The sequence below is a fragment of the Paenibacillus lacisediminis genome, assembly GCF_046567315.2.
On the sequence record NZ_JBKIAX020000015.1, the window covers coordinates 1 to 57671 of the forward strand.

Genomic DNA, 57671 nt, shown 5'->3' on the forward strand with positions numbered 1-57671 from the left:
ACTCACCCGTCCGCCGCTAACCATCAGGAGTGCAAGCACTCCATCAGGTCCGCTCGACTTGCATGTATTAGGCACGCCGCCAGCGTTCGTCCTGAGCCAGGATCAAACTCTCCAATAAAGTTGAAACTTTATTCGAAAGAGCGATTAGCTCAATCAGTTACTGACGAGAATTTTAATTCTCATTTAATACTCACTCGTTGTTCAGTTTTCAAAGATCAAACCACTCGCGATGACATTTAATTCGACACAATACCGAACTCAATTTCATCATGTTCCGTCGCCATTTTCGTTTCAGCAGCGACCTTTTTAATATATCACACTGCCCTTCATTAAGTCAAGAAGTTTTTTTGAAAGTTCATTCGGCCATAATGCCGATTTACGCTTCAGAACTTCATTGCCTTTTTAAGGGCGAGATATAATGTATCACAGAATCAATGCAGGAGTCAACCCATAAGTGACAGGAATTATATGGCAACGGCAAACACCCTCTTCAAACCCAATATCGCAATTCGCGATGTTCCCCTTTGCTTTCTTTTTGCGTCTTGGCGGACTCTTTGGCCAATCCCCGATAAACCAACCTTCTGAGCACGAGGGGAAGCTCGTCCTTCATATGAGCAAGTTCGGAAAGCTTCATCAGCTCCTGAATGCTCCAGGCTTCCTTACGGCTGCCTAATATGCGCAAGAGCAACGAACAGCAGCTTTCCATTTTGCTTGTCAAAGAGAATTCGCAAGCCAGCAGAACAAGTTGGATGCGCTGCTCGAGGGTCTCCGAATTATCCGTCAGTTCATCGAATAATTTGTAAACGACAGAATTCAGGGAACGCACCTGTTCCCAAACGCGGCTCTCCGGCAAAATCCCTTGTTCGGTCAATTCGAGCCGGGCAAAATGTTTGAGCGCCTGCAGTACGCTGTAATAGGCATCCAGCAATTCCTGCGCCGCAGTGAGCTTTTTGGCTTCGCTGTACATTTTGAGAAACTTCGCAAACTCTTTCAATTTGCGTTTTTCCCTGATGCGGTCTTCAAACTGATTAATATGTGAACGGAAGGCCGCTAATTCCCCGGCGACGTCCCAAATAATCTCCCCGTGCAAAAAGGATTTGACCAAGTCCCGGTTATCCCCGGCAATGACCCAGTCCTCGATTTCGTTGCAATCGACATGCACAAGCTGATAATGCACATCGCCGCTTAGGCAATGCTCGATCCGGACCGTCCGCTCCTCCAATCCATGATGCACTACCAGGATCAGAAATTCGAAATCATGCAGCAGCGTGTCGTGAGAACTACCGTTATCCTGGCGGTATCCGATCGCTCCGATCGCCTGACGGCCTGCCTTCTCTTCGTCCATTATCGAAAAAATGGTTGGTTCCACGGATAGCCTCCCACCTTGGCGTATTCCTGTCAATTCGTTATAATATAGTTCTACGCCTAGTTAAAGTTTCCTTCTAGCATTTTTTGGCTGGTGAAGGTTTTGGACGGGGAGCGCGCCGGATACAAATTCCGGAGCAATTTATGAGGAATCGAGGTTAGCCCAATGTTTTTTAAATCAAGTAAAATCAATGAATTCCGGCTTTGGGGTTTGCTGCTTACCATGCTTGGTATGGGTTTGATGGTGCTTGGGACTGCGGGAATCGTATTTTGGGGACAATCCGGCAAAATCGTTGCCGGCATCGGCCTGGTCATCGGGTTAATATCCATGCTGGGCAGCCTTGCGGTCTATTTTTGGGCCGGCATGCTATCGACCTCGGCCGTTCAATTGGAATGTCCGGAATGCCATAAACTGACCAAAATGTTGGGGAAAACCGACCGCTGCATGTTCTGCAAAACGATTCTTACCTTTGACCCTACGAAAGCCAACATCACGGCGAATCAACTGGAGCAGCAAGGGCCCGCTACCACGGCCAAGAGTTAAGGCTACACTAAAACATTATAAGAAAAACGCCTGACGGCGTCCTTTAATGGCTCTGACTTCTACTTTGGACGTTACTCTAAAGGACACCAGCGACCTTATTCGCCTATTTCCCGGGTATTTCCCAGCCTAACGGACACAGGCGACCCTATTTCGCTCTAAACCCGTTCATCCAGGACGATTTGAGGTAAATAACGTCATCTGTGTCCGTTACATTTTACAAACTCCCGTTTTTTCAAGAATAACGGCTCTGGTGTCCCTTAGCCCCCGGACTCCTCTTCTCCTCCCTCGGAATTTTATACTTTCAGACTATATTAAGGTCTATAATCTAAAACTAAAAAAAGCGGGTCGCTTTGAGGAGCGATCCGCTTTTTTTGCTATGAACTATTTTATGATTTCACCAAGCACATCCCAGGCGTCATCCGAAGCAAAACTTCGGTTCCAGGCGGCGATGCCCGCCAGATCAAGCGATTTGGCCAGCTCCACGCGCCGGGCCAGAGACGATGCATCCTCCAGCCATATCCGGTGCAGGCCTTCCTTATCGCTGTACTCCACATAATTTTGCCCAGTTTCTTCGGCCAAGCGGGGCTTCAGCTTCTTTTCTGCGATAATTTCCTGGGCCCGCTTCATGCCGATCGCTTTTGAGCTGACCTCCGTTTTGCCGTCCTTTTCGGTTTCCGTCCATATCCGCGTATAGAGCGGAACGCCGAGAATCAGCTTCTCCGGAGGAACTCCGTCCTCCTGCAAAATTCGGGTGGCGGAGGATTCGGCCCACGGGAGCGAAGCGACCGAGCCGGAAACCGGACTGGCTGCCCAATGCTCATCATAAGCCATCAAAATTATATAGTCCACGGCTTCCCCAAGCTTCGCGCGATCCAGAAAAGCCGACCACATCTCGCTGTTCGATTTCGGGGTGACGTCGATCGAGACAATCAGTCCTTGCTCCTCAGCGAGCGGGCGCAGCTCGCGAACGAACTGGTTCAGATTTTCCTTATCCTTCGTATATACGTTTTCATAATCGATATTAATGCCATCCAGATCGTAAATTTTGGCGTATTGCAGCATTTGCAAAATCGTCGTCAGCCGCCGGTCGAAATTCGCCAGCGCTTCCGTCGTCCGATCCGGATCAAAGCTGTTGCTGAACAGCCCCCACACCTGCATCCCTTGGGCATGAGCCCATTTCACATAAGCGATGTCGGCCTTGCTTTGCACATTCCCTTCATTATCCGCCAGCGAAAACCAGGTCGGACTCACCACATTTACGCCCGGCAGCTTACCGATGGCGGCGGGATTAGGCGCGACTTGATAAACGGCTTCCCAGGTCATGCTGATCTTCTTGGACATCCGCTTTTGCTTGTCCGCGGAGAGCTCCAGCTTCAGTTCCGGAACCGTCCTTTTCTCGCCGACAAGCACGTTCTTTTCGGGTACATATCCCGTATAACCGTTGTTCATCTGGACATAATACCAACCATCGGCGGCCGGCTGCAGGATCCGCAGTTCGGTATCCGGCTTCATATCCGCCAGGATCGGCTGGTGAATATTCGGGCCCGTGCGCAGCGACACCTTGGCATCCTTGTCCCGCGATGACGTCTGCACGCTGGCCTGCTGCACGCTCTCCCCGGCTTTGGCCAGCAGGACAACTCCCGATTCCGGGTCTTCCTGCACCTCAGTCCCGTAGATCTCCTCAAGCAGATGGGCCGGCAGGTAAAGAACCCCGTCCTTCTCCTCCGGAGCAAACAGCAGCTCCGTCGGCTTGTTGTTGATTTTGGCGATTTTTTCGTTCGCCTTAAGGAAAACCAACTTCCGCGGCGTGGTCAGTATGACGGATTTCGTCTCCTCCTCATACCGGATATCCGGATCAATAGCCGATTGAATGACGGGAAGCGGCAGTTTCAAACTGTCCCCCTCCCCCAAAGCCGACCCTTTCATCAGTTCCCCGCCGAGAAATACCGGCTTCTCCACCTTCCCGTACCATTCCGGGTTGACATGGTCGCGGTTCGGCAGCAATACGTTTAATGCCCAGTAGATGCCTGCAACCACAATAACGAGTCCTAACCACCATTTCAGCTTGCCGCCGCGTCTTTTTCTGCGATAAGTGTTTCTCCTGCTCCTCAATGCCCTACCTCCGCATACTAGATTTCCCCGCTGCTTGCTAAAAATAAAAACGTGAAGAATTCCCCTGGGAATCCCGCACGTTATCCAACACCCGCAGGTCATTAAACAAATCGCTTATATTAATGCTCCATCCGGCATTCGCTGCAAACGCCATACAGCTCCAGCCGATGTCCCTGGATTTGAAAACCGGTCGCTTCCTCCGCTTTGCGTTCCACATCCTCCAGCGAAGGGTAGCTGAAATCCTTGATTTTGCCGCATCGTTCGCAAATCACATGGTAATGGTCGGATACATCCGCGTCAAAGCGGCTTGAATTGTCGCCATAGGTCAATTCGCGAACCATGCCGGCTTCCATTAACATTTTCAAATTATTATAAACCGTGGCCACACTCATATTCGGAAAACGGGGCTCCAAGGAGCGGTAGATTTCATCCGCAGTAGGATGGCTCAGCGATTCCATAAGATAAGTGAGTATGGCGTGACGCTGCGGCGTAATGCGGACACCGTTATTTTTCAGCTGCTCCAAAGCATGCTGTACGCGCGTTGTCAATAGGTCCACCGCCTTCAAATAAGCTCATTCCAGATCAAGCAACTTTCCAAGAATCTGTAATTTTATTGTACGTTTAGGATAAATCTTTTGTCAACGCAGTATAAACCAGGCCTTCCCGAACAAAAGAACTATTTTGCAAAATCTTCAGTTCCGGTTTACGATCAAATTGCTGTTCCCATCAACTTTCACCCGGTATTTGCCGGTGCCGACGGCCCCTTTAATTTCCTTATCCTCTACGGTAAACGGCATTTCGGTAAAAATATCCCCATATCCGCTGGAACCATCCAAAGTGTAGTCGCCAACCTCCGGAAGATCGAAGCGTATTTCCCCGACCGCGCTGTACACGTCCCAGTCTCCCCCTACCGACGAGGAAGAAATATGCACTTTGCCGTTCAAAGATTCGGCCTGAAGCTCCGCCGGCACGCCGTCCACGCGAATATTCCCGTTTTTCGTGTTCGTTTTGATCGCATCCTGGGCCTCCGTCAGCGTAATATCCCCAACGAGAGTAGACAAGGAAGCTTTTCCGGTAATCCCTCTGCCTTTTACATTGCCTCCCTGGGTATCAACCTGGGCATCGCCGAAAATCCGATACAGCTCAATGTCGCCGTTCAGCGTTTTCGCCGAAACGTCGCCGATGACATCCCACAGCCGCAGATCCCCGTTTCCGGTCTGCAGCTTGACCTGCTTCATGGCCTGAACCCCCGTCAGCGTAATGCCGCCGCTGGAGGTGGAAATATCCAGATCCAAAAAGCGGTTTTCCGGCAGCACGACGGTCAGATCCACACGCGGGTGGCGGCGGCCGCTCTCCCCATACGCCTTGTCTTGCACGGAGAGTCCCAGCGTGCTCCCTTCATTCGCGGCAACGGAGGTCCCGGCGGCGATTTTCCGGGCATCCTCTGTGCCCAACTGGTCCACCCAAACCGTATATTTGATGATGACATTTTCAATGCTCGCTTTTTTCACTTCGATGTCCCCGTTGATTCCGTCGATCGCGATTTTGCCGGTATCCAGATCGATCGGGATTTCGAGCTCCGGCTTTTCGACCCGGTAGCCCTCCTGCGCGCTGAATTCCGTCCCGGCCGCCGTCAAATCGAGGCTTACCCGGTTCCAAAGATGCATATAGTGATCTTGCTGGGTCACGGCAAACACGGAAAAAGCGGCAAATATAGAGAGCAAAAGCCCCTGAGCATCCACCCGCAGCAGGCGCTTCGGACGGAGCTTTTTTCTAACGTTCCAAATCAGCGCCAAAATATGCTCGAGTCCCCAAAACACGAACAGGATCGGCCACCACTTGCGCAGAAGCAGCATATCGTCCATGCCGGTATACTTGTCGATCAGCAAAAGAACGGCAACCGACAAAAGCAGCATCGCAGCCGTCAAGCGCCCCGAACGCCAATAACGGCGCCGTCCTTCGCGGATCACCATGATCAGCGCCGTCATGATCAAAGCGGCTGCCACGATGTACTCCGCGCCGATTTGAATCAACTCCTGCAGCCAAAGCGGCTTTTGCCGGAGCAGAAACATCAGGACGCCACCGCCTGCCAGCAGGATGCTAGCGCGAATCCCCTGGACCAGTCCAGAGTCCGGATTCCGGCCTGCTTCCGCCGATCGCTCCTCCTCGTCCGCTTCCGGCTCTTTTCTTAAACGGGCGTTCAGCACATCGGTGGATTGAAGCACGTCATAAATGCTGTAGAAATAAGCTGCAGGAATCAGCAGCCCCAATAGCACGAGCAGCGGAACGTTAATCGCCATCCGCACGGTTGAAAAATAAATCAGCGCGGACGCGTCGATAAGCACAAAATAAATAAACGCGATGGCCCGGAAAAACAGGCGCAAATACAAATGGCCCAAACCCGGAAACAGGGCGGACAGCAAACAGGCAATCGTTTTGCGTTTACGCCGCCGCGGCTTGTAGCCCTTCGTCCGTTCACGCCCGGCCGGCGGCTGCATCGGCATCATATCCGGCATCATCTCTCCCCTCCCCTTTCTATGAGCCTGTCATATCCGTTCGGGAGTTTCTCTATCTTTTTATAATAACCGATATCGCCTTTTCCTGTAACATGGAATGAACTGGGCCGAAAAGAAAAAGCGCAAGTGCCAGAAGCCCTAAACTCCTGCCACCCGCGCTTTTACGAGGTGCCGGCAATCTCTTGCCAAGGGATATTCATGTTCCGGGAGCGCCTATCTTTCCAAACGGAACAACGTTAGCTCCACACCGGCGGCGGAGCTAACCGTTTCCGCCGGCACAAAGCCGCTGCGGCGGTATAAAGCGACCGCTGCGGCGTTTTGCGTGCTGGCGGCTACCGTAAACCGCCCTGCTTCCGGATGGTTGTCCAGGACGTACTGCACCAAGGAGGAGCCAATGCCCCGCCGCAAGCGTTCGGGATGCACCATCAGGCGGGTAATGTTCAAAACACCGGGAGCTTCACTGCGAACGGCGACGGCCCCCAACAGCTCACCGTCCTCTGACAGCACGCCGTAAAAGACATCCCCGCTGCTCCGGATCGAATCGAACGTATCCGGCAGGGGCGGAGCCTCCGTGAGCCCTACAGCTCTGGCCTCGAGCCTGTAGGCTTGATGCTGCAAACTCCAGATTTGCTCCACGATATCGGCATCCTCCAGCGGCAATCTCGCGATCATCGAATTCCCCCTTGGCCTTGCGGCGTACTGGATTGCAGCTTGCTTTGCTCGCCGCTGGCCGCCCGCAATCCGGCTTGCTTATCCTTTCAGCGCTTCCACCAGCAGCTTGTTGACAAGCCCCGGGTTCGCTTTTCCTTTGCTTTGCTTCATCACCTGGCCGACCAGGAAGCCGATCGCCTTCTCCTTGCCTGCCTTATAGTCTTCGACAGAAGCCGGGTTGCCGGCGATAACTTCGTCCACAATCGCCTTGATCGCGCCTTCGTCGCTGATTTGCACGAGACCTTGCTCCTCGACGATTTGCTGCGGCAGCTTGCCGCTTTGCAGCATTTCCTTGAACACGGTTTTGGCGATTTTCGAGCTGATTGTGCCTTTTTCCAGCAGCCCGATCATTTCGCCAAGCCCCTGCCCCGTCAATTTCACGTCCGTCAGCTCCAGGCCGTTGGTGTTCAAATAGCCGAGCAAATCGCCCATGATCCAGTTGGATACCGCTTTGGCGTCCTTCGTATATTCCAAGCTGTTCTCGAACAGATCGGCCAGCGCTTTGGAAGACGTAATCACGCCGGCGTCATATTCCGGCAGCCCGTATTCCGCAGTGTACCGCGCCTTCCGCGCATCGGGCAGCTCCGGAATCGACGCCCGGATCCGCTCCTTCCAGGCTTGATCGATATGCAAAGTGACGAGATCCGGGTCCGGGAAATAACGGTAGTCATGCGCTTCCTCTTTGCCGCGCATCGAGAACGTCTTGCCTTGGGACTCGTCCCAGCGGCGCGTCTCCTGCACGACTTCCCCACCCTCGTCCAAAATCTCCGCCTGGCGAAGCTGCTCGTATTCCAGCCCGCGGACCACGCCGCGGAACGAGTTCATGTTTTTAAGCTCGGCCCGGGTGCCGAATTCTTTCTGTCCGTGCGGACGCAAGCTGATGTTGGCGTCGCAGCGCATCGAGCCTTCTTCCATCTTCACGTCGGACACTTCGCAATACAGCATGATCGCCCGCAGTTTCTCCAGATAAGCTCTGGCTTCCTCCGGCGAAGAGATGTCCGGCTCGGACACGATTTCAACCAGCGGCGTGCCGACCCGGTTAAAATCGACCAGCGAGGCGAACCCGCCATCGACGTGCGTCAGCTTGCCGGCATCCTCCTCCAAATGCAGACGGGTAATGCCGATCCGTTTCGTCCGCCCGTCCACCTCGATATCGATATATCCGTTCAAGCCGATCGGCTGATCGTATTGCGAAATTTGGTATGCTTTCGGCGAATCGGGATAGAAGTAATTTTTCCTGTCGAATTTGCTCACATCGCCGATTTCGCAGTTCAGCGCCATCGCCGCCTTCATCGCGTAATCGACGGCCTGGCGGTTCAGCACGGGCAAAACGCCGGGATGCCCAAGACATACCGGGCAGGTATGCGTGTTCGGCGGAGCGCCGAACTCGGTGGAACAGCCGCAGAAAATTTTCGTTTTCGTGTGCAGCTCCACGTGCACTTCCAGCCCAACCACCGTTTCATAATTGGATATTGACATGGCCTGTCCTCCTGCAAACTTTAAATTGATTCAATGGGATCTTACAACACCGGACGCTTCAGATGATGATCCGTATTCGCTTCGAACGCGTGCGCCACACGCAGGATCGTGCTCTCGTCAAAAGGCTTGCCGATGATCTGCAAGCCGACCGGCATTCCCTCGGCAAAACCGCACGGCACGCTCAGCGCAGGAACGCCGGCCAAGCTGACCGGAATCGTCAAAATGTCGTTCAAATACATCGTCAGCGGATCGTCGACTTGAGAGCCCAGCGGGAAGGCCGTCGTCGGCGCCGTCGGGCCGATAATGACGTCGTATTTCGCAAAGGTCTGATCGAAGTCCTGCTTGATCAACGTTCTGACCTTCTGGGCCTTCAGGTAATAGGCGTCATAATAGCCTGAGCTGAGCGCGTAAGTGCCCAGCATAATGCGGCGCTTCACTTCCGGACCAAAGCCCTGGCTGCGCGAGTCGTAATAGAGATCAAGCAGGCTGCCGGCATGATCCGCGCGCACACCGTAACGGACGCCGTCAAACCGCGACAGGTTGGACGACGCTTCGGAGGACGCGAGCAGGTAGTAAGCCGCTACGGCGTATTCGGTATGCGGCAGCGAAACTTCTTCCCATTTGGCGCCAAGGCTTTCCAGCACGCGCAAAGCTTCCAGCACCGCGGCTTTGACCTGCGGGTCGATACCTTCCAGGTATTCCTTCGGCACGGCGATTTTCAGCCCGGAAATTTCCCCGGTCAACGCCGACAGGTAATCCGGAACCTCAACATCCGCCGAAGTGGAGTCCTTGGGGTCGTGTCCGGCGATCGCTTGCAGCACGTAAGCGGAATCCTCGATATTTTTCGTAATGGGGCCGATTTGATCCAGCGAAGAAGCGAACGCCACCAGCCCGTATCGTGATACGCGGCCGTAAGTCGGCTTCAGGCCAACGACACCGCAGTACGAAGCCGGCTGACGGATCGAACCGCCGGTATCGGAACCGAGCGCAAAAAACGCTTCCCCGGCCGCTACCGCCGCCGCCGATCCGCCGCTCGAACCGCCGGGAACGCGGCTTAAATCCCACGGATTGCGGACAGGATGAAAGCTGGAGTTCTCGTTCGATCCGCCCATGGCGAATTCGTCCATGTTCAGTTTGCCGATCGTCACCGCTTCCGCTTGCTTCAGCTTCGTCACGGCCGTTGCATCGTAAATCGGGTTATAGTTTTTCAAAAACTGACTGCCGCAGGTTGTAAGCAGCCCTTCCGTCACCATATTGTCCTTGATGCCGATCGGCAAACCGAACAGCAACCCCCATTGCTCTCCCGAAGCCAGCTTATCGTCAAGCCGCGAAGCCTCGGCCCGGGCTCCTTCTTCATTCAGCGTCAAAAACGCCCCGATCTTCTCATCGCGCTCACGAATTTTGGCGAAAGCTTCGCCGACCAGATCGGATACAGACAGCTCCTTGTTATGCAGTTGATTATGTATCTCCTGCAAACGCAAATCAAACAGCGCCAAACTTGTTTCCTCCTTCAATTTTCACGTTTTACCTAAATGTCAGCCCGAACGAATGCTAGTCCGAGTGCGGTGTCTATTCCTATTCCTATTCCAGCACGGCCGGAACCTTGAACTGCCCGTCCTCTTCGTCCGGCGCGTTAAGGAATACTTTTTCCGGAGGCAGGCTATCTTTGACCACATCCTCCCGCATGACATTGCTGAGATGCAGCACATGTGTCGTCGGCTCGATTTGATCGGTGTCCAGCTCATTTAACTTTTCGGCATATTGTAAAATAGCGTTCAATTGTTCCGTGAACATTTCCCGCTCCTCGTCGGTCAAATGCAAGCGGGCCAGCTTGGCCACATGTTCAACGTCTTTCATCTGGATACTCACTTTGTTGCCCTCCTTTATTCAAGCCAGGAAAACCTGATTGCTCCATTCTACCATGTCCATACAATTGATTTAAATTATATTGTAGAATCACAGTCAATTCAATCCGTTAGCCGCATACGCTACTACCAGCGTCACTGCAGGCGTAAAACAGAAAAAGAGCCGGCAACGCCGACTCTTTATATCCATGCCCGCAAATTCACCTGTTTGATGAATTCCGCCTGGGACATTACTTCCTTTGTTGATTCGTTTTGCTCGCCTGTATCGCTGCTTTCGCCGTTCATAATTTGCCGGAAAAGCTTCTCGTTATGTGTAGCCAAAGCGTAATCGATCAATGCTTCCTGAGTTCTTCGCTCTACTTCCTGCTCAATCAGCCGTTCTTCGGATTCCACATCGCTCTGCGGAACGAAATAATTCCGTCCTGTCTTAGGAGACCTGATGACATAGTCAAAAGCGTTATCCGGATTGCGGTCATAAGCAATTACGAAGCCATATTCCCCAACAGGAAGATTCTGCTCAAAGGCATCGCCGACGATCACAATTTTCTCTCCCAAATGAAGCATCGTCTACCTCCCTGATTCATTCAATAATAAGTTATTTTATTATCCTACTAAAAAAATGAAAGATAGGCAACCTCACAGCCTGCTACTCTACTTTCATCCGCTTGATATCTTCATCCATGGACGACAGCAAGGTTTCCAGATTCGCCCCCGACTTAAATTGCACCGTCAGCTCCAGCTCGATTTCCTCATCCCGGCGCTCCGCCTCAAAGCTGAGCACGGAAATATGCAGCTCCTCCAGCCGGTCCAGAAAACGGTCGATGATCCCTTCCTCCCGCTTCAGCACAAGGGTAACCGTATCGGTCTTGGGTGAGGTCAGCCAGCTATACCGGCCGTGCAGGATGATTTGCCCAAGCAGCAGGAGGAGCGTTACAGCGATCCCGATAAAATACATCCCCGCTCCGACCGCCATGCCGATTCCCGCCGTCGCCCAAATGCCCGCCGCCGTGGTTAAACCTTTGACCGTATGCTTCTGCATAAATATCATGCCGGCGCCAAGAAAACCGACCCCGCTGACGACGCCGGCCGCGACCCGCGACGGGTCCAGCGACAGATTCTCCCAGCCGATCTGATCCTGAAAGCCGTATTTCGAAATAATGATCATCAGGGCCGCTCCGGCTGCAACGACATAGTGCGTCCGCACGCCCGCCTCCTTCATGCGGTTCTTGCGTTCGAACCCGATCAGGACACCGCATATCCCTGCGATCAGGACGCGCAATAACAGCTCGATATCCACATTAGAGGTCCTCCGGTTTGCAGTCTTTTATCCTTATTTTAGCAAATTCGAACCGGCAAAAGAAAGCGGTGAACATAAGGATTGGCAAAAAAACACAAAAAAGAACGCAAACCGGGACAATTCCACAGCTTGCGTGCTTCGCAAAAGTTACAATGTTTTAATTAAATACATCCTACCAAAGCTATGTACTTTTGTCCACTATTTTTGCACTTTTTCGGGGAACTTGTTGCAATTTCGTTTTAGGTGCACGGGAAAGCTAAGAATTCCGCACAACCGGCGTTGATCCGACATCGTTTTTTTGAAGTTTAGAGAATTTATACTCAACTTTCGCAGCCACATTCTACCGGTGAAGCTGACAATGAAAGCCGCATTTATCGTATTTCTGGGGAAGAGGGACGGCCCGATGGGATCAACTGCAAAAGTGCATTCTATTATCCGTAAATTGTCATTTTAGAGCAGTTGAAATGCAAAAGTGCATCTCTTTTGAGACTATCCGATAAAAAAGCAGTTTTTGGCCGGAAACGAACTGCACTTTTACCTTTGAACCACCGTTTTAGAGGAGTTTCGACAAAAACCGCCTGCACTTTTGCCTTTCGTGGGATTCCCCTCCTCTACCTAGCGGTACAAGTCCGCATTTCAGCGCTGTTAAATCCATGCGCAACCAGCTTTTAAATTCGTTTTCGTTCTGCGACAGTTGAGTTATAAGTCTTCAGCGGAGCTGACAATTACTATATCATGGTGAAAAACTACCGCTAAACGCGGTCTGTCTTCCTGAGAATACGTCGATAGACGTTTTTCTGACACGGTTTCAGGAAACGTAAGGGTTGTTGGCCCGTTCAAAACCGATGGTCGTTTTGAGGCCATGCCCCGGGTAAACCTTAACCTCATCCGGCATCCGGAACAGCTTGCCGCGGATCGAATTGTACAAATCCGCTTCCCGGCCGCCCGGCAAATCGGTTCGCCCGACGCTTAAACGGAACAGCACGTCGCCGGAAAACAACTCGTCCCCGCACAAAAAACTAACGCTGCCGGGAGAATGTCCCGGCGTATGATAGACGGTAAATTCGTGCCCGATCAACCGGAGTTTCTGCGCCTCGGCCAGATCGTATTCGGCCGGATCGGTCGAGAGCGGCGGCGACACCTCCGGCCACATAAGCGAACCGTTCAGCTTCGGCGTGGTCAGCCATTCGCTCTCGAGCGGGTGGACGTACACCGGGCATTTTTTCAGCTTGCGGATTTCGTCGACCCCACCGATATGGTCAAAATGCGCGTGCGTCAGCAGAATCGCTTCGATCTCCAGCCCTTCGATGCGGCGCAGCAGCGGGCCCGGGTTCATGCCCGGGTCGATCACGATCGCCCGCTTCTCATCGTCGCCCCGGACCAGGTAAGCGTTCGTTTGCAACGGCCCCAACATAAATGTTTCTATTTTCAGCATACCTTCAGCCTTCTTCCTTTGTTCTCGGTTATTTCGCTGCTTTTTTCTTGTTGCTGAACATTTTAACGACCACATACACGATCAGCAAGGCCAAAGCGCCTAGCAGAATCGGCATGATGTAAGGACCCGCCTTCTCATCGACATGCTGCCATTGTTCGCCGAGCAGCATCCCCAAATACACGAACAGGATCGACCAGGGAATCACCGCCAGCGTGGTCAGCAGCAAAAACTTGCCGACGGGCATTTTGGCCATCCCGGCCGGTATCGAAATCGCATGCCGCGCCACCGGGATAAACCGGGCGGTAAAAATGACGCCTGACCCGTATTTCAAAAACCAGGCTTCCGACACGTCGATATGTTTTTTCTTAATCAAAATGTACTTCCCGTACTTTTCCAAAATCGGTCTGCCGCCATAACGGCCGATCCAGTAAATGAACAACTGGGCGATAACGCCGCCGACAACGCCGAAAAACACTGCCCCCACGAAATTAATGCTGCCCAAATACACCAAATAACCGCCGTAAGCCAGCACGATTTCGCTGGGAATAATCTCGATCATCAGACCGAGCATAATGCCGAAATACCCCAATTGCTGAACCCAATCCAATAATGTGCTAATTAGATTTGATATCCATTCCACCGTTTCGTCCTCTTTCCTCGTTGCTTCTTGTTTTCTTGCCCGCCCTGCAAAAATATCCCTATGATCAAAGTCTATTCTATCACAGCGGGGGACATGCATTCTACTTCGGCTTAGGCCTAAACGAACTCTAGCGGGAGCGGACGCATATGTTGGTGAAAAAGGAGGCCTCGCAATATGGCAGGCAACTTCTCCGCAAAACATCAGGAGTCACTCCCAAGCCCGCGCAAAATCCGCCGGAGCTGCAGCAATGAGCTGTACCGCGCCATTAAAAGGCTTGGCGTATATATTCCCGAAAACCTGGTTCGGGAGGGCGAAACGCTGTATTACAAAAAAGTGATCGGCAACCTGCTTTGGATCCACGAAAACCACAGCAACCGGAAAGTGCTCGCCGACTGGTGGGATCAGGAAGTCAGCGGCGAGCTGGCGGAGCTATGGCAGATCGACCGTGAAAAGCTGGCGGCGGCGTTCCGGGCGGCTTTTGGGGGTTGAGAGAAGCGAGGGTGGAGTATTCCGGGCGCCTGGACATGATCGGGACATAGTCGGGACATTCGATGGTGGGAGCATCCGGTGGTTTGGGCTAATTCAGCCGCGCCTGGGATGAAGCGGCGGAATCGGCCATTTGCCGCATCGCTTCGCCCAGGATGACGGCTTCGGCGGTCAAGCGGAATCGCCGGTCGTTTCGCCGCACAGACGTTTTGACCGAGTCAGCCAGTTCGGCGTATCGGGCGTAGATCCGCGCCCCCGCCGCAGCGGCCGCCTTGGCCTGCCGTGGCCGCCCCTGCTCCGACAGGCGCCGGGCCAGCTGCTCCAAACCGCGCAGGGCGGCGGTTTGGGTATGAGGATCGAACCGGTCCAGTTCAAGCGCCCGGTTCATGGCAGGGGCGGCGCCAAGGTCCGTCTGGCAGGCCAAAGCGTCGCCGAGCGCCAACCATAAAGCGGGGTTGGCCGCATCGTAAGCGAGCCCGGAGCGCAGGATGGCCGCCGCTTCGGGAGGAGCGGACAAGCCGGCCAGCGCCAGCCGCGCCGATGTCCGGTACGGCCAATAGGCCAGCGACCGTTCAAGCAGGGCGGCTTGGTGGTTTTGCGCTGCATTCGCATAACCCGCAGAGGAAACGGAGACAGAGGTCCCGAAAAAGCCGGCGTTATTTTGCACGTTTGCCGCAGTTTGTGAATGCATTGGCGCAGCGGGGGAGATCAGGCTCGCCGTTTCCTGCAAGGACAAGGCTGACCGGTACAAGCGAAGACTTTCGGCCTGTAGAAAGCCGGCTGCACTTACCGCTAGCAGCAGTACACTGAGCAAAACACCAAAAACGGGACGAATGAACCGCAGCAAATTGTTCGCAGTTCGCGCGTTCCATATCATATCCGCCCTGCGCTTGTTCCTGGGCACGTTGGCGTGTACTTCTAAAGTCCGGTTCCTTCCCGAAGCATCAGTCTGCTTAACGGTCATGTGCTCCTCCCGGGACTTCGTTTGGGCTGCATCTTCTGCACCCGTCATGCCGATCATCCCGATGATGAGCAGCCAAATGATGCCGTAGCTCATATCAAAGTCGATGGCGCTATGCAGGAGCAGCGCCGCAAAGGGCGGGAGCAGGGGGCTTCTCGCCCGGAACAGGCGGACGGCGGCGGCGCCAAGCCAAAGCAGCATGACGGCGAGGCCCAGCAAGCCAAGATCAAGGGCGATGTCCAGGTAGCCGCTGTGCACTTCATTGCCGACGTAAGGATGGCTTTGCACGCTGCGGAACGCCTGGCGCCAGGCATCGCCGCCCTGGCCGAGCCACGGCGACTGCCGCAGCAGCTGCACGGCGTCGCCGTACATCGCGGCACGGGCGAACCACGTTTCCGGGCGGAACAGCCGCCCCGGGAAACCGGCGGACGCCAGCGCCGCAAGCGGTGCCGCGAGCAGCAGCGCGGCTCCGCCGCAGGCGGCGCGGCGCAGGGCCGCGGCCCGGGGCGGGGGCGGCGCCTGCGGGGCGTGAGCGCCGGGGCGGCCGCGCAGGGCGCGAAGCAGCGCGCGCCAGGGCGGCGTGCGCCGACGCTGGCCGCGCATAGCAGCGCCCAGGCCGCCGGCCCCGCTGCGGCGCGGCTCTGCGCCGGGGCTGTGCCCTGCGGCGCCCACGCTGGCGAGGCTGCGCGCCTCTCGCCAGCGGGCGGCCCGCCCCGCCAGCAGCAGCGCCGCCGCCAGCACCGCGGCCAGCGCCAGCAGCCCCGGCAGCGGCGCTGGAGCCAGCTGCGCGGCGGCGAGTTGGCGGGCGAGCACGGCTCCGGCGGCGGCGATAACGCCGCTGTGGAGCACGTAGCGGCGCCGTGCGGGCCCGCGCAGCAGGGCGCAACCCGCCGCCCAGCCGGCCAGCCCGGCCGCATAGGCCCCGCGCGACTCGCTGAGCAGCAGGCAGAGCGCGTAAAGCAGCGCCCAAGCGGCCGCCCCATATCCGCGCCAGCGGCGCTCCCGGCGGAAATCCGCCGCGCTCCAGCCGGCCAGCCTGACCAGGCGCTCCAACAGAAAAGCGGCCATGACCGCGCCGTAAGTGTTCGGATATTGCAGCAAACCGCCGAGTCTCGCTCCCGCTGCGGCAATCTCCCGGTCGGCGGTCCGCAAAACAGCTCCCGGCAGCGGCAGCAAGCCGTATACGGCTGCCAATCCCGTTACGGCCAACAGCCCCCCAATCGCCAGCCAGCCTGTTTCCAGCAAGCGCCTGCTGCCCTTCTCTCCCGCCGCCAAGTAGACAGCAACGCCTACGACGCCGTAAAAAGCCCAGCTTAACACGGCCTCGAACGTTGCCTGAACCGATAAGGCATTGGCGGCAAGCAAGGTTAATCCGTACAGGGCGGTCAGGACAAACGGGCCAGCCAGCAGCCAGCCATCCCATCGTCTTTCGGAGAACAAATGATGCCATTCCGTTTTTTTCCATCTTAAAGCCCAAGCCCCCGCCGCCGCGGCCGATACGGCCAGCCATCCCGAAACGAGCAGCAGAGCGGCTGCCGTATCCATAAAAAACAACCCGTTTAACCCGCACAGCACCAGCCCCGTCCCGCAAACCGCGACCGCCGGTCCATATAACCCGAATCTGCTCATTCTAATTCTCCCCCCTTTTAACGCACTTTCAATACGTGTTTCCGTACGGCATTCATCATCCATGTCCATACCAACAGTCATTGTCCGATCCGTTGAAACGTATTCTTAATTTATTTCTCTAATGTGATGCGACGATACGGCATACGGGGAACACGCTGTGAACGGCATAATCAAAATGCACTTGTGAATGAGAAATCGAAATGAACGCTGAGAGGGAAGCATAACGAGGTTGTTTAATGTGGGTTACATATTGTTGGCTAGACGTAGGTTAGAGTAATGTGCTTTGCTCACAAGGTGGGATGGAGTAACGCGGTTTGCAATAAGTGAGAATGAATAAAGTGGATTGCCCGACAAGTAAGATGAAACTACAATGTCGCGGTGCGGTTACCTCAACGAAATGCAAAAGTGCAGGCCATTTTGTGAAAAAAGCTCCGGCAATAGGGGTTCAGATGAAAAAGTGCAGTTCATTTTCGCTATACAACCACATTTTACCATATCCATCTATAACAACTGCATTTTTGCATTCCAAGGGCCTGAAAAGGGGCCAGATACGGAAAATAAGATGCGCTTTTGCAGTTGGCAGCTAACGATAGGGGCTGAGGCCGCTAAAATCCCCGCAACCCGCAAGATGATAATCTATAAAGAAAAAAGGGAGCCATGAAGCAGCCCCCTATTAGCCTATCTAAATATTTATCTGTACTATCAACAACTTACCCGGCCAGAATCAGCGCTCCCCTGGAACCGCCATCTCCGGCAGCAAGTCCCGGCATGCCCGCTCCAGATATGGGGCGGCGCTCAAAAAATCGCGGAAAGCGGCATACTCTTGCCACAGCTTGTCCGTATCCCCGCCCGGCGATTTGACGGCTCGGATCAGGATGTTTTTCGGCGTGTGTTCCATATCGATGAACTCGAGCAGTTGCGTCTTGTAGCCCATCACGTCGAGCAGCTTGGCGCGGATGGCATCCGTGGCAAGCGCCGAGAAACGCTCTTTCAGGATGCCGTGGCCAAGCAGCGGCTCCAATACGGGGCTGTCCACCTGGTTGTACAGCTCGTGCTGACAGCAGGGGACCGACAAAATAACCACAGCGTTCCAGCGGACTGCTTTTTCCAGCGCCGCGTCGGTAGCGGTGTCGCACGCATGCAGGGTGACGACCATGTCCACTTCGCTTAATTCATCGTAATCGGCAATGTCGCCGACAAGGAACCGCAGATCGTCATAGTTCAGCTTACGGGCCAATGCGCCGCAGTGCTCGATAACGTCCGCCTTCAGGTCGAGCCCGACGATTTTCAGCTTTCGCTGCTGCTGCACCGCCAAATAATGATACAGCGCAAACGTCAAATACGATTTACCGCAGCCGAAATCGACGATCGTCAGCGGACGGCCTTGCGGCAGATTGGGGAGCACGTCCTGCACCATTTCGAGGAAACGGTTGATCTGCCTGAACTTATCATATTTTTTCGCCAGCACTTTGCCTTCCGCGTTCATGATCCCCAGCTCAACCAGAAACGGCACGGGCGTTCCCTCTTCAAGCACGTATTGTTTGCGGCGGTTATGCGTCAACGTGCCCAAAGGTTTGCGGGAAGGAGCTTTTTTCAGAATGGTCACTTTGAACTTCTTGCTGATAAGCACCTGATAGTCGGCCTCCGCCGTGCACAACAGACCTTGCCGGAACGTTTCCGCAAACAATTTCATCAACTCGTCCGCAAACGATTCGGCCGGAATATTCCGGTGGATGACCTTATTCGGATAGTGATAAGCAAACTGATAATGCAGGCGCTGCTTCAATTCCACAGGCTTGATTTGCACTTTGCTGTATTCCGTTTCGCTCAGTTTGCGGCGCCCGCTGATCGTCGCCGTAATCAGGCTAGCCTGCTCAGCCAGTTGGCCTGCGAGACTTTGCAGTGATTCCATTTTCGATGCCAGCTGCCTTTCTTACTTAGTTATTTTGCGTTTATTTCTCATATGGGAGACGAGTTCCAAACGCCGGATCCCGCTAAAATCGGCTTTTCAGCTCAGCTAGTCCTTCCCGGACTTCTTCTTCCGGCAGCCCACCCGCTTCCAAGCGTTCCGGCGGAAGCTGCAACAGCCGTTGATAGAAGGCGAGTCCTTCATCTTTGGAGATTTCGCCATCCTCCAGGAGCCGGAACAAGACGTTTTCGGCCTGTGCAAAACGGCCCTCCTGTTCTTCATACCGGAAAACCAGCCCTCCGGTTTCGGCGGGAAGGCGGTAATCCTTCAGCAGCGACCTTAGCTCGGCGATTTTGCCTTCCCAGTCCCATAATGAACGATCCGCGCCGCTCAGTGCCGACGTCAAATACAGATGGAGCGATTTCATCCAGCGCGATATTCCTTCATCCGGCTCGCCGGAAGAAGCGAGCAAATCGCCTTCTTCCTTCAGCAGCCGGGCAAGGCTTTGCAGTTTATCGGCCTCAATCTCTCCGCCGGTGCGGAACATTTGCACGATATCCTTGGCCGATAAGGTCCCGAGCAGCTGCGCATTCAGCCGGAACTGCCTTTTGTACAGTTCGTCCAGCTCGGTCCGCGCCTCCACCGTTTTTTTCTCCTGCTTAAGCGCAAATACTTTTGCCAAGATTTCCGTCATATCCTCGATCATGCGAACCAGGTAATCTCTCCGCAGCATGTCTCCCCAATCCTTTCCGGCGGTCTTTAAAGCAGCCCGGTCTTCCGCTTATTTGCCATCGGCGTACACGTGCCGCAGGAAATCAGCGACGACCGAGTAAAGCTGCTCCGGCGCCTCATACATACTCATATGGCCGGCCCCCTGGATGACCGCTTTGGTCACGTTCGGGCCTTCCGCGGTAAATAACCGCGCCGGCGGAACGACCGTATCGTTTTCGCCGGCCACCAGCAGCAGCGGCAGCGATGTATCGGCCATCACGTCCCGGCGGTCGGAGCGTTCCCGCATTGCCAGGGCGGCTCCGGCCGCGCCTTGCGGCGGCGTGCGGTAGCCGATCTCCTTGGCCCGGACCACGTCGGCCGGAGACTTCGCCGCCGTCTCCGCAGCGAACAGGCCCGGGACGAGCCCGTCCGCAAATGTGGTCATCCCTTCGGCGCGGATAAGCGATACCGCCTGCAGCCGCTTCTCCTTGGCTTCCTCGCTGTCCGGGAATCCCGTGGAATGAATAAGCCCGAATCCATCCAGCCGCGAAGCGTACCGCTCCGCCAGGGACAGCGTTACGTACCCTCCCATGGAGTGCCCCAGCAGCGTATACCGCGGAATGCCGAGCGCCTCCATGAGGCCGGCGACGTCATCGGCCATCTTATCGATAGAATAAGCACCTATCGGCGCATCCGTGGAGCCGTGTCCCCTAAGGTCCGGGGCAATCACTTGATATTGTCCGGCAAGCAGCGGCTGAACCTTCTCCCAGTACGCGGAACTGCCGATAAATCCGTGCAGCAGCACTACCGTTTCGCCTTCACCCTGCCGCTCATAGGCGATCGTTAATCCGTTAACCGTTATCTTGTCCATGACACTACCTTCTTTCTCCTTGGTTTTATTCTCCACCAGACGCAGCCGCAGCGGCCGCGATTTCATCAGCCATTTGCATTACTTTGAACAATGAGGTCATCTGCAGTGTCCAGTAAGGCTTGGGTCCTTTCACATTCACGACGGCGGCCACACTGTAATGCCCAACCGCAGGCAGGCTGCGGCCCACCGATTGCGCCGGCTGCAGCGGCTGCTCCGAAACGAGGTAATAACCTACCGAACCCGGCGCACCCAGACAGGCGTCGATGGCCACAACGATATTTTCCGGCGGTATGGCGGCCATGCGCTCCTCCAGATTCCCCGCGTCGCAAGGCTCCCGGAGCGTGCCAACGACCGCCGTCATTCCCCGCTCCTCCAGCTTCGTACCGACGAGCGGGCCCAGCGCGTCACCCGTAGACCGGTCCGTACCGATACACAGAAACGTGATCGTTTTCCCTTGATGCCTGGTATAAATTTTTCGAAAAAAAGAGTCCAGCTCGCCGCCGCTCAGCTTGGTTTGCTCCAATCCGGCTTGCGGCCATACCTTCCATACCTCCACGTTCCTTTGCTCGCCCCCTCCCGGTATATAGTACCCTGATTGTAACGCATTGCGGCGGATCACCGCAAAGGTTCATGAATTTTGCCCCGGCATGATACAATAGCACATAGAGGTCACGCGTTATATGACTATGAGAGTTATGAAAGGATGAAGAAGATGGATTTGTCCATAAAAAGCCAGGCTAATATCGAATTTATGATCGAGGCAATCAAAACGAAGCTGAAAATGGCGTCCGGAGCAGCTATGTCGGCTTCGGCGTTCAATGTGGAGCAATACGACGACATCCGGGACGTGTACGATATCGTGATGAGCAAGGAGCGTCTCAGCATTTCTGAGGTCGAAGCGCTCGCCCAGGAGTTGGGCCGGTTGCGCAGCAGGGCCTAGCAGACAGTTCCTATAAAAGCGTAAGTCCTTCTCTAAAACATAAGGGGAAAAATGGCGATATTTTCCCGGATCCTCTACCCGTCAACCCGGATTCCGCAAGGAAAAGGCCGTCTCCGCATGGCCGACCTCCCAGCCTTCATCATTTTTAATCGAGGACGGAAAGGCGCTCCGCAGCTTGCGGAGCGTTTCTTCGTTGCCGTAACCGAGCTGCTCCAGAATGGCCGTGGCGCTCAGGCCCCATTCCTCCTCCGAACCGTCCAACACTTTAAACGCTACGCCAAGCCGCTCTTTGCGCAAAGCAAAGGCATACACGCCTTTAAAGCCGCCTTTGGCGACGATATTCGGATCCTCCAGCAAAATCGAATCGATCCGCCCCGAACCGGCCACCAGCCGGGGATGGCGGTTCATGGCGGAGGCGATAAATGCGGCGGCCTCCGCCGTTTTGGGATCATCAATCAGCGCCGGGCTGGCCAGCTTGACATAGGCGGTCGCCAATGCAGACAGCGGCAGGGCAAAAACGGGGAAACCGCAGCCGTCCGTGCCCAGCGAAATGTCATCCTGCGCGCAATCGGCGAGCCCCGCCAACGTTGCCAAAATCTCTTTCTGCACCGGATGCTCCGGCCGATTGTAGCCGTCCTGGGGATAGCCTTTCAGCTTGCAGTAGGCCAAGACACCCAGGTGCTTCCCCGCGCAGTTATGGTATAACCGTCTCCGGCTTCCGCCTTGGCGCAGCACCCGTTCCTTGGCTTGTTCATCCAACGGCAGGCTTGGTGCGCAAACTAGGGCTTCTTCCCTAAGCCCGGTTTTGTCCAGCAGCCGCTCCAGCGTTTCGACATGCGCCTCTTCGGCCCGGTGGGACGCGGCCATGATCGCGACCTCCGCATCGCTAAGGCCAAACGCCTCTACGATGCCCGCCCGAATTCCCGGAATCGCCTGAATCGGCTTGGCCGCCGACCGCGTGAACACGATCTGGTGCGGATTCCCCGCCTGCTTCACCACCTCGCCTTGCCCATTCACGATACATATATGCCCAAAGTGGGTACATTCCAACAGGCCCCCGCGGTATTCGTTAACCAGCACTGTTTCCATATGGTTCGTTATCTCCTTATCTTCCGGATTCCATCCCTACAGTATAGTATAGTGTTTCCGCAATGGCTATAGATCTTTCTATTACAAGTTGAACTACGCAGAAGGGCGTTGAAAGCTTAGGATAGGGAAGCGGGGTGGGGTGGGGTGGGGTGAGCGGCAGATCATCACATTCGCTGTCCGAAAGCTTTGCACGATTATCCCGTTTGATCAGGTAGCAGAGAAACAGACAAGCTCGGGAGAAGAAAATATTTGGTGGAGAAGCAGATCGGTTCGAGATAATTTAGACGGGCTTAGGAGAAGGAGTCAGGTTTAGGGGAGGTGAAACAGATTGGACAAAAGATCAAGACAAAGACATCAAGACAAGGGATCAAGGACAAGACGCGAGGGAAACGAAAAGACCGTGATTTTGCTGTAGCCTAAACCCTTCCCTCTGCAGTAACGCCCGCACCGTTCATGCTAACCCACACCAAGCAAGTTGATCCGCATTAAGCTAACCCCTACCCATTAAGTTGATCTTCGTCAAACTCCCCCCACCGTTCCATCGTGTCGATCAGGCCGCAGCCGCAAGGGGCTGGTTCGGTTGGCGTGCGATCAGCCGGCGGTAAGGGATAGCCGGAATTGCCACACACATGCGCAGCAACTTCTGCCGCATCGTTTCTTCCGCTCCGGCCAGGTGCAGCCGGCGGCGTCCGGTATATTCGTTTAGGTAAGCCTGCAGATGCTTTAGTCCCAAGGCTCCATACGTACTCTTCAGCGATTCCCACGCCTCTCTTACCACTTTCCGCAAGGGCGCATACAGCCGATAGGCTAGAGGGAACGACTGTACCATCGATGTACGGACATCCACATGCCGGTTGATGAACGCGGCGAGTTCGTGACGGTTTGCCCTTTTCCCGTCTCCTCTCTTATGCGGCACCAGGCAGATTTTGACCTGCTCCGGCTCACCCGACTCCGTGACCGTGCATCCCGCTACGACCGCCGAGGCATATGGATGCAGAAACTGACACCGGGACGGATTACGCCCATACTGATCGCTGTTCACCTTCACGTCTCCAGAGAGCAGTTCCCGGGCATCGAACTCTCCGACGGCATGGCGTATTTTGTGCAGCATCAACCAGGCGGTTTTGTAGGTGACCCGGATCACCTGGCGCAGCCGCAACGCTGAGATGCCGTCAGGGAGCAGGAACAACTCCAGCGCCTGGAACCACTTCACCAGGGGGAGATGCGTTCCTTCAAAAATCGTGCCGACCAAAGGCGATGTTTGATGCTTGCACTTTCCGCACTCGAACAAGGGGATATGCCGGGAAGTCAGAAGGCTGCATCGGGTGTGAGCGCAGCGCGGGCAGACAAAGCCGTTCGGCCACTTCATCGCGATCAGCGCCTCTATGCAGGCCTGCTCGCTGTTATAACGGCTGCTGAATGGTTGAAGTTCCGTTCCCGAATTGACCTCCATGTTCGCTCGCCCCCGAATTTAAGAATTCACGAATGTATGTTCGATTTATTTCATTATACCAAACGTACGTTCTCTTATCAAGCCAAAAATCTCACCTAGACCGCCTCATTTTTTCCTCCTCTCTTTTTTTCTCTTTTTTGGGAACCCTTGCTCTAGCCCCCCCCCTACTCCCTGCTCACTGAACGAAAGGGATAATCGTGCAAAGGCAAGCAGCAGGCAGGGACACCAAGGCACCAAGACTCCAAGACACCAACCCTTTGGGCAGCCCCCTCACTTGGCGTCGATTTGGGACACTGCTCGAAACAGCTACGGTCCAAAAGGTAGATGCGCTGACCTCGGCGGATCGTGACGCCCCCTTCATCGTTGACACTTCCATGCTTCCATGTTTGAACGGAATTGCAGCAAAGCGGTCGAGTTGCTTGCCCGGTTTAGAGATCATGCCACCGGCACGTTTTACAAGAGATCTTCTATGCTATTGATCAACGAAGTAGCCCAAACAGCCGGGAAGACACTGTCCGCCCCTGATTCAGCGTCAACTCCGGCAATGGATTGCTGCTTTACCCAGCTAAATCAAGGCTTGTCTGCCGATTTTTTGCTGCGAAAGTTGAGTTATAAATTCAAGCACGGTAGAAATCCGCTCACAGAGGCAACCAAGCATATGCTTCCGATGCAGCTTTCTTGCAGAAAGCTTTGAGTTTCTTCAAAATCATTCACCTAGGTTCAATATTCTAAATCAACTTATACATGTGATCCATGAAATCGGCGCAAACTACTTATCAACACTCACATACAAGTAGGAGGCAAACCGGCTATGAAACCCGAAGATAAGCAGGAGCAATACGTCAACGAACAAATCAAGGACGCCGCGTCCGGCGAGTTTCCCGATTATAAGGAGATTTCCGAGGCCGAAAACGGCTCGATGGTCAACGATATGGAGGATTTGATTCAGCTTGGCGAGGACATGGAGCAGATGGCAACAGGCAGCGAAGATCTGAAGGGCGGGCTTAAACCCGACCCCCAGCAGTAGAGGAATAAGGCAAAAACGCCGCCCTTCCTTCCGGTAGGGCGGCGCGGGTTGTCGTAAGTTAGTATGTCAGGGTGTTAATTCGCGTTCATTTGATCCATGATTTGTTTAAGTTTCTCCGTCGCCCGTTTCTGAATGCGGGAAACGCTCATCTGTGACATGCCCAGCTTGCGGGCGATCGTTCTCTGCGACTGCCCCTCCTGAAAAGCAAGCAGCAGCACCTGCTGTTCCTGCGTTTTCAAATACGAGAGCGCCTGCTGCAAATCCATCCGTTTCTCCAACGTTTCATAATCATTCGTTTCCGAGCTAAGCAGTTCCCCCAGCGTCGCCGCGCTTTCGTCCTGAGAAAGCGGCGAATCCAGAGATACATAATGATAACATTCGCGTCCGGCGAGCACTTCGACCGTTTCCTCGACCGACAGCTCCAAATATTCGGCGATATCTTTTACGTTGGGCGATCGTTCAAGCTGTACGGTCAACTCGTCGATGGCCTGCTGCACATGCGCGCCCTTTTCCTTGATTCTGCGCGGCACCTGTATATACCAGGACTTGTCCCGCAAATAGTTTTTCATATGGCCGATCATGCTTTTCATCGCATAGGGCTCAAACGGGATGCCAAGGCTGGTGTCATACTGCTGAAGCAGCCGGATCAGGGCCATTTCTCCAACCTGATACAGGTCTTCATACAAGTCGGGCCGGTTCCGGGCAATTTTGCTGGCGGCCGTTTTGACCATGGGATCGTATTTCCGGATCAATTCCGTTGCGACCTCATTGTCTTTCGTTGCTTGATAAATTCTGATCAGACAAACCGATGCTTGCCACGACTCATGGGGAGTCTGCTTGTCGGTCATACTTTCTCCTCGCTCTTCTGGATCCGGCGCAGCATCGTCACCTTCGTTCCATGTCCGATTTCGCTCTCCACAATGACATCATCCATCAGCGCCTGCATCAAATAGAAGCCCAATCCGCCAACCGTCACCTCGCTTAGCTCTTTATCATGCAAACTGACGCGATTTCCCGGCCTGCCCCACGGTTCAAAGCTCTCCCCTTCATCTCTGACCGTAATCGACAAAGCATCGGTCAAAACTTCGAACGTGACTTCCATCATTCCCGCTTCCTGCTTATAAGCGTAAAGCACGGAATTGTTGCAGGCCTCGGACACGGCTACTTTCATATCTTCGATTTGTTCGTACGAAAAACCCATTTTCGAGGCTACACCATACAAATTTAACCTGACGATATCCACGTATTCTGGGGTTGCCGGCAAATTGATGATGATTCTCTCTGCTTCCTCTATCATGATACTCGATCCTTTCCTTAGTGGGAATCTACTGTTCCGCAAAAAATTTCGCGATCCCGGTCAATTCAAACAGCTTGCGAATGTGATCGGGGATTTCACTGACGAAAAATCGGCCGGACATCCCTTGTCTTGCCTTCAAAATGGACAGCAGAATCCCGATGCCGGTACTGTCGATGTATTTTAGCTCCTTCAAATTAATGATCAGATCCTCATCATCGTTCCCTACCAGAGGTTCCAGCACTTTTCGCAAATCGGGAGCAACGGACAAATCGAGCTCTCCACGCAAAAATACAGTGCGTACCCCGTTTTCAAATTGCGGCGTTGCGGAAAACTTTTCACTTTTTCTCGTATTCATCGCTACTCTCTCCTGAAATAAGTTTTCTTACTACAAGATAACCCAGCATGTCCGGAACTGAAACAAAAAAGGCCGCCCTCCGGCGCCTCATTTCAAGTAGATCCAAACGAGGCATTTGTCGTCTTCCCGCTCGCGCGGCAAACCTTCGTCAAAAAACAGCCGGTTCATTTCCTCCCGGTTGAAGCGATGGCCGCTGCCCTTCAGCGAATCTTCCAGCCAGGCCTGGCGCTCCTCCAAGGTGCCTCTTTGCGCGTCGGCCAGACCGTCCGTATAAAGCACGATATGCCCGCCCTCTTCGTAATAGAGCGTTTGAGGATGCACCTCCATTTCGTCAAACAAACCGACCGGCGGGCCGATGCGGTCCATCTTGACGAGCGACCCGTCATGCTTGTAGAACAACGCCGGCGGATGCCCCGCATTCACGTAGTCGATTTTTTTCCGCCGTGTATCCACCACAAGATAAATCGCCGTAAAATAATATTGAATAAGCTTGCTTACGATATGTAATTGGTTAAATTGCCGGTTTAATTCCTGAATGACTTTTTCCGGCTCGACATAGTTATGAACGGTGTCCTTCATGACCGAGGAGATAAACATGCAGAACAACGACGAGGAAATGCCATGCCCCATCATGTCCAGCAAAATAATCCCGTACCTTCCTTCGCCAAGCGAATACCAGGCATACAAATCCCCGGCCAATTCATTGGAAGGCTTATAGATGGCATCGATTTCAAAATGTTGATCATGAATCGGGGTGCTGAGCACGGCATTCTGCACAAGCGCCGCCAGCTTCAACTCCTCCTGAATCCGCTGGTCCCGGTTCCTGTGCCAGTCTTTTTCCAGCTTCAGCCGCAACGCCGTACGGATTCGGGCCATCAGTTCCACCTTGTTAATAGGTTTGATGACATAGTCATTCGCACCCGCGTCCAACGCTTCCGCCAGCTTGTTCGAATCGCCGATCGCCGTAACCATGATGATCGGAATTTCCTTCAAATGCTCGGACCGTTGCAGCAGCCGGCATGCCTCAAGCCCATCCATTTCGGGCATCATCATATCCAGCAAAATCAAATCGATGTCGGACGGGCCGCTCTCCTCGATCCGCTCCAGACTTCGCACCCCCAAACGTTCAAACATCTCCTTCGTGGAGGAGACGGACACGGTGTTGCGGTATTTTTCTTTTTTCAGAATTTCCCGAATGATGATTATGTTGGTCGGATTGTCGTCGACGATTAGAATTCTCATATATTTCTCCCTTAAAAATATAGCGAATCACTCGTTTACATTACCCGCTCGGCTGCGGATTGAAACCGAAAAAAACGCCGGATGGCTTCAGGGTGTCATGTTCCACCTGGTCAACTCCGGTATTTCTGCCACATCTCGGCGGCAATATCCGCCCATTTGACCCAGCCGGCCTCGCGTCCGGCGTCCGCTCCCTTTTCGCCCATGGCCGGATCGGCCTGGGCGGTTGTCAAGCCATTGGTCTGGCCATTGGTCTGGCCGTTTGTTTGGCCATTTGACTGGCCGTTTGCCGGACTGCTTGCTGGACCATTCGTCCCCTTCCGCGGCTCCGGCTCCGGCGCTTTGGCGTTGGAGGCTGCTGCCGAAGCTTTGGCTGTTTTGGAGCGGCTGCGAAGAATGCCGGAAAGCGCCGCAGACACCTGTTTGGCCGTCAGGGCCGTCTCGCCCAACGCTTCACCGGTCAGGTGTACCGCTTCCAGCACCGGTTCCAGCAGCTTCAATTGACGCTGCGCATCGGCGGCAAGATCATTCGCCTGATGCACAAGCCGCTTGACGTCCGAGCTTAAATCGGCAACCGTGTTGTGCATTACATTTAGCGTTTCTGCCGCTTGCCGCATCGAACGTTCCGCCATCCTCAAGGCTCTCGCCAAAAAAACGGCAATCACCGCAAAGGCCGCCGCTATACACGCCACGCTGATTTCCCAAATCATATCCGTCCCCTCGCTTTCGCTCCCATGATCCAAATTCCCCGGCGGTCCGGGCAACCATGCCATAATTCAATCTATGAGCTGAGGATGGTTATCATGTGGGGGGCAGACCTGTTAGTGCCGTAATACGAATCGGCCCCTTCTTCGTGTAAGAAAGGGCCGAAAAATTTATGGATTCGGAAAGGTAGCCTGCAGTGCGCCGCTTATTTCAAGACGCTTCCGCCAAACATAAAGCGGTGCACCCACGCCCCGTCAAGCTGGTCTACCTTTACGCCGCCCGACTTGGTCGAATAAGTATGAAGCAGTTGTCCGTTGCCGAGATATATCGCCACATGCGTAATCCGCTGGCTTTGCTTATTGATGCCCGCGTAATCGGAAGCCTTAGAACCTTTGTAGCTCATGAAGAAAACAAGATCGCCCCGCTTCAGGCTGCCGATGTTGTAAACGGCCGTGCCGTTGTCCTTGATCCAGGCGCCCTGTTTGCGCGAATCGGACGGCAAGGTTAGGCCGAGCGCCTCCTTATAGGCTTGTCTGACGAAATCGGAGCAATCAAACGTCGCCGTCGTATTCCGGTTCGAACCGAACTCGTACGGCGTCCCGAGATACTTCATGCCGGTTTGAATCACCTGCTCGATTTGCTGGCTCACGGTCCCCGAAGTCTCAGGCTTTGGCTTTGGCGCCGGAGCGGATGAGCCGGAGGAAACCGTAATGTATTTCGGGTTTGCGCTGACATAACCGACCGTTCCGCCTTGCGTCTTCACCTTATAGAAGTACTTGGTGCTTCGCCCCAAAACGGTGACTTCGGCGCCTTTATTCACCAGGCCGACCACCTTCCCGGAAAGGGACGGCTTGGTGCGCAAATTCACCCCATTATTGATATGTCCTTTGGTAACCGACGCGGCGGTAGCCGACGCGGATGCGGATGCTTGATTTGGTAATGCTGTATAGGAAGATAGTAAAATGGCGCTCAATAAAGCAATCGTGACGCTTCGTTTCATGGATTGTGCCTCCTTGTGTAATTCTTGCTGTCTCTAGTTCTAGTTCATTTCTCCTTTCTTTTGGACTTGCCCCCATTATATCCCTTGTCGAAAGATGTCTGAATCGGTCGATTCTCACATTATGAGAAAGCGCATTCAAAGACATATTTCCTAAGTTGTCCACTAATAAAAGAGGCACATGTCCTATTTATTTCGCGTTCTACCCAACCGGTGAGAAGCCGCCAACAATCTCGCCACTCGTTGGGGGCGTTGACTTGCGGACAATTTTATTACGATACGGAAAATAGCACATGGTTAGATTTGGATTTTTTCCCAAAAGAACTATGTTTTAGGACGTTTGTTGGGAGCCCTCGGAAGCGGGTTCATCCCTATTTGCCGTCGCGTGCTATCTCTAAGAAAAACGCCGGACGGCATCCTTTAATAGCTCTGACTTCTACTTTGGACGCTGCTCTAAGGGACACCAGCGACCTTATCCTCCCATTTCCCGGGTATTTCCCAGCCTAACGGACACAAACGACCCTATTTCACTCAAAACCAGTTCATTCAGGCCGATTTGAGGTAAATAAGAGCATCTGGGTCCGTTACATTTTGCAAACCTCCGTTTTTCCGAAAATAACAGCGCTGGTGTCCCTTAGCCCTCAGATTCCTCTTCTCCTCCCCTCTCTACCTGCGCATCGCCCTCTACCATGCCCGAAACTTTATAAATTCTGGCAAAAAAACAACCGAAACAGATTCCCGTATGGTGATTTCCATACAAAAACCCGTCCCGGCTGTTCTTCTAAAATGCCGACCAATTCCCTGATCAGACGGCGACCGCATGAACAAAATATGTATTTACCTCAATTCACGCCGATCAGGCCGTTCCCTTCGGCTCCACATGCACATGGACATGCATCACGTTTTGGATTCGCCGCATCCGCTCCTCCACGCGGTCGCTGATTTCATGGCTTTCAATAACCGTCAGATGAGGTTCCACTTCAATGACGACGTCTACGAGCACATGATTTCCGTGCACACGGGCTTTTAAGTCCCTAATCCCCTCTACTCCGGGAATTCGTGAGATGGTACTGCGCAGATCGCCCAGTTCTTTTTCATCAAATCCGTCCGTCAAATTGTGCGTGGAATCGCGAAAAATATCCCAGGCCGTCTTGCAAATCAATATGCCGACGGCGATGGCGGCAACGGTATCCAGCCAAGGCAGTCCGAATTGGGCCCCAAAAATGCCGACGGCCGCCCCTACGCTAACCAGAGCGTCGGACAAATTGTCCTTGGCCGCGGCCATCAGCGCCTGATTGTTGATCTGCCTGGCCAACCGGCGGTTGAACCAATAGACGCCGCCCATTGCGGCGGCGCAGACCAAGGCGATCAGAGCCGAGCGTATATCCGGTTCGGTTTGTTTGCCGGCCGCCAGGGCGCGGACCGCGTCGATGATCACTTGAATGCCGGCCATGGCCATAATAAAGGAAGCGACCAGCGCGGCGATCGTTTCGGCCCGGAAATGACCATAAGCGTGATCGGAATCCGGCGGTTTTTGCGAAATTTTCAGCCCGATCAGCACGGCCGCCGACGCCACAATGTCCGTCAAGTTATTAACCCCGTCGGCAAGCAGCGCGCTTGAAGCAAAATAAAAACCGCTGATCAGCTTGAAGGTGGACAACACCAAATAAGCGGTAATGCTGACCCAAGCGCCGCGTTCCCCTTTGCGAATATCTTCATATACATCCACCAAGTACCGCACCTCCAGAACCTCTCCCGAACCAGTCAGGAATAAAAACGTTTTATCATACTATCAAATAAACCCCGTGTGAATCCAGAGAAACAGTGTTGACTGAGGCAAAAGCGCTCCAGGCTCATTATTCCCGTTGTACACACTTTTAAAAACGTATAGAATAGGAACAGCCCCTTTCCTAATTTCGAGGAGATGATCACCGTGAGCGAAAATAATGAACCGCGTAAAATCGACCTGGCCGAAGCGATGCGGCAAAAGCTGGCCCAGAAAAAACAGCAGCAGCATGCCGCGGGTAAGCCGGGAATGAAGGATGGCTTTCAGACCAAAACGCTGAAAAGCCAAAACAACAAAAAGCCCAACAACCAGCGCCGCCGTACGGGCGGCTCGTAGGGTGGTTCGTAAGGCGGCGCTTAGGGCAATTCGCCCGGCAAAAAGTTGCCGCAGCGCATGAAGGCACGGGAGCCCCGTGCCTTTTTTTCGTGCCGCTTCCTGGGGCGGGCTAGAATACCGATGCCGCGATACGGGCTATCCGGGTGCCAGTCTCCCGGCCCAGCGGGCGCGGGCTGCCATGCCATGCCAGGATGCGGCACCTGCGGATAGGCACCCGCGGATGCCGCATTGCGAGCCTTCCGGCTATGGGCTGCCGGCCTTAGTTAGGCCACGCAAACAGCTACCCGGCGCAAAACTTTTGCCGCCCGCCTCGGCCCCGTCCGGATAGCGGACATTTTTGTCGCTATTTTTCAAATCTTCGGCCAATTCCCGGCAATAGAGGACATTTTGGTCCTTATTTTCCTGCTCTCCCCGAGAAAACCTGCCTTTTAACGGGTACGCCCATAAATAACGCCATAAAATACCTTTATTTTGCCCATTCCCATCATCCGTCCGAAATAAGAACCTTTTTTACCGTTATCTCTGCACACACATCTCTGCACACACTCCGCTCCACCAGTAGCCTTCCCCCACTTTCCCCGCAAAACAAAAAAGCCGCACAGGCGTCCGGCAGACTCCCATACGGCTTGATTTCACAACTAATTCTACTACCTTACGCGTTAACCTCTTCCGGATACATCGATTTGCGCAGGTTCTGGATTTCTTCGCTTTCCAGATATTCATCGTACGTCATGACGCGATCAATGATGCCGTTTGGCGTAATCTCGATGATGCGGTTGGCGATCGTCTGGATAAACTGATGGTCATGCGATGTGAACAAAATCGTCCCATCAAAATCGATCAGCCCATTGTTGAGCGCGGTGATCGATTCCAGGTCAAGGTGGTTGGTCGGCTCATCGAACAGCAGCACGTTGGCGCCGTTCAGCATCATTTTTGCCAGCATACAGCGCACCTTTTCGCCCCCGGACAACACGCTCGCCTTCTTCAGCGCTTCTTCGCCGGAGAACAGCATCCGGCCCAGGAAGCCGCGCAGGAACGTTTCGTCCTGATCGTTGGAATATTGACGCAGCCAGTCGACCAGATTGAGCTCCACCCCGTCAAAATACTCGGAGTTGTCCTTCGGGAAATAAGCCTGTGAGGTTGTTACGCCCCAGCTGTATTCCCCGCCGTCCGCTTCCAGCTCGCCCATGAGGACCTGGAACAGCGTCGTTTTCGGCAGACCGTTCGGGCCTACAAAAGCGATCTTGTCGCCTTTGTTCACGACGAAGCTGACGCCCTCCAGCACCTTTTCGCCTTCCACCGTTTTCGTCAGCCCGTCGACCGTCAGCAACTGCTTGCCCGCTTCCCGCTCCGCTTTAAAGTGCAGGAACGGATATTTCCGGTTGGACGGACGGATGTCCTCCAGCGTGATTTTGTCGAGCTGCTTCTTCCGCGAGGTCGCCTGCTTCGATTTCGAAGCGTTGGCGGAAAACCGCTGAATAAACGCCTGCAGCTCCTTGATTTTCTCTTCCTTTTTCTTGTTGGCGTCCCGCTGCAATTGTTGCGCCAACTGGCTCGATTCGTACCAGAAATCGTAGTTGCCGACGTACATCTGGATTTTGCCGAAGTCGATATCCGCGATTTGCGTACACACTTTGTTCAGGAAGTGGCGATCGTGAGATACGACGATGACAGTGCCTTCATAATCCATCAGGAAGTTTTCCAGCCACTGAATCGATTCAAGGTCCAAGTGGTTCGTCGGTTCGTCGAGCAGCAGATTTTGCGGGTTGCCGAACAAAGCCTGGGCAAGCAGCACGCGAACCTTCTCGTTGCCGCTCAGCTCGGCCATCTTCTTGTCGTGCAGCTCGCGCGGGATACCGAGGCCGATCAACATCGCAGCGGCGTCCGGCTCGGCGTCCCAACCGTTCAGCTCGGCGAACTCGCCTTCCAATTCTCCGGCCCGCATGCCGTCCTCTTCGGAGAAATCCGCTTTGGCGTACAAAGCGTCCTTCTCTTTCATAATCGAATAAAGTCTACCGTGGCCCATAATGACCGTCTCCAGCACCGGATACTCGTCATATTCGAAATGGTTCTGCTTGAGCACGGCGAGTCTTTCCCCCGGCGTCATAAACACTTCGCCCTGGTTTGGTTCGATTTCACCGGACAAAATTTTCAGGAACGTCGATTTTCCCGCACCGTTCGCGCCGATCAGGCCATAGCAGTTGCCTGGCGTAAACTTTATATTTACATCTTCGAAAAGTGCCCGTTTTCCGTAGCGGAGCGTTACACCGTTTGTACTGATCATGTTAGGCATTACCATCCTTTATTATTAATCGCACTACTGGCTTTAGATTATATCATAGATTCATGCATAAATTGAACCTTGGCGGCGATTTCCGCCGACCCATCTCCCAAATCTGATGCAGGAAGCTACGCTCGGCTTGTCCTGAACTGCCTGGGAGTCATTCCCGTAAATTTTTTGAATAGCTGCGTATAATAACTTTGGCTGCAAAACTTGAACGTAAAAGCGATTTCCGAGATCGGGCGGTTCGTGTACAGCAGCATATGCTTCGATTCTTCGATCTTTCGGCTGTTGACGTAATGGGTTAAGGACATGCCGGTCTCGCGGCCGAACCGGTCCGATAAATAGCTGGGATTGACGTTTAAATGGGCCGCGATTTGCGGCAGGCTTAGGTCTGCAAAAATATTTTGCCGGATATAATATACCGCCAGGTTGACAAGATGGGAATAGGGCAATTCCTCCCTTTCCCGCCGAACCATCGAAATGAATTGTACCAGCATCTCATATTCGAACTGGACCAGGCGCTCCACATCCCCGATTTTTTCGATGTCCAAAATGATCTTGTCGCTGAGGTGGAAGGCGATTTCCGGATCGACGCCGCCTTTGATGATCGCCCGGGTGAACAACGTGCACGAGGCGATGAGCGCATTTTTTTTCGAGCGAAGCGGATATACGGCCAGCACGGCGGCCTCCAGCTCGTTGATTTTGCGCAGCGCATCCTTGGCGCCCTGTTCGTTGCCTGTCCGGATCGCTTCCAGCAGCTCTTCCTCATAATCGACGGGGGGATGCACGAAATTTTCCCGGAGATACTGCATTCGGTCCATATTTTCCTCTCCACCTAAAAATATTGATAAAAATCCAAAATATTTAGTATAACATTACCTTTTTAGATTCTAAAATTCAACCATAACACTTGCCTGAGAGGAGCATAACCTATGACCTGGAAACTCGCCAATTCCGCCTTAACCCAGTCCGAACTGCTCAATTTGGAAAGCGTTTTTGCGCTGGGCAACGGATATTTGGGTGTACGGGGCAATTTTGAGGAAACTTACGGCCCGGAAAAGACCAGCATACGCGGCACTTATTTGAACGCTTTTCACGACGTGATCGAAATTCCCTACGGCGAAAAACTGTTTGCCTTTCCGGACACACAGCAAAAGCTGGTGAACAACATCGACGCGCAGACGGTGCTGCTCTATTTCGACGACGACAAGACCCCGTTCCGGCTCGATCATGGGACGATTACCGGATTCGAGCGGACCTTGCATATGGACAAAGGGTATGCCGAGCGGGTCGTTCAGTGGAGATCCCCACAAGGAAAAGAAGTCCGTTTGACGTTCCGGCGTCTCGTGTCTTTTACGCGCCGTGAATTGTTTGCGATTCATATCGCCATTGAGCCCGTCAATTTCACCGGCAACCTGAAAATTGTCTCCACCGTAAACGGCAAGGTCGAAAATTACACCAATCCGAACGATCCCCGGGTCGGTGCAGGACATGCCAAGCGGATGACGATCGCGGATGCCGGAGTTCAAGGCGAATACGGTTACGTCGTTGACGAAACGATGGTGTCCAAAATGAAAGCCGCCTGCGTTACGCGCCATCGGCTGAATGGCGAAGCCTCCGTAATGCTTGAAGCCGGCAGCGGCGAGAACGGCGGTGAAGTGACGTATACGGCCGTTTTACCCCTGACCGGGCCGGTGTATTTTACGAAATACAACGTATATACCGACAGTTTACGCCATGGCGACGGTTTCCTGAATCGGGCGCTGCAGCTGCACGAGACGCTGTCGGGGCTGTCCTTTGATGATTTGCTGGCCGAGCAGGCCGAATATATGGAAAACTACTGGAAATCGGCGGATTGCGTGATTCAGAACGACGATAAGCTGCAGGAAGGCATCCGCTTCAACCTGTACCAGCTATTGCAATCGGCCGGCCGCGACGAGCACAGCAACATATCCGCCAAAGGCCTTAGCGGCGAAGGTTACGAAGGCCATTACTTCTGGGATACGGAAATCTACATGTTCCCAGTGTTTTTGCTGACCCGGCCGGACATCGCCCGCCAACTGCTGCTGTACCGTTACTCTAAGCTGGACGACGCCAGAGCGAGAGCGCGGCAAATGGGGCACAAGCAGGGGGCTCTGTTCCCATGGCGGACCATTGCCGGGACGGAATGCTCCTCCTTTTTCCCGTCGGGCACGGCACAGTATCATATCAGCGCGGATATCGCCTACAGCTACATTCAATATTATCTCGCCGCGCAGGATAAAGATTTTCTTGCGAAATACGGGGCCGAGATGCTGATCGAAACCGCCCGCTTGTGGGCCGGCATCGGCCATTATTACGATGGCGCTTTCCATATCGATGAAGTGACCGGCCCGGACGAGTACACCTGCTGCGTCAACAACAACTATTACACAAACGTCATGGCCAAGCATAATTTGAAGTGGGCCGCCAAGAGCTGCGCCATTTTGCGAGACTACGATCCGGCTGCCTACCGCGCGCTTTGCGAACGCCTCGGAGTGACGGAGGCGGAAATCGCCGCTTGGGACAAAGCCGCCGCAGCGATGCTGCTGCCATATGACGCTAGCTTGGGCATTAACCCGCAGGACGACACCTTCCTGCGCAAAGCGGTGTGGGATTTCGAAAACACACCGAAGGAAAACTATCCGCTGCTGCTGCACTACCACCCGCTGACGATTTACCGTTATCAGGTGTGCAAGCAGGCCGATACCGTGCTTGCGCATTTTTTGCTGGAGGACGAGCAGGATTTTGCAACGATCCGCCGTTCTTACGATTACTATGAAAAAATTACGACCCATGATTCGTCCTTGTCTTCCTGCATTTTCAGCATCATGGCGTGCAAAACCGGCAATATGGAAAAAGCGTACGAGTACTTTATCGAAACCGCGCGGCTCGATCTCGACAATACGCACGGCAATACGAAGGACGGCCTGCACCTGGCCAACATGGGCGGAACATGGATGTCCATCGTGTACGGCTTTGCCGGCATGCGCCTGAAGGAATTCGGCCTTTCGCTGACCCCGGCGATTCCGAAGGACTGGGAGCAATATGCTTTCCGCCTGACGTTCCGCGGCCGTCTGATTGACGTGCGCATCGGCCAAAAGAGCGTCGTCCTCGAGCTCGCCGAAGGCGACGCGATCGGCCTCAAGCTGTACGAAGAAGAAGTGTCGCTGCAGCCGGGCGGTGCGGTTACCCGGGAGTTGCGGGGGTAGGGTAGCTTGCAAGGATCAACCTGAAGGAGAAAGGGCGGCCCGTTCGCATACGAAGCGAGCAGGGCCGCTTCTTGCGCAGATGAACCAGACTTAGAAGGCGGTTATTTGGGGCCTGGACGGCGTCATTACGATTTACGACGGAGATAGCGGTAATTTTGGGCGCTATTTAGCATATTTTGCCCCTCTCCGGCGGAATAGAGGCATTTTTGGTTCCTATTTTCCACCAATCATGGAAAAATGCACTTTCAGGCTTTCGCCTGCCATAAATAACGGTAAAAAATTCCGTTATTTGTGCCGAGCCCTCTTCCCTGGCAAAATAACGACCTTTTGTACCGCTATCTTCGCGCCCCATGCCCCCCCAAGACAAGCAGCAAACCCACCGCAGGCATTTCGCCTGTCCGGTGGGTTTCATTTTGCGCTGCAGCCGGCAGCGCGATTTCCCTCATGACTCCGGCAGCCGCAGCGTTTCGCCATGGTGCAGAACCCGCACCGTCTCCGTGGGAATGCCGCGGCGTTTGCGGTCCGCCTCCAGGCGGTCGAGCGCTTCCCGCGCCGTATCGTCGGCGAGGCGAAACGTGCCGTAATGCATCGGGACCATCAGCTTGCCCTTACAGTCGACGAATGCCTGCAGCGCCTCCTCCGGCGTGGTGTGCTGGCTCGTCATGAACCATTCCGGCTCGTACGCCCCGATCGGCAGCAGCGCCACATCGATATCGAACCGCTCGCCGATCTCCCGGAAACCGCGGAAATACCCGCTGTCCCCGGCAAAATAAATGACCTGCGGCTTTGAGCCGCCTTGTTCCTGGCCGCCTTGTTCGGGCGCCGCCGGCTCCAGAATAAAGCCGCCCCAATGCGACGTGTTCGTATCAAACGGGGTGCGCCGGGTCCAATGCTGGGTCGGCACAAACGTGATTTTCGCGTCCCCCACTTGCAGGTCTTCCCACCAGCTCATCTCCCGCGTCCGCGCAAAGCCTTTGCGGATCATTTTGGCCCCGAGGCCAACCGGCACGAGCAGCTGCGTACCGCTCCCGTACAAACGCCGAATCGAGGCGATATGCATATGATCATAATGGGAGTGCGAAACGAGAATGACGTCGACGTCCGGGACATCTTCGATCGGGATTCCCGGCTTGGTCAGCCGCCGCGTCAATCCCATGCGCCAAGCCCATACCGGATCGGTTACGATATTAAGTCCGCGGTACTGAATGAGAAAAGTGGAATGTCCGATCCAGGTTACCGTACTGTCCCGCCGGTTTTGCCGCAAATAATCGAGGTCCGGCGGCGAATGGGGTATAACGTAGGAATAGTCCTTTTTTTTGCTGCGGCGCTCTTCCCGCCATTGCTTGAACTGCTTCAACGTTTTGTCTGTGGTTACGTTATCGAGATTGTTGTAGCGCGTTCTCGGCATGGATCCAGGTGCTCCTCTCCGATTTCTTTCTTTCCATTCTAAAACAATCCCGGCGGCAAGCCAAATTCGCCAAGTCCGGTTGCTGGAATAATATATGTCATGTACTAAGATTATTGTGTCGCTAGGGTACCTTTTTATTCCTTTGCCTAGATGGACAGCCAAGGCGATGGTCTATAGCGGCGGACGAAAAGCTTGGGCAAACGGAAACGTTGATGTACAATAGACGGGAAAGGAGATGTGAAACTTTTATGAAAATTGTATTTATCGAACCGACGCCCAGCCCCAATACGATGAAGCTGCATTTGGACGAAAGCCTGGAGCCGGGGATTCGAAAAACATATACGCCCGACAATGAACGCTCCGCTCCTGCCTGGATCCGCAATCTGCTTGGCATTCCCGGAGTGAAAAGCGTGTTCCATACCCTCGATTTCGTCGCCTTGGACCGGAAAGGCAGCGCCGACTGGGCCGCCATCTTGTCCGAGGTGCAACAGCAATTCGGCCAGGAAGGCGTTGAATCCGCCTGGAGCCCGGATAGCGACGAGGCGGCCGCCTATGGGGAAGCGCAGGTATTCGTGCAGTTTTTCCGCGGCATTCCGATGCAAATCCGGGTCAAGGCGGGAAGCAAGGAAGAGCGCATCTCCCTGTCCGCGCGGTTCGTCAACGCGGTTACGGAGGTGGCCAGCGCCACGCTGATCAAGGAGCGCAAGCTGACCGATTACGGCGTGCGCTACGGGGAGCTCGCGGAGATCGCCCGTGAGGTTGAGCAGGAGCTGGAAGCGGCGTATCCGCCCGAGCGGCTTGCGGGGATTGTCGCCCAGGCGATCGCCCACGGCCGCAGCGAGACGGAGTTCGTCGAGCAGCGGCGCGAGCTGAGCCTGGACGAGATCCGCGAGCGGCTCACGGACAGCGACTGGCGCATCCGCTACGCCGCGCTGGAGGCGCTGCAGCAGCCGGGCCCCGAGGCGCTGCCGCTGTTGGCCCAGGCGCTGGGCGACTCGCAGATGCAGCTCCGCCGGCTCGCCGTCGTCTACCTCGGCGACGTGCGGACGCCGGAGGCGATGGAGCTGCTGTACGAAGCGCTGCGCGACTCCTCCGCCGCCGTGCGGCGCACCGCCGGCGACACGCTGTCCGACATCGGCGATCCCGCAGCCACGGGGCCGATGATCGCGGCGCTGCGGGACAGCAGTAAGCTGGTCCGCTGGCGGGCCGCCCGCTTCCTGTACGAGGTCGGAACCGACGATGCGCTGGAGGCGCTGCGGGCAGCGGCAGACGATCCCGAGTTCGAGGTCGGCCTGCAGGCGAGAATGGCCGTGGAGCGGATCGAATCGGGCGAACAGGCCGCCGGCACGGTCTGGCAGCAAATGGCGAACCGGGATCGCGGCGAAGCCCGAAATTAAAAAATTCACCGAATGTTCGCTGCGGCGGGGCAGATTGTCTATATTTTGGCATTGCCCGTCTGTCCGCCCTTGTTCTATACTAATAAAATGTGTTCAAGTGCAAAGTGAATAAATAACCTCATCATTACGGTGAGGTAGAGGTCGCGATTGTGAAGAGTACACCGGAGGAGGCGCTTAGAAGCCGCCAGGGAATCCGGTTGGAAAGGCACCGTCGCCGAAGCTTATACGCCGGCTTCTAAGGCTGTAGGCTGGGGCTGTTGCCGAAAGGGACAGAACTGTCACGAGGGTTCCCGTCACCCGGGGAATTTCGTGTTGAGCTATCTTCATGGTATGGTGGGATACACGGTATATACAGGCCGCGGAATCCTTTCCGCGGCCCTTTTTTGCTCGCTCCAAGCCTCGGCCTTTACCTGAATGCAGCTTCGGCCCCGTGCCGAAGGAAAATAAGGATACCGAAGGAGTGTTTTTCTCATGAGTCATAAAAAAACAGAGACGGGCGGCCGGCTGAAACCGGGGTTAAAAGCCCGCCACATGACGATGATCGCCCTGGGCGGTTCGATCGGGACAGGGTTGTTCCTGGCCTCGGGCGGCGCCATCGCATCCGCTGGTCCGGGCGGGGCGCTGCTCGCCTACGCGGCGGTCGGGATCATGGTCTATTTTCTGATGACCAGCTTGGGTGAGCTGGCGACGTATATGCCGGACTCCGGCTCTTTTGAAACCTACGCCTCCCGTTTCGTCGATCCTTCACTGGGCTTCGCGATGGGCTGGAATTTCTGGTACAACTGGGCGATTACGATCGCGGCCGAACTGTCGGCCGCCACGCTCATTATCAAATACTGGTTCCCGAACAGCCCTTCCTTCCTGTGGAGCGTGCTGTTCTTAGCCTTGATCCTCGGGCTCAACATTTTGTCGGTCAAAGGCTACGGGGAATCGGAATATTGGTTTGCCACGATCAAAATCACCGTCGTCATCATCTTCCTGGTCGTCGGCGTGCTGATGATCTTCGGAATCATGGGCGGTCAAGCGGTCGGCTTCACCAACTTCACTATCGGCGATGCGCCGTTTAGCGGCGGATTTTTCGCCTTCCTCGGCGTATTTATGGCGGCCGGCTTCTCGTTCCAAGGCACGGAAATGGTCGGTGTCGCCGCCGGGGAAAGCGACAACCCGCGCGAGCATGTGCCGCGGGCGATCCGGCAGGTCTTTTGGCGGATTCTGATTTTTTACATTCTGGCCATTCTCGTCATCGGTTTGCTGATCCCCTATACGAATCCGAATTTGCTCAAAAGCGGTCTGGAAAGCATCGGCGTCAGCCCCTTCACCCTGGTGTTCGAAAAAGCCGGTCTCGCCTTTGCGGCTTCGGTCATGAACGCGGTCATTTTGTCTTCCGTGCTGTCGGCCGGCAACTCCGGGATGTACGCCTCTTCGCGGGTGCTTTATTCCCTGGCCCTGCGCGGCAAGGCGCCGAAATTCCTCGGCAGATTGAACCGGCGCGGCATCCCGATGAACGCCCTGTTCGTCACGACGCTCGTCGGTATGCTGGCTTTCTTGGCTTCGCTGTTCGGCGACGGGGTCGTCTACAACTGGCTGCTGAACGCTTCAGGCATGTGCGGATTCATCACCTGGCTTGGTATCGCCATCAGCCATTACCGGTTCCGCCGGGCCTACGTGGCCCAAGGCCGCGACTTGAACGATCTGCCGTATAAAGCGCGCTGGTTCCCGTTTGGCCCGATATTCGCCTTCATCCTTTGCTTTATCGTTATTCTCGGGCAAAACCTGTCCGCCTTCACGGGCGAAACGATCGATTGGTACGGCGTCGTTGTTTCCTATATCAGCGTGCCGTTGTTCCTCCTCGTGTGGCTCGGGTACAAATGGACGCAAAAGTCCAAGCTGATCCCGCTGGACAAATGCGATCTCGAAATACCGGATCAACGTTAACGCCTCACCAAAAAAACCGGCTTCATGGAAGAATTCTTTCTCCCGTGAAGCCGGTTTTGCATATTAGACGCTATTTCTCCCAAGAGATTTCAACCTTCAAATCATTTGTGCCTTCAAGCGGTTCCTCGTTATACTTGATGTTTTGAAGATTTAGGGTATAAAGCTCTCTGAGATGGCGGAGCAAGCTCTGCTGCGAACCGCCGTATCTGATGGTGACCGAAGACCGATTGTCGTTCAGGGCTTCGACGACCTTGCTGCGGATCCCTTCTCTGCTCGTCACAAGCGCGCCATCATCAAACAAATCGTATCCCAGCGTTTTATATAATTCCTTATAGTATCCGGTGTTCCCTCCACCTGCGGTAATCAGCGAGCCTAACACGTCCCGGTAAGCGGTCGCGGCAGCCGGATAACTAAGCGTCCAGCTGTGGTCTTTCCGAATCTGCTCGTCCGTCAGCAAAAAATAAGTATAACGCACGCGGTCGCCCCCGTCCGGCACCGGATCATCCCAAGTCGTGTCAAGATGATACCATTTGCCGTCGAGCAGCACCAGATTCCAGGCATGCGCGGTATTGTTCACTTTTCCTTCGATAATTAAATTATCAATCCCCGCGTCCTGCAGCATCTGATAAGTCATCAGCGCATAACCCTGGCAGACGGCTTCGCGGGTTATCAAACCTTCGTAGGCCGTAAACTTCTGCAAATCCTGGTCGTATTTCAAATACCGCACCACATAGTCATGAATCGCCTTGATTTTTTGGTGATCGTTCATTTCCGGTTGAATGATTTCCGCCACGATATTCTTTATTTTCGCGAAAACATAGTTCGATTGCTCCAACGTCTCCCGGTATTGAAATTTAACCGAAACCGTGGCGAACTCCGACGTTCCTTCCCATTCGTAGGAATAGCGGTTCACCACGTATTTCGTATAGGGATCCTGGTCCAAAGCTTGGTTCATGGCCGTGCTCATCAGGCTTTCCAGCTTTGCCGTACTCCCTTTATATAACAGTTTGATTTGCGGCTGGCGGGCTTTGAGCCCTGCCGCCAATTTGTCTTGTATGTCCTCGGCCGATGTTACGCTGGATGCCGCAGGCGTAGCGTAAGCTATTGTGGTTTTCCATTCGCCCGATGCCGTGCCGAACAATAATGAACCGGCAATTCCCGCTGCAGCAAATTTTCTCATGGATGTCCATTCCACAACCAACAGCTCCTTCTCCAAACCTGGCTTGTTGTCGGTGCATCAAACCCTGATAGCTTTTTCCAGCATCACGCAATTATTGTACCATAGCTTCCGATAAAAAAGTTTACTAGTTTTGTCGAACCCTCGTCCCTGGGGGTGTTCTCCGGGAAGTCGCAATATCGCCTCAATTTTGCCGCTTTCACACATTACAATTTTTGAAAAATATAAGTATAATAAAAAACATAGCATTTTGTGATATACATCATAGCGAAAAAATGATAAATCGTTTATATGGAGATGCGTTTACTCATGACCATCGTGGATACTTCCGATATTTCCGTTGAAATGTTTGTTGCCGTCATGTTTTTCTTGCTGCTGATCGCCCCTTTGGTGAGCCTGGGGGTGATGCGGTTGTTCCAGGGCCGGAAAAAGGCCGGATTCACCCTCATCGGCTGCGGAGTGGCCGGTTATCTGATCTTTCAGTTGATCTCCGGGTGGTTGAATTGATTTTGGATGGGACAAAAAAAGAGCATCGTCCTTATTGGCCGTTCAGGCTCCAAGGGCGGTGCTCTTTTTGATTTCGGCTGAACTTACGCCAATTCCGCCAGCGCTTTATCGAACTGCGTTTTGTTCATGCCCAGAATGCGGTGCTCGCCGATCACCGTGACCGGCACGGCGCGCATGCCCATGTCCCAAACTTGCTGCGCGTAATCGTCGTTTTGCTCGATGTTGCGCTCTTCATAAGCGACGCCTTTGTCGCTCAGAAAGCTTTTCACTTGTTTGCAGTGAGGGCAATTGGTGCTGGTGTATACAATCACATTTGCCATGATGATTTCTCCCTTCCGATCCGGAACTGATTTCTTCCGCTTATTTTATTTTGCGGCCGCGGCGACCGTTTCATGCTCAAGGTTTTCGATGTATTTCTCACAGTCGATCGCGGCCATGCAGCCGCTGCCTGCGGCGGTGATCGCCTGGCGGTAGCGGTTATCCTGCACGTCGCCGCAAGCGAATACGCCCGGTACGTTCGTTTCCGACGTACCCGGTTTAACCACGATATAACCGTTCGCGTCCGTGTCGATTTGTCCGCCCAGGAATGCCGTGTTCGGCTGATGGCCGATCGCGACGAACACCCCGCTCGCGCCAATGATTTCTTCTTCGCCGGTCGCGTTGTTGCGCACCTTCAGGCCGGTTACGCCGTTTTCGCCGGCGATGACTTCCAGCGGCGTACGGTTCAGCGCCATTTCGATCTTTTCGTTCGCGCGGGCGCGATCCTGCATGATCTTCGAACCGCGCAGCTCATCGCGGCGATGAACGAGCGTCACCTTCGACGCGAAACGGGTCAGGAAGCCTGCTTCCTCCAGTGCGGAGTCACCGCCGCCAATGACGATGATTTCCTTGCCGCGGAAGAAAAATCCGTCGCAAGTCGCGCAGGTGCTTACGCCGCGTCCGACATTGTCCTGCTCGCCGGGGATTCCCAAATATTTGGCCGTTGCGCCGGTCGACAAAACGAGCGTTTCGGTAACGAGTTCGCCGATCCCTTCCACTTGCAGCTTGAACGGACGTTTGCTCATATCAACGCTGTTAACCCAACCTGTGCGGAACTCCGCGCCGAAACGCTCGGCCTGCTTGCGCATGTTGTCCATCAATTCCGGGCCCATGATTCCTTCCGGAAAACCCGGGAAATTTTCCACTTCCGTTGTCGTCGTCAGCTGTCCGCCCGGCTGCGGTCCCTCGATGATCAGCGGGTTCAAGTTGGCGCGGGCCAGATAAATGGCCGCCGTAAGTCCGGCCGGACCGGTACCGATAATAATCGATTTATACATAATGGCATCCTCCTAAAAGTGACCGTTTTTTCTATCAAGATGGTAAATCTATGATCTACTTCAATTATGTTAAAACGACAGCATGGTGTCAACAAGCGTACCGGAACGGTTCGGTGAAATTTAAATGAAGGAATGATGAAGAACTATCGGAGCAGCCGCAGCCCGTTCAGAATAACGAGCAGCGTGCTGCCCTCATGCCCCACGACGCCAAGCGGCAGGGGGATGCCGTGCAGAAAATTGCTCGCGATCAGCAGCAGGATCACCGCCCCGGCAAAAACAAGATTTTGCTTGACGATTCTCCGGGCCCGGCGGGCGAGCGATATCGCCTCGGCGACCCGATCCAGACTGTCGTTCATCAGCACGACGTCGGCAACCTCCAGCGCCGCGGCGCTTCCGCCGCCGCCCATGGCCACCCCGACCGTCGCCGCGGCCAGCGCTGGCGCGTCATTGACGCCGTCGCCGACCATGACGACGCTGCCGTAACGGCTGCGCAGCGCCTTCACATGCTCCACCTTGTCCTGGGGCAGCAGGTCCCCGTACACAAGATCGATCCCCGCTTCCCTGGCGACCGCGCGGGCCGTACCGCCGCGATCGCCGGTCAGCATTGCGGTGGCGATCCCCTGCCGGTGCAGGCGGTCGATCGCCGCCTTGGCTTGAGGGCGGATCCGGTCCCGCAATGCGATCAGCCCGGCATAGTCTTCGCAGGCTTGAATCGCAGAAACCGTATGCCCTTCCGCGATCCAGGCCCGCATCCGTTCGGCGAACTCGGGCGGCAGCTTCGGATCGTCTTCATCCGCCTTGCCGACCCTCCATACCTCGCCGCCGATCTTGGCCTCAATGCCCCAGCCGGGCAGCGCCTGCAGTTCATCCGCGCTCTGGATCATCAGTCCCTCTTCCTCGGCTTTGCGCACGATCGCCTCGGCCAGCGGATGCTCGGACAAGCTTTCCGCCGCCGCGCAAGCGGCCAGCACCTGCATCCGGTCATACCCTTCGGCTACGAACAGTTCGGTAACCGCCGGAGTTCCCTCCGTCAACGTGCCGGTCTTGTCGAAGGCGACGACACGCGCGCCGCTGAGCAGGTCCATATAGGCGGCGCCTTTAAACAGCACACCTTTTCTCGCGCTTTTGGACATCGCCGACAGCATCGCCGGCATAACGGAGGAAACGAGCGCGCAAGGCGAGGCCACGACGAGAAACACCATCGCTTTATAGAAAGCCGCCGGCCAGCTCCATCCCAAAATCAGCGGAGCCAGAGCAATCAGCGCTGCGGTCACTGCGAGCACCGTCTTGGCATAAACACCCTCAAGCCGCTTGATGAAGCGCTCCGTTTTCGGCACCTCCCGCTCGGCTTGCTCCACGAGGGCGATGATTTTGGCAAACAGCGTTCCTTCCGCCGGACTGGTCACCTCTACGTACAGCGCCCCTTCACCGTTAATCGTTCCGGCAAATACGTTGTCTCCGCCGCGTTTATCCACCGGCAGCGACTCCCCCGTAATCGCGGATTGGTTGACGGAAGAACCCCCGCTGCTCACAACTCCATCGGCCGGGATCACCTCTCCGGGTTTTACCAGGACCAAATCCCCGACCAGCAGCGTCTCGGCCGCGACCTCCTTCATCCCGTCCGCATCGATCCGCAGGGCCGTTTCTGGTTTCATCGCGACCAGCGCCGAGATGTCCCTGCGGCTTTGCTCGCCGGCAAACGACTCCAGCGCGCCGCTTAACGCGAAAATGAAGATAAGCATCGCGCCTTCGTTCCAATACCCGATGGATGCCGCTCCAAGCGCGGCGGCGATCATCAGCAAGTTTACGTCCAGATCCCTGTCCTTAAATAAGGTGGCCAGCCCCTCCCGCGCTTTTACGTACCCGCCGACAATATAAGCGGTTATATAAAGAACAATCGACAACAAAGGCAGCCAGCCGTGAAGCCCCCAAGCGGCGCACATCAGCGCTCCGCTTGCGAGAGCCAGCAGCATTTCCCGATGCCGCAGCAGACGAAGCAGTGAAGAACGGCGCCGTCTCCCCGGATCAGGCAAATTGGCCGATGGCTTCGCGGCGGCAGGCAAGGTTTGGTGAACAGCACGCATAAATATTTCCCCCTTCATGTTGGATGTCATCGCTAATTGAGAATGAATACTATTGTTAACCCCCTAAAAATGGCACATGCTGCCCCGGGATCTCCCGGAGCAGCATGCAATTGAGAACGATAATCATTTTTGTATTGGTACAATAATTTTGGGTTAACGAAACTTTACTTTCATTTTAAACTAAATGCTTCAGTATGTAAATGGTATGTTGCATTATTCAGTACAGAATACTATACTAAGATCGTCTAGTGGATAATATCCAGTACTGAATAAAATCTATTTGTTGCATTTTCCAATCCGTATCCTGCCGTGTTAACCGAGGTGTTGCCAATGAATGTACAGTTCAAAAAAGGAGCGCTGGAGCTCTGCGTGCTCGTTCTGATTTCCCAAAAGGACTATTACGGCTATGAGCTTGCGCAGAAAATCAGCGAAAAAATCGAACTGGCGGAAGGAACGCTCTACCCCATCCTGCGCAGGTTGACCAAAGACAACTACCTGACCTGTTATTTGTCCGATTCTTCGGAAGGGCCGCCGCGCAAATACTATTCGATCACCGGGCCGGGGCAGGAGCAGCTTGCCGAGCTTATCGCGCAATGGATGCCATTTGCCAAGGCGGTTGATGACTTTATCGCAGAAGGGACGAGTAGCCATGGGGAGAACTGAATTTATGCGCACCCTGGAAGGGTTGCTGATCGGCATACCTCCGGAGGAGCGCAAAGAAATTTTGTACGATTATGAGGAGCATTTCGAGGCAGGCGCAGCCGCCGGGAAAAGCGAGGAAGAAATCATTAAAAAGCTGGGGACGCCTTCACTGCTGGCCAAAGAACTGCTGCTCGATTACAGTATTTCGGTTGCCGAGAACAAGAAAAGCTTCGCCAATGTGATGCGCGCGGTGCTGCGGGCCGCTGGAATGAGCTTTATCAGTATGCTCGCCGTTGCCTTGCCCGTAGCGATCCTGCTGCTCCTGGCCGCCTCTCTCAGCATCATCGCTGTCGCTATGCTGCTTAGTCCGCTGTTGATTATCATCTCCTTGATCCAGCGCGGATTCGAGTTATTTCTTTTCAACTTGTTCGCAACCATGACGTTGTTTAGCCTGGGGATCCTGCTTGCCGTGGGCCTCAGACAGCTTGCTGGGCGGCTATACGGCGTGATCTTACGGTTGGTCAAAAATAAATCCGGATTTCAGGGGAGCGTTTCGCTATGAAAAAAATCGTCTATTTTGCCATAGGCTTGCTGCTCATCGGGCTGATCGGAACCATCGTCACCTTTCCCAAAGCGGATACACTTAAGGCATATAGCCTTTTTCAGGAAGACAAGGAAACGGCTCGAGAGCAGGGCGGAAGCCAGAACGCTCCGGACCGTGACCGGCAGGAAACGCCGAATGACTTGAACGGCACTGTTACGAGAAAGCTCAAAAGTACTTACTAGGAGTATTGCTCTTTAGGAAACACGATTTCTTTCCGTTCTACAACGACCCCGGTTTGCGGTTCTGAAGTGTGCGGTTCCATCCGTGACCATGACGTGCGCGCCTTCGCCGGGAGCATTTCCGGCAGATCCGCCTCGCTCGCGGGCCGTTTTTCTTTCTTGTGAACATCGTAGTAGAAATAGGCCGGTTCCTTCTCTACCATCCCATAAGTAATGCTGCCGTCCGGCTCGAACCGGTAGGACTTGACGAGCGCGGTGGAGTCATCAAGCCAGCCGGCGATATCGAGCGCGCGGTCGTCCCCCGCATCCGCCTTAATCGATCCCAAAGCGCCCCCGTCTCTGTCGTAGAAATCAATGCGTTGCGGGGCAATGCTTAAATAGTCGATATCGATGTCTTTAATCCGGCTATGCTCCCCCGGAGAAGACTCCATCCAAGCGATCGAACCGGACGGATTCCACTTGATTTTTTCGGACGGAACATACTTGTCCTCAGATAGCTTGATTTTCCCGAGCGCAGCGCCTTTTATATCATAGAAAGTCACCTTTCCGCTCTCATCGTCGTGAGCAAACCGTTTAAAATCAGGCGACAGAAACAAGGACGGAGCCCCGGTCGTCGAGTGCGGAATCACCCGGAACAACCGGTCCGGAGCATCATCTTTCCCGCCCTGCAAATCAAACACTCTCACCAAACCCAAGTAGCTCTGCAAAAACACTTTCTTCCGCTCGCCGTCCCAATGGTATTGATAAATATAGTCATAATCCTCCGGCAGCGGCCAAAAATCTTCCCTGATCCGCGTAATTTTCCCCGTCCGCACATTATACTCGGAAAGATGATACTTTCCGCCTTGACCTATGATTTCCGGCTCCAAAAACAGCACCCGCTCCTCATCCTCTTTGACGAGCAGTTGCCCGATAAACGCGTTATACCAGCGGTTGTTCGTGTCCGTGATCCCCTCGCTCCAGACGGTCTTCACCTGGTCTTCGCCCGTTTTATGGGACAGCAGAACTTTGATCACATCATCGTCCCCATAAAATACATTGGCCATCACCAACGTTTGTCCCTCCAGCTCAACCACCGCCCCGTAGTCGATGCTATAATCCGTCAGGCCGGCCGGAACTGCGACAAGTTCTCCCTTCGCATTACGGCTTGCGCTAAATTCTCCTTTTGCCAGCTTAACGCTCTGTGCCGACATCGTTTCCTGTGCTCCACCTTGCTCAGCTCCTTTTACGGGTATTGCCTCTCCCTGATTAGCCGGCAACGACGCATTCCCTGGCACCTGCTGGGACGCGTCCCGCGTTGCGTTTTCTCCCCCGTTAACCGGACGGTTTGCCGGCGAGCAGCTCACCAGCAGCAGTCCGGCGGCAGCCGCAGCCGGGAGCAGCCATTTTATCTTTTTCAAAAAAATAACCTCCTCAAAACGTGTGCAAACAACCTCAAGGATTCATTAAACCCTACGCTGTCTACAATTTAAACGCGGCTGCGCTGCCATTTGTTTCATAATAAGGATGTGGCTCAAACTTCTACTTTTCCCAGCCTAACGGACACACATGACCCTATTTCGCTCTAAACCCCTTCATCCAGGCCGATTTGAGGTAAATAAGTGCATCTGTGTCCTACATTTTGCGGGTATTCGGATTTTATGGTGGAGACAAAATCAAAACATTTCACTTAAAAATCGGAGAATATGGTGGTATTTTTCTAAAGACTTGATTTGTAGCGATATCTTAGTACAATGGTTTTATGACTACTCAAAAAATGATAAACGATGAACTCAGAGTCAAAATATTCAAGGCATTAGCCGATGAAACAAGATTGGACATCATACGAGCTCTATACACCAGCAGGAAGGAGATGAATTGTGGAGAAGTAGGAGACATTCGCGATACTACGAAATCGAATACTTCGTATCACTTGCGTGCTTTAAAGGAGGCGAAATTGATCAAGGTACGAAAAGAAGCCCAAGCGAAGTATATGAGCATCGATTTGGAGACATTTCAAACTTACTTACCTGGATTTCTGGATACATTGTAGAAAGAAATTCTTTTTTTTTTTTCATTAGTTCAATAATCTTTGAACTATAGAACTAACTACAAAGGGTGAATAGAATGATCAAATTAACTGCTTTATTTTTCCTCATCATGTTTGTTATTGGTACGGATACGTTTTTGATTTCTCCGCTCATCCCCACTCTTCAGGACTTGTTTCATATCCCGACCGAATATTCCGGTTGGATGGTGGGGTCTTATGCTTTAGGTTATGCCATTTTTGCACTGATTGCTGGTCCGCTTTCCGATGGATGGGATCGCAAAAAAGTAATGCTTTCCGGCATGATCTGCTTCTCGGTTTCAACCATGTTATGCGGTTTTGCCACAGGTTTTTGGTCGATGTTCTTCTTCCGTTTTTTAGCCGGAGTCAGCGCAGCATTTACGGCGCCTCAAGTCTGGGCCTTGATCCCTACTCTGTTTCCAACGTCAAAAATCGCCAAAGTATCAGGAATCGTCATGGCAGGCTTGGCTGCTTCCCAAGCGTTCGGCATCCCTATTGGAAGTCTGCTTGCCTCAACCCATTGGTATTATCCTTTTTTTACAATCGGTGCATGTGCATTATTGGTAGCAGTATTCATCTTCTATGCTTTGCGCGAAATGAAACCGAATCAAGGCAAAAAAACCAAGACTCCGATTTTCAGTAGATACATCCCACTATTGAATAGCCGAATGGCGAGAAAGGCTTTCCTCGCTCATTTCTTATTTCAATGTGGATTCTTTGCTGCCTTTTCTTTCATTGGAAAATGGGTGACGGATCGCTTTTACCTTTCAATTGATCAAGCGGGGTACGTGATGTTTTTTCTTGGTCTCGGGAATATAGTCGGGAGCTTCGGCGGTGCCTATGTGATCAAAACGTTAAACCGTTTCAATACGCTGGTTGTGGGCTTTCTTGTCTCTATCGCATGTTTTATTGTTTTGCCTCACTTGCCATCAGTTGCGGCTTTCGAAAGTGTTTACTTTTTCATATTCGTTAATATGGGGATCGCTTTTCCCCTAATATTGGGAATGCTGAATTCATTAAATCCAACCATCCGCGGCACGATCTCCAGCTTGGCCAATTCAATCATGTACGCTGCGACAACGCTCGGTTCTTGGGTCGCAGGCCTGATTTACGCGACTTTTAACGGTTTTTCCGCCGTAGGCATGTTTGCGGCTATATGCTTTGCCGGTTCGTTGTTATCTTTCATATTCAGCGGTATTTTGACCAGTCACGCGAAAACAAAGAAGGAGTTTGCATCATAAATGCATAGAAGAAATTCATATGGATATTCTAAATCTTTCAAAATTCAACATCCTAAGTATTAGTGAGAATGAATTTGGTTTTCTAATACAAGTGGTGACGAACTCTCCACCTTTGGCTTGCCCTCATTGTGGATGTATAGCCAAGCTCTACAAACACGATATCAGGGAACAGATCTGTATGGACTTGCCTATTCACGGCAAGCGTGTAGGCCTTCTTATAAAGCGTCAGAGGTATCGCTGTAGAGACTGCAATCGAACCTTTTGGGAACACTTAGACCACACCATAGACGAAAAGCGAAACTGTACCAAACGATTATTGTCTTATATAGAGAAGCAAAGCCTTAAACGCACGTTTGTCAGCATATCCGAGGATGTTGGATTGCATGAAAAAACGATACGTAACATCTTTCGTGATTACATCAATCGTCTTAAAGAAACGCATCGATTTGAAACTCCTAATTGGCTTGGGATTGACGAAATACACATTATTAAGCCAAGATGCGTTTTAACCAACATTGAGGAACGTACTTTGTTAGATGTTTTGCCCAATCGTAACAAGGAAACCGTTGTAGGCTACCTCTCACGCCTTCCAAATAGAGGACAAATACGATATGTCACAATGGATATGTGGCAACCGTATAAGGACGCCGTGAGGGCTATATTGCCAAAAGCTCTTATCATCGTCGATAAGTCTCACGTTGTCCGTATGGCAAACCAAGCGTTAGAAACCATTCGTAAGCAACTCCGAGAAGGATTATCGCCAAAAGAACGCCGCGGGCTGATGCACGACCGTTTTATCCTCCTAAAACGCCATATAGCGCTTACAGAGATGGATAAAATTACGCTTGACCTTTGGACAAAGAATCATCCTTCTCTCGGCACTGCTTATGACTTAAAGGAATCATATTTCGATATTTGGGAATGTGATAGCAGACAGACGGCATTCCTTAAATACAACGAATGGAAAGCTAAAATACCAACTGAACTGCAATCCGCTTTTGAACCACTTACAAAGGCTATGAAGAACTGGGAAGAGGAAATATTTGCCTACTTCGACCATCGCAGTACAAACGCTTATACGGAGTCTCTAAACAGCCTTATTCGAGTCATTAATCGTTTAGGCAGGGGATACTCTTTTGAAGCCCTACGAGCCAAAATACTCTTTACGGAGGGACTTAAAAAGCAACGTAAGCCTAAGTACCAGAGGCGGTTTGATAGCTACGATCTACGGGAGGAAAACTTCCCGATGCTTAATATGCCACCTATTGGAGTTGTTCGTGAGCCAGAAGAAATAATCTTGCTGGGAATCGATTTTTCCACCTTGATCGAGAAATTGGAGAAGGGCCAGCTATAAGCCCTTCTCCACCATAAAATCCGATTTGATATGTCCGATCATCTCTGGCTGGCGGCAATCGCCTGCTCCAGGTCGTACAGGATATCATCGATCGACTCCGTGCCGACGGACAGGCGGACCAGTTCCGGATTGACGCCGGCGGCCAACTGCTCCTCTTCCGAAAGCTGCTGGTGCGTCGTGCTGGCTGGATGAATGATGAGCGATTTCGAATCCCCGACATTGGCCAGGTGTGAGAACAGCTTCACATTTTCGATCAGCTTGCGCCCGGCTTCTACGCCGCCCTTGATGCCGAAGGTGAGGATCGCGCCCTGTCCTTTCGGCAAATATTTTTGCGCCAGCTGGTAAGATTCATGGCTCGGCAGCCCGGCATAGCTGACCCACTCCACCTTGTCGTGGGCTTCCAGATACTGCGCCACCTTCAACGCGTTTTGGCTGTGGCGTTCGACGCGCAAATGCAGCGTTTCCAGCCCCTGCAGCAGCAGCCAGGCGTTAAACGGCGACAGCGGAGCGCCAAGGTCGCGCTGCAATTGGACGCGCGCTTTGATGATGTACGCCAGCGGGCCGACGGCATCCGTGTAGACGATACCGTGATAGCTCGGGTCCGGCTCCGTCAGTCCCGGGAATTTGCCGCTCGCCGACCAGTCGAATTTGCCGCTGTCGACGATGATCCCGCCGATGGATGTGCCGTGCCCGCCGATGAACTTCGTGGCCGAATGCACGACGACGTCCGCGCCAAAATCGATCGGGCGCAGCAGATAAGGGCTCGGGAACGTATTGTCGACGATCAGCGGAATCCCGTGCTCATGGGCGATCGCCGCCACCGCTTCGATATCGAGCACGTCGCCCTTCGGGTTGCCGAGCGTTTCGGCGTAAAGTGCTTTCGTTTTGTCCGTGATGGCCGCGCGGAAATTGTCCGGGTTCGAGGAATCGACGAAGTTGACCTTGATGCCAAGCTTCGGCAGCGTCGTCGAGAACAAATTGAAGGTGCCGCCGTACAGCGTAGTCGATGACACGATCTCATCCCCGGCGCCGGCGATATTCAAAATGGAGAACGTGATCGCCGCCTGACCGGAAGCCGTCGCCAGCGCGCCGGCTCCTCCCTCGAGCGCCGCCACCCGTTTCTCCAACACATCGGTTGTCGGATTCATAATGCGGGAGTAGATGTTTCCGAATTCTTTCAGGCCGAACAAATTGGCGGCATGCTCGGTGTCGCGAAAACCGTAGGAAGTCGTTTGGTACAACGGCACCGCCCGGGAATACGTGGTCGGATCGATTTCCTGCCCGGCATGGATCGCCAGGGTTTCGGGGGCGTATTGACGCTCTTCAGACATGGACAAATTCCTCCTTCAAATCGCTCGATAATGATGAGATGACGATGTTTTTTTCATATTCTCTCACATCTCATGACGTTTGAAAATAGGAAATCCGATAATTTTTATCTGAATTATATATTTTATTTACATCCCCTTGAATTTCCGCACAAAATAGGCATTCTCCAGCAGCGGTTCCCCTTCGGCGAGACCGGGAAACGGGTTCTCAAAAAAGTTCAACCCGGGATAACAAAGTTGAAAATTTCCTAAACGCCTGTGCAAAAAAGGGCGCTGATTCCCGCGGTCGCTTGGGAATAGCCCCCTGTATTATCGTTTGTTGTCCTGCGCCCTCTCGTCAGCAGCCGCCTTGCTTAATAGTCGCTCGCGCCGCTTTGGCCTTGGGCGATTGCCACGCCTGCGCTCGTGCCGAGGCGCGTAGCTCCGGCTTGAATCATCGCTTCCGCGTCGGCCAGCGTGCGGACACCGCCGGAAGCTTTTACGCCCACGTCCGGTCCAACCGTTTTGCGCATAAGCGCCACCGCTTCCACCGTGGCTCCGCCCGTCGAAAACCCGGTCGACGTCTTGACGAAGTCGGCCCCGGCCGAAACGGAAAGCAGGCAGGCGCGGACGATCTCCTCCTCCGTCAGCAGGGAGGTCTCAATGATGACCTTCACCAGCGCCTTGCCTTTTGCGGCCTCTACGACGCCGACGATATCGCGGGCGACCAGTTCGTCGTTCCCGTCTTTTAAAGCGCCGATATTGATGACCATGTCGACCTCGCCGGCCCCCTGACGGATCGCATGGGCCGCTTCGAACGCTTTCACTTCCGGCGCCGATGCGCCGAGCGGAAAGCCGATGACCGTGCATACTTTAACCGGTGAACCTTTTAGCGCCTCCGCGGCCGTTTCCACCCAAACCGGATTGACGCAAACCGAAGCGAATCCGTATTGCTTCGCTTCTTCAGCCAGCTTGAGAATGGCTGCTCGTCCCGCTTCCGCCTTCAGCAGGGTATGGTCGACCATGGCGGCAATCGATGTCGTTGACAAATGAACTCCTCCGTTCTTGATTCCTTTAATACAGACTGGAAATCTGCACGCCGCTCGGCAGCTTAAACGGGTGCTCTTGATTGATATGATCGTAAAACATCATCCCGTTCAAGTGATCGATTTCGTGCTGCATGACGATCGCGTCAAAGCCTTTGAACCGCATTTTCACCTCGTTGCCCTGTTCGTCATACGCTTTGACCTGGACCTTCTCGTAACGTGGCACAAAGCCCTGCACCGGGCGGTCCACCGACAGACAGCCTTCGCTTTCCGGCAGGTAAATCATCGCGGTCGAATGGCTGACAATTTTCGGGTTGAACATGGCGATTTCCCGGTCCTGCCCCTGATCATCGGTCAGCAGGGCGGCAAACATCCGCTTGTTCAGGCCGATTTGATTGGCCGACAAACCTACGCCCGCGCGCAGCTTGTATTTTTTCGCCGTTTCCGGGTCCTGGCTGTTTTTGAGAAAGCGCAGCATCGCCGCCATTTCCCCGCGGTCCTCCTCGGTGGGGGGAATGCTGACCGGCTCGGTCACAACGCGCAAAATCGGCGCTCCTTCGCGAACGATGTCATCCATCGTAATGAAATAGTCGCTATTGAATTTACTCATAAATAAACAATTCATCCACCTTCGTCTGCAAAATAAACGCAAGCTTGAACGCAAGCTCCAGCGTTGGATCGTACCGGTCGTTTTCGACGCTGTTGATCGTCTGTCTGGCAACGCCGCAGGCGGCGGCCAGCTGTTGCTGGGTTAACCCCAGCCGCTTGCGGAACTGCTTGATTTTATTGTTCATGGGCATCACCCAAATGTCAAAAGTTTTGGACTAATTAAGGGTAACACGGGCCTGGCTTGGTTGTCAAAGCCCAGTCAGGATTTGAATTTGATGCCCCAGACCGAGTCCTTTTGAAATCCGGCCGCTTCCCGCAGCTGCGGCAGCCGCTCATCCTCCGGATAATGCTGCTCCAGATAGCGGACATAAGCTTCCCGAAGGCGGATCTCCCGGTCCAGCTTGTTGTATTCGCTCGGATGTTTCTCGAGACGCTTCAGCGCAGCATCCCAACGCCTCAAGTCCGCCTTGGTCGTGCGGCCTTTCCGGGTGCGCTCGGCCAAAGCGCTCAGCTCTTCATAGTTTTCCCGCAGCCTGGCCGAATATTTGAATTGTTGGTTGAACATACCGAGCCCTACGATGACCAGAAAAAACACGATCCACAGCCACAAATGATCCACCCGCTCCGTCACACCCCGCTTATAAATGCGCTTATAAATGCGATTATTAATGCGATTATAAATAAATCCCTTATCGCCTAAACTTCATCATTTAAACTTGTGCCAGTCCATTTCGCTTGTGTTCAGCAAATGCTCGAAGTCGTTGTCCAGCCGCTTTTGCTCGGCCCGGCGCGCTGCTTCGGCCTGAATGCGAGCCTGCGTCTTGCGATCTTCCTCTTCTTTCTTCAGCTCTTCGGCCTGAGCTTTCAGCTTGGCGATCGTGCCTGCGCCGAGCAAGTCTTTCAGCGTTGCCGGTTTATCCGCAGAGGACGCCGCTGCCGCTGCTGCGGGGCGTTGTCCTTTCTTCTTTCCCATCATGTTTCACCTCACTTCCTCTCCAACCTCGCCGTCAAACAGCTCCAAAAACGCGTTAGCTTCCAATCCGGTTTAGCACTGACGCGGTATTTGGGAGGTACCGGCCTGTACCGGGGCGGTGTCCTTTATTTTATGACCTTCGCTAACGGACCTGAGTGAGCTTAGTTGCATTAACTTTAGCTCAGGATTTCCCGTAAAAGCTTCCCGGGAATCTAACGGTTGTAGCAGCGGCTATTTTACGAAATAAGAGCTTTTTTAAATTCTAACGGTTGTGGGTGCCGTTATTTGCCTGAATCTAAGCAAAATAGCCGGATTTCCGTGAAATAAGCGCCATGGCAACCGTTACAATTTGAAATCAACGTTTTTGGAGCAAATAGCGCTTGTGGCAACCGTTAGAATATTTGTGACTAGAAAATGTACTGGTTTCACCGAAATAAATGCTGCGATCCGTTAAAATGTTAGAATGTTACACAAACCACAAGCAAGCCGCAAGCAGGCCTCTAAACAAGCCGCAATCTCCAGTCACCAATTAGGCTGAAACCTGTTACGGCCGATTACTTCCGGAGCAATCCACTG

The 57671-nt window shown here is 53.8% G+C and carries 56 protein-coding genes, 1 rRNA gene, 1 pseudogene and 1 riboswitch; of the genes and pseudogenes, 16 read left to right on the forward strand and 42 right to left on the reverse strand.

From position 1 onward, the window contains the following. Together ACLD72_RS23675 and ACLD72_RS23680 are read right to left on the reverse strand one after the other, a co-directional pair. Positions 1-118, reverse strand: a 16S ribosomal RNA gene (locus tag ACLD72_RS23675); the annotation flags it as partial. A gap of 372 nt (positions 119-490) precedes the next feature. Next, positions 491-1369, reverse strand: a complete 879-nt coding sequence (locus ACLD72_RS23680; RefSeq protein WP_411003902.1) for a nucleotidyltransferase-like protein — start codon at positions 1367-1369, stop codon at positions 491-493. A gap of 162 nt (positions 1370-1531) precedes the next feature. Between ACLD72_RS23680 and ACLD72_RS23685 the strand changes: the two genes are divergently transcribed. Beyond that, positions 1532-1909 carry a DUF2614 family zinc ribbon-containing protein gene (locus tag ACLD72_RS23685; RefSeq protein ID WP_411003901.1) on the forward strand — a complete coding sequence of 126 codons (378 nt, stop codon included), beginning with the start codon at positions 1532-1534 and terminating at the stop codon, positions 1907-1909. A 381-nt stretch (positions 1910-2290) separates the two neighbouring features. Here ACLD72_RS23685 and ACLD72_RS23690 read toward each other — a convergent pair whose 3' ends face one another. From ACLD72_RS23690 to ACLD72_RS23740, 11 genes are all read right to left on the reverse strand, one after another. Further along, positions 2291-4021: a glycosyl hydrolase family 18 protein gene (locus ACLD72_RS23690; protein WP_411003900.1), complete on the reverse strand. Its 1731-nt coding sequence runs from the start codon at positions 4019-4021 to the stop codon at positions 2291-2293. A gap of 119 nt (positions 4022-4140) precedes the next feature. After that, positions 4141-4569 carry a peroxide-responsive transcriptional repressor PerR gene (gene perR / locus ACLD72_RS23695; protein ID WP_411003899.1) on the reverse strand — a complete coding sequence of 143 codons (429 nt, stop codon included), beginning with the start codon at positions 4567-4569 and terminating at the stop codon, positions 4141-4143. Positions 4570-4713: 144 nt separating this feature from the next. Further along, a complete protein-coding gene (locus ACLD72_RS23700; protein WP_458476181.1) occupies positions 4714-6537 on the reverse strand; it encodes a DUF4097 family beta strand repeat-containing protein in 1824 nt (607 codons plus the stop codon). A 213-nt stretch (positions 6538-6750) separates the two neighbouring features. Beyond that, entirely contained in the window at positions 6751-7209 is a 459-nt protein-coding gene (locus tag ACLD72_RS23705; protein ID WP_411003897.1) for a GNAT family N-acetyltransferase, read from the reverse strand. A 78-nt stretch (positions 7210-7287) separates the two neighbouring features. Next, positions 7288-8727, reverse strand: a complete 1440-nt coding sequence (gene gatB, locus ACLD72_RS23710; protein ID WP_411003896.1) for an Asp-tRNA(Asn)/Glu-tRNA(Gln) amidotransferase subunit GatB — start codon at positions 8725-8727, stop codon at positions 7288-7290. Positions 8728-8768: 41 nt separating this feature from the next. Beyond that, positions 8769-10223, reverse strand: coding sequence for an Asp-tRNA(Asn)/Glu-tRNA(Gln) amidotransferase subunit GatA (gene gatA, locus ACLD72_RS23715; RefSeq protein ID WP_411003895.1), 1455 nt, complete (start codon positions 10221-10223; stop codon positions 8769-8771). An 85-nt stretch (positions 10224-10308) separates the two neighbouring features. Next, positions 10309-10596, reverse strand: a complete 288-nt coding sequence (gatC, locus tag ACLD72_RS23720) for an Asp-tRNA(Asn)/Glu-tRNA(Gln) amidotransferase subunit GatC (RefSeq protein WP_411003894.1) — start codon at positions 10594-10596, stop codon at positions 10309-10311. A 176-nt stretch (positions 10597-10772) separates the two neighbouring features. Continuing rightward, positions 10773-11156 carry an ATPase gene (locus ACLD72_RS23725; RefSeq protein WP_411003893.1) on the reverse strand — a complete coding sequence of 128 codons (384 nt, stop codon included), beginning with the start codon at positions 11154-11156 and terminating at the stop codon, positions 10773-10775. Between the two features lie 82 nt (positions 11157-11238). Beyond that, positions 11239-11889: an MgtC/SapB family protein gene (locus ACLD72_RS23730; RefSeq protein WP_411003892.1), complete on the reverse strand. Its 651-nt coding sequence runs from the start codon at positions 11887-11889 to the stop codon at positions 11239-11241. An 808-nt stretch (positions 11890-12697) separates the two neighbouring features. Beyond that, positions 12698-13324, reverse strand: a complete 627-nt coding sequence (locus ACLD72_RS23735) for an MBL fold metallo-hydrolase (RefSeq protein ID WP_411003903.1) — start codon at positions 13322-13324, stop codon at positions 12698-12700. A gap of 28 nt (positions 13325-13352) precedes the next feature. Then, positions 13353-13964, reverse strand: a complete 612-nt coding sequence (locus tag ACLD72_RS23740) for an undecaprenyl phosphate transporter UptA (protein WP_411003891.1) — start codon at positions 13962-13964, stop codon at positions 13353-13355. 174 nt (positions 13965-14138) lie between these two features. Here ACLD72_RS23740 and ACLD72_RS23745 point away from each other — a divergent pair, with 174 nt between their 5' ends. Continuing rightward, a complete protein-coding gene (locus ACLD72_RS23745) occupies positions 14139-14453 on the forward strand; it encodes a dehydrogenase (RefSeq protein ID WP_128629921.1) in 315 nt (104 codons plus the stop codon). Positions 14454-14541: 88 nt separating this feature from the next. Here ACLD72_RS23745 and ACLD72_RS23750 read toward each other — a convergent pair whose 3' ends face one another. The 5 genes from ACLD72_RS23750 to yyaC all read right to left on the reverse strand — a co-directional run bounded on the left by ACLD72_RS23750 (position 14542) and on the right by yyaC (position 21087). Further along, entirely contained in the window at positions 14542-17040 is a 2499-nt protein-coding gene (locus tag ACLD72_RS23750; protein WP_458476182.1) for an O-antigen ligase family protein, read from the reverse strand. Between the two features lie 724 nt (positions 17041-17764). Then, entirely contained in the window at positions 17765-18952 is a 1188-nt protein-coding gene (locus ACLD72_RS23755) for a class I SAM-dependent methyltransferase (RefSeq protein ID WP_411001848.1), read from the reverse strand. Between the two features lie 82 nt (positions 18953-19034). Continuing rightward, positions 19035-19682: a DUF6483 family protein gene (locus tag ACLD72_RS23760; RefSeq protein WP_411001849.1), complete on the reverse strand. Its 648-nt coding sequence runs from the start codon at positions 19680-19682 to the stop codon at positions 19035-19037. A gap of 48 nt (positions 19683-19730) precedes the next feature. Next, positions 19731-20531 carry an alpha/beta fold hydrolase gene (locus ACLD72_RS23765; RefSeq protein ID WP_411001943.1) on the reverse strand — a complete coding sequence of 267 codons (801 nt, stop codon included), beginning with the start codon at positions 20529-20531 and terminating at the stop codon, positions 19731-19733. A 25-nt stretch (positions 20532-20556) separates the two neighbouring features. Next, positions 20557-21087: a spore protease YyaC gene (yyaC, locus tag ACLD72_RS23770; RefSeq protein WP_411001850.1), complete on the reverse strand. Its 531-nt coding sequence runs from the start codon at positions 21085-21087 to the stop codon at positions 20557-20559. A 156-nt stretch (positions 21088-21243) separates the two neighbouring features. Between yyaC and ACLD72_RS23775 the strand changes: the two genes are divergently transcribed. Then, positions 21244-21471 (forward strand): DUF1128 domain-containing protein, encoded by a 228-nt coding sequence (locus ACLD72_RS23775; protein WP_251595433.1) that lies wholly within the window; start codon positions 21244-21246, stop codon positions 21469-21471. Positions 21472-21552: 81 nt separating this feature from the next. Here ACLD72_RS23775 and ACLD72_RS23780 read toward each other — a convergent pair whose 3' ends face one another. Then, a complete protein-coding gene (locus ACLD72_RS23780) occupies positions 21553-22560 on the reverse strand; it encodes an asparaginase (protein WP_411001851.1) in 1008 nt (335 codons plus the stop codon). Between the two features lie 550 nt (positions 22561-23110). After that, the gene (locus tag ACLD72_RS23785) at positions 23111-24013 is read right to left on the reverse strand and encodes a transposase (RefSeq protein WP_458476183.1); all 903 of its coding nucleotides are present in this window, start codon (positions 24011-24013) and stop codon (positions 23111-23113) included. A 275-nt stretch (positions 24014-24288) separates the two neighbouring features. Here ACLD72_RS23785 and ACLD72_RS23790 point away from each other — a divergent pair. Further along, a pseudogene (locus tag ACLD72_RS23790) lies at positions 24289-24488 on the forward strand (IS4 family transposase); the annotation flags it as partial. Between the two features lie 336 nt (positions 24489-24824). Next, positions 24825-25040 carry a hypothetical protein gene (locus ACLD72_RS23795; RefSeq protein ID WP_411001852.1) on the forward strand — a complete coding sequence of 72 codons (216 nt, stop codon included), beginning with the start codon at positions 24825-24827 and terminating at the stop codon, positions 25038-25040. Positions 25041-25114: 74 nt separating this feature from the next. Here ACLD72_RS23795 and ACLD72_RS23800 read toward each other — a convergent pair whose 3' ends face one another. From ACLD72_RS23800 to ACLD72_RS23830, 7 genes are all read right to left on the reverse strand, one after another. Beyond that, positions 25115-25888: a sigma-70 family RNA polymerase sigma factor gene (locus ACLD72_RS23800; RefSeq protein WP_251595385.1), complete on the reverse strand. Its 774-nt coding sequence runs from the start codon at positions 25886-25888 to the stop codon at positions 25115-25117. After that, positions 25885-26337 (reverse strand): anti-sigma B factor RsbW, encoded by a 453-nt coding sequence (gene rsbW / locus ACLD72_RS23805; protein ID WP_411001853.1) that lies wholly within the window; start codon positions 26335-26337, stop codon positions 25885-25887. The genes ACLD72_RS23800 and rsbW overlap by 4 nt, the downstream gene beginning before the upstream one ends. A 28-nt stretch (positions 26338-26365) precedes the next feature. Continuing rightward, positions 26366-26692, reverse strand: coding sequence for an STAS domain-containing protein (locus ACLD72_RS23810; RefSeq protein WP_251595381.1), 327 nt, complete (start codon positions 26690-26692; stop codon positions 26366-26368). 87 nt (positions 26693-26779) lie between these two features. Then, the gene (locus ACLD72_RS23815) at positions 26780-27934 is read right to left on the reverse strand and encodes a SpoIIE family protein phosphatase (protein WP_251595379.1); all 1155 of its coding nucleotides are present in this window, start codon (positions 27932-27934) and stop codon (positions 26780-26782) included. Between the two features lie 110 nt (positions 27935-28044). Continuing rightward, complete coding sequence (locus tag ACLD72_RS23820; protein ID WP_411001854.1) at positions 28045-28641, reverse strand: DUF948 domain-containing protein; 597 nt, start codon at positions 28639-28641, stop codon at positions 28045-28047. A 200-nt stretch (positions 28642-28841) separates the two neighbouring features. Beyond that, complete coding sequence (locus ACLD72_RS23825; protein ID WP_411001855.1) at positions 28842-29636, reverse strand: NlpC/P60 family protein; 795 nt, start codon at positions 29634-29636, stop codon at positions 28842-28844. Between the two features lie 853 nt (positions 29637-30489). Next, entirely contained in the window at positions 30490-31365 is an 876-nt protein-coding gene (locus ACLD72_RS23830; protein WP_411001856.1) for a cation diffusion facilitator family transporter, read from the reverse strand. A gap of 201 nt (positions 31366-31566) precedes the next feature. Between ACLD72_RS23830 and ACLD72_RS23835 the strand changes: the two genes are divergently transcribed. Continuing rightward, a complete protein-coding gene (locus ACLD72_RS23835) occupies positions 31567-31755 on the forward strand; it encodes a hypothetical protein (protein WP_251595370.1) in 189 nt (62 codons plus the stop codon). Positions 31756-32407: 652 nt separating this feature from the next. Here the strand turns inward: ACLD72_RS23835 and ACLD72_RS23840 are convergent. Then, on the reverse strand, positions 32408-34039 hold the full coding sequence (locus ACLD72_RS23840; RefSeq protein ID WP_411001945.1) for an ABC-F family ATP-binding cassette domain-containing protein: 1632 nt from the start codon (positions 34037-34039) through the stop codon (positions 32408-32410). Positions 34040-34164: 125 nt separating this feature from the next. Continuing rightward, on the reverse strand, positions 34165-34851 hold the full coding sequence (locus tag ACLD72_RS23845) for a helix-turn-helix domain-containing protein (protein WP_251595431.1): 687 nt from the start codon (positions 34849-34851) through the stop codon (positions 34165-34167). 120 nt (positions 34852-34971) lie between these two features. Between ACLD72_RS23845 and ACLD72_RS23850 the strand changes: the two genes are divergently transcribed. Then, positions 34972-37269 carry a glycoside hydrolase family 65 protein gene (locus tag ACLD72_RS23850; protein ID WP_411001857.1) on the forward strand — a complete coding sequence of 766 codons (2298 nt, stop codon included), beginning with the start codon at positions 34972-34974 and terminating at the stop codon, positions 37267-37269. Positions 37270-37435: 166 nt separating this feature from the next. On the opposite strand, the gene ACLD72_RS23855 is transcribed toward ACLD72_RS23850, so the two are convergent. Further along, the gene (locus ACLD72_RS23855; protein ID WP_411001858.1) at positions 37436-37621 is read right to left on the reverse strand and encodes a hypothetical protein; all 186 of its coding nucleotides are present in this window, start codon (positions 37619-37621) and stop codon (positions 37436-37438) included. A gap of 90 nt (positions 37622-37711) precedes the next feature. Next, positions 37712-38677 (reverse strand): MBL fold metallo-hydrolase, encoded by a 966-nt coding sequence (locus tag ACLD72_RS23860; RefSeq protein WP_411001946.1) that lies wholly within the window; start codon positions 38675-38677, stop codon positions 37712-37714. A gap of 248 nt (positions 38678-38925) precedes the next feature. Between ACLD72_RS23860 and ACLD72_RS23865 the strand changes: the two genes are divergently transcribed. After that, a complete protein-coding gene (locus tag ACLD72_RS23865; RefSeq protein ID WP_411001859.1) occupies positions 38926-40074 on the forward strand; it encodes a virulence factor in 1149 nt (382 codons plus the stop codon). A 127-nt stretch (positions 40075-40201) separates the two neighbouring features. Beyond that, a riboswitch (Lysine riboswitch) is annotated at positions 40202-40402 on the forward strand. Between the two features lie 143 nt (positions 40403-40545). Beyond that, complete coding sequence (locus ACLD72_RS23870; protein ID WP_411001860.1) at positions 40546-42009, forward strand: amino acid permease; 1464 nt, start codon at positions 40546-40548, stop codon at positions 42007-42009. A gap of 70 nt (positions 42010-42079) precedes the next feature. Here ACLD72_RS23870 and ACLD72_RS23875 read toward each other — a convergent pair whose 3' ends face one another. After that, positions 42080-43189, reverse strand: a complete 1110-nt coding sequence (locus tag ACLD72_RS23875) for a transglutaminase domain-containing protein (protein WP_458476184.1) — start codon at positions 43187-43189, stop codon at positions 42080-42082. A gap of 306 nt (positions 43190-43495) precedes the next feature. On the opposite strand from ACLD72_RS23875, the gene ACLD72_RS23880 reads away from it, so the two are divergent. Beyond that, a complete protein-coding gene (locus ACLD72_RS23880; RefSeq protein ID WP_251595352.1) occupies positions 43496-43693 on the forward strand; it encodes a hypothetical protein in 198 nt (65 codons plus the stop codon). Between the two features lie 83 nt (positions 43694-43776). Here ACLD72_RS23880 and ACLD72_RS23885 read toward each other — a convergent pair whose 3' ends face one another. From ACLD72_RS23885 to ACLD72_RS23895, 3 genes are all read right to left on the reverse strand, one after another. After that, positions 43777-44013 carry a glutaredoxin family protein gene (locus ACLD72_RS23885; protein WP_128629946.1) on the reverse strand — a complete coding sequence of 79 codons (237 nt, stop codon included), beginning with the start codon at positions 44011-44013 and terminating at the stop codon, positions 43777-43779. 45 nt (positions 44014-44058) lie between these two features. Then, a complete protein-coding gene (trxB, locus tag ACLD72_RS23890) occupies positions 44059-45009 on the reverse strand; it encodes a thioredoxin-disulfide reductase (RefSeq protein WP_411001862.1) in 951 nt (316 codons plus the stop codon). Positions 45010-45152: 143 nt separating this feature from the next. Further along, entirely contained in the window at positions 45153-47093 is a 1941-nt protein-coding gene (locus ACLD72_RS23895) for a heavy metal translocating P-type ATPase (RefSeq protein WP_411001863.1), read from the reverse strand. A 330-nt stretch (positions 47094-47423) separates the two neighbouring features. Between ACLD72_RS23895 and ACLD72_RS23900 the strand changes: the two genes are divergently transcribed. From ACLD72_RS23900 to ACLD72_RS23910, 3 genes are read left to right on the forward strand one after another with little or no spacing between them, the layout of a single operon-like run. Then, positions 47424-47756, forward strand: coding sequence for a PadR family transcriptional regulator (locus tag ACLD72_RS23900; protein ID WP_411001864.1), 333 nt, complete (start codon positions 47424-47426; stop codon positions 47754-47756). After that, positions 47743-48297 (forward strand): HAAS signaling domain-containing protein, encoded by a 555-nt coding sequence (locus ACLD72_RS23905; protein WP_458476185.1) that lies wholly within the window; start codon positions 47743-47745, stop codon positions 48295-48297. The genes ACLD72_RS23900 and ACLD72_RS23905 overlap by 14 nt, the downstream gene beginning before the upstream one ends. Next, positions 48294-48521 (forward strand): hypothetical protein, encoded by a 228-nt coding sequence (locus tag ACLD72_RS23910; protein ID WP_411001866.1) that lies wholly within the window; start codon positions 48294-48296, stop codon positions 48519-48521. Before ACLD72_RS23905 ends, ACLD72_RS23910 begins: the two co-directional genes overlap by 4 nt. On the opposite strand, the gene ACLD72_RS23915 is transcribed toward ACLD72_RS23910, so the two are convergent. Next, positions 48518-49918 (reverse strand): hypothetical protein, encoded by a 1401-nt coding sequence (locus tag ACLD72_RS23915; protein ID WP_411001867.1) that lies wholly within the window; start codon positions 49916-49918, stop codon positions 48518-48520. The genes ACLD72_RS23910 and ACLD72_RS23915 overlap by 4 nt on opposite strands. 356 nt (positions 49919-50274) lie before the next feature. Between ACLD72_RS23915 and ACLD72_RS23920 the strand changes: the two genes are divergently transcribed. The 3 genes from ACLD72_RS23920 to ACLD72_RS23930 all read left to right on the forward strand — a co-directional run bounded on the left by ACLD72_RS23920 (position 50275) and on the right by ACLD72_RS23930 (position 53160). Continuing rightward, positions 50275-50550, forward strand: coding sequence for an ArsR/SmtB family transcription factor (locus tag ACLD72_RS23920; RefSeq protein ID WP_411001868.1), 276 nt, complete (start codon positions 50275-50277; stop codon positions 50548-50550). Positions 50551-50624: 74 nt separating this feature from the next. Continuing rightward, a complete protein-coding gene (locus ACLD72_RS23925; protein WP_411001869.1) occupies positions 50625-51806 on the forward strand; it encodes an MFS transporter in 1182 nt (393 codons plus the stop codon). A 19-nt stretch (positions 51807-51825) separates the two neighbouring features. Beyond that, on the forward strand, positions 51826-53160 hold the full coding sequence (locus ACLD72_RS23930; RefSeq protein ID WP_411001870.1) for an ISL3 family transposase: 1335 nt from the start codon (positions 51826-51828) through the stop codon (positions 53158-53160). 38 nt (positions 53161-53198) lie between these two features. Here ACLD72_RS23930 and ACLD72_RS23935 read toward each other — a convergent pair whose 3' ends face one another. From ACLD72_RS23935 to ACLD72_RS23960, 6 genes are all read right to left on the reverse strand, one after another. Next, the gene (locus ACLD72_RS23935; protein WP_251595335.1) at positions 53199-54491 is read right to left on the reverse strand and encodes a homocysteine synthase; all 1293 of its coding nucleotides are present in this window, start codon (positions 54489-54491) and stop codon (positions 53199-53201) included. Positions 54492-54841: 350 nt separating this feature from the next. Beyond that, positions 54842-55492 (reverse strand): deoxyribose-phosphate aldolase, encoded by a 651-nt coding sequence (gene deoC / locus ACLD72_RS23940; protein WP_411001947.1) that lies wholly within the window; start codon positions 55490-55492, stop codon positions 54842-54844. A 49-nt stretch (positions 55493-55541) separates the two neighbouring features. Then, positions 55542-56123: a peptide deformylase gene (gene def, locus ACLD72_RS23945; RefSeq protein ID WP_411001948.1), complete on the reverse strand. Its 582-nt coding sequence runs from the start codon at positions 56121-56123 to the stop codon at positions 55542-55544. Further along, the gene (locus ACLD72_RS23950) at positions 56116-56307 is read right to left on the reverse strand and encodes a helix-turn-helix transcriptional regulator (RefSeq protein WP_128629958.1); all 192 of its coding nucleotides are present in this window, start codon (positions 56305-56307) and stop codon (positions 56116-56118) included. The genes def and ACLD72_RS23950 overlap by 8 nt, the downstream gene beginning before the upstream one ends. A gap of 74 nt (positions 56308-56381) precedes the next feature. Beyond that, a complete protein-coding gene (locus ACLD72_RS23955) occupies positions 56382-56741 on the reverse strand; it encodes a hypothetical protein (protein ID WP_411001871.1) in 360 nt (119 codons plus the stop codon). 87 nt (positions 56742-56828) lie between these two features. Beyond that, positions 56829-57095 carry a YqkE family protein gene (locus ACLD72_RS23960; protein ID WP_251595425.1) on the reverse strand — a complete coding sequence of 89 codons (267 nt, stop codon included), beginning with the start codon at positions 57093-57095 and terminating at the stop codon, positions 56829-56831. Positions 57096-57671 lie beyond the last annotated feature (576 nt).

Coding starts and splice junctions, on each gene's coding strand:
- ACLD72_RS23750 (WP_458476182.1), bottom strand. CDS start 17,040: ATGAGCAGATTCGGGTTATATGGACCGGCGGTCGCGGTTTGCGGGACG.
- rsbW (WP_411001853.1), bottom strand. CDS start 26,337: ATGATAGAGGAAGCAGAGAGAATCATCATCAATTTGCCGGCAACCCCA.
- ACLD72_RS23705 (WP_411003897.1), bottom strand. CDS start 7,209: ATGATCGCGAGATTGCCGCTGGAGGATGCCGATATCGTGGAGCAAATC.
- ACLD72_RS23960 (WP_251595425.1), bottom strand. CDS start 57,095: ATGGGAAAGAAGAAAGGACAACGCCCCGCAGCAGCGGCAGCGGCGTCC.
- ACLD72_RS23755 (WP_411001848.1), bottom strand. CDS start 18,952: ATGGAATCACTGCAAAGTCTCGCAGGCCAACTGGCTGAGCAGGCTAGC.
- ACLD72_RS23785 (WP_458476183.1), bottom strand. CDS start 24,013: ATGGAGGTCAATTCGGGAACGGAACTTCAACCATTCAGCAGCCGTTAT.
- ACLD72_RS23780 (WP_411001851.1), bottom strand. CDS start 22,560: ATGGAAACAGTGCTGGTTAACGAATACCGCGGGGGCCTGTTGGAATGT.
- ACLD72_RS23870 (WP_411001860.1), top strand. CDS start 40,546: ATGAGTCATAAAAAAACAGAGACGGGCGGCCGGCTGAAACCGGGGTTA.
- ACLD72_RS23880 (WP_251595352.1), top strand. CDS start 43,496: ATGACCATCGTGGATACTTCCGATATTTCCGTTGAAATGTTTGTTGCC.
- def (WP_411001948.1), bottom strand. CDS start 56,123: ATGAGTAAATTCAATAGCGACTATTTCATTACGATGGATGACATCGTT.
- ACLD72_RS23735 (WP_411003903.1), bottom strand. CDS start 13,324: ATGCTGAAAATAGAAACATTTATGTTGGGGCCGTTGCAAACGAACGCT.
- ACLD72_RS23875 (WP_458476184.1), bottom strand. CDS start 43,189: ATGAGAAAATTTGCTGCAGCGGGAATTGCCGGTTCATTATTGTTCGGC.
- ACLD72_RS23820 (WP_411001854.1), bottom strand. CDS start 28,641: ATGATTTGGGAAATCAGCGTGGCGTGTATAGCGGCGGCCTTTGCGGTG.
- ACLD72_RS23815 (WP_251595379.1), bottom strand. CDS start 27,934: ATGAGAATTCTAATCGTCGACGACAATCCGACCAACATAATCATCATT.
- ACLD72_RS23765 (WP_411001943.1), bottom strand. CDS start 20,531: ATGGACAAGATAACGGTTAACGGATTAACGATCGCCTATGAGCGGCAG.
- ACLD72_RS23885 (WP_128629946.1), bottom strand. CDS start 44,013: ATGGCAAATGTGATTGTATACACCAGCACCAATTGCCCTCACTGCAAA.
- ACLD72_RS23825 (WP_411001855.1), bottom strand. CDS start 29,636: ATGAAACGAAGCGTCACGATTGCTTTATTGAGCGCCATTTTACTATCT.
- ACLD72_RS23935 (WP_251595335.1), bottom strand. CDS start 54,491: ATGTCTGAAGAGCGTCAATACGCCCCCGAAACCCTGGCGATCCATGCC.
- ACLD72_RS23685 (WP_411003901.1), top strand. CDS start 1,532: ATGTTTTTTAAATCAAGTAAAATCAATGAATTCCGGCTTTGGGGTTTG.
- ACLD72_RS23930 (WP_411001870.1), top strand. CDS start 51,826: ATGGATATTCTAAATCTTTCAAAATTCAACATCCTAAGTATTAGTGAG.
- ACLD72_RS23910 (WP_411001866.1), top strand. CDS start 48,294: ATGAAAAAAATCGTCTATTTTGCCATAGGCTTGCTGCTCATCGGGCTG.
- ACLD72_RS23925 (WP_411001869.1), top strand. CDS start 50,625: ATGATCAAATTAACTGCTTTATTTTTCCTCATCATGTTTGTTATTGGT.
- trxB (WP_411001862.1), bottom strand. CDS start 45,009: ATGTATAAATCGATTATTATCGGTACCGGTCCGGCCGGACTTACGGCG.
- ACLD72_RS23860 (WP_411001946.1), bottom strand. CDS start 38,677: ATGCCGAGAACGCGCTACAACAATCTCGATAACGTAACCACAGACAAA.
- ACLD72_RS23905 (WP_458476185.1), top strand. CDS start 47,743: ATGGGGAGAACTGAATTTATGCGCACCCTGGAAGGGTTGCTGATCGGC.
- ACLD72_RS23840 (WP_411001945.1), bottom strand. CDS start 34,039: ATGATCAGTACAAACGGTGTAACGCTCCGCTACGGAAAACGGGCACTT.
- ACLD72_RS23775 (WP_251595433.1), top strand. CDS start 21,244: ATGGATTTGTCCATAAAAAGCCAGGCTAATATCGAATTTATGATCGAG.
- ACLD72_RS23920 (WP_411001868.1), top strand. CDS start 50,275: ATGATAAACGATGAACTCAGAGTCAAAATATTCAAGGCATTAGCCGAT.
- ACLD72_RS23745 (WP_128629921.1), top strand. CDS start 14,139: ATGGCAGGCAACTTCTCCGCAAAACATCAGGAGTCACTCCCAAGCCCG.
- ACLD72_RS23895 (WP_411001863.1), bottom strand. CDS start 47,093: ATGCGTGCTGTTCACCAAACCTTGCCTGCCGCCGCGAAGCCATCGGCC.
- ACLD72_RS23845 (WP_251595431.1), bottom strand. CDS start 34,851: ATGCAGTATCTCCGGGAAAATTTCGTGCATCCCCCCGTCGATTATGAG.
- ACLD72_RS23760 (WP_411001849.1), bottom strand. CDS start 19,682: ATGCTGCGGAGAGATTACCTGGTTCGCATGATCGAGGATATGACGGAA.
- ACLD72_RS23700 (WP_458476181.1), bottom strand. CDS start 6,537: ATGCCGGATATGATGCCGATGCAGCCGCCGGCCGGGCGTGAACGGACG.
- gatB (WP_411003896.1), bottom strand. CDS start 8,727: ATGTCAATATCCAATTATGAAACGGTGGTTGGGCTGGAAGTGCACGTG.
- ACLD72_RS23900 (WP_411001864.1), top strand. CDS start 47,424: ATGAATGTACAGTTCAAAAAAGGAGCGCTGGAGCTCTGCGTGCTCGTT.
- ACLD72_RS23725 (WP_411003893.1), bottom strand. CDS start 11,156: ATGCTTCATTTGGGAGAGAAAATTGTGATCGTCGGCGATGCCTTTGAG.
- ACLD72_RS23865 (WP_411001859.1), top strand. CDS start 38,926: ATGAAAATTGTATTTATCGAACCGACGCCCAGCCCCAATACGATGAAG.
- ACLD72_RS23850 (WP_411001857.1), top strand. CDS start 34,972: ATGACCTGGAAACTCGCCAATTCCGCCTTAACCCAGTCCGAACTGCTC.
- ACLD72_RS23855 (WP_411001858.1), bottom strand. CDS start 37,621: ATGGGGCGCGAAGATAGCGGTACAAAAGGTCGTTATTTTGCCAGGGAA.
- ACLD72_RS23950 (WP_128629958.1), bottom strand. CDS start 56,307: ATGAACAATAAAATCAAGCAGTTCCGCAAGCGGCTGGGGTTAACCCAG.
- ACLD72_RS23800 (WP_251595385.1), bottom strand. CDS start 25,888: ATGACCGACAAGCAGACTCCCCATGAGTCGTGGCAAGCATCGGTTTGT.
- deoC (WP_411001947.1), bottom strand. CDS start 55,492: ATGGTCGACCATACCCTGCTGAAGGCGGAAGCGGGACGAGCAGCCATT.
- ACLD72_RS23810 (WP_251595381.1), bottom strand. CDS start 26,692: ATGAATACGAGAAAAAGTGAAAAGTTTTCCGCAACGCCGCAATTTGAA.
- ACLD72_RS23795 (WP_411001852.1), top strand. CDS start 24,825: ATGAAACCCGAAGATAAGCAGGAGCAATACGTCAACGAACAAATCAAG.